Consider the following 56,275-nt stretch of genomic DNA (forward strand, 5'->3'; position numbering starts at 1 on the left):
TCGGAAACGGCGGGGAAATGCTGGTTGCTGGCCATATTGTCCTGTTCTTTGCATCGTTTGTCCGATATGCATTATATCCATGGAATCGGACCATGCGAAAATGGCGCTCACTGAATAATGGAGTACCGCATGCACACCAGGCATTATCTGTTTCCCGTGATCGCCGTCCTGATCTGGGCCATCAATACCATCGTCAGCAAGATGGCCGTGGGCGTGATCGACCCGGCCGCCATCTCGTTCTACCGCTGGCTGCTGGCCGGCGTGCTGCTGGCGCTGGTATTTGCCCGTCCCGTGTGGAAACAGCGGGCCGTGGTGAAGCCGTATCTGGGGAAATTGTTTGTGCTGGGCATGTTGGGCATGGTCATGTACCAGTGTCTTGCGTACATCGCCGCGCAGACGACGACGGCCACCAACATGGGCATCCTGGCATCGTTGATGCCGCTGCTGGCCGTGGGCCTGTCCGTGCTGCTGCTGGGCGAGGCGCCTACCGTGGGCGGCGTGTTTGGCGGCCTGGTGTCGCTGCTGGGACTCGGCTACTTGCTCAGCCATGGCAACCCGGCCGCGCTGATCGCCCATGGCGCGGCCGTGGGCGATGGCCTGATGCTGCTGGCCTGCCTGTCGTATGCGGGCTACGGCGTGCTGCTCAAGCGCTGGAAGATTCCCCTGAATAACTGGCACTCGCTGCTGATCCAGGTGTGGTGCGCCGTGCCCGTGCTGTTCGTGTATTACCTGAGCCAGTCCGCGCCGCCCGTCACGGGCGCCGGCTTGCCGCTGGTGCTGTTTGCGGGCATCCCCGCCTCCGTCATCGCGCCGTTCTTGTGGATGCATGGGCTGGCCAAGCTGGGACCCAGCCGCGCCACGACCCTGATGAACTTGCTGCCCGTGTTTACCGTTCTCATCGCCATGTTGTTCCTCGGGGAAACCTTGCACAGCTATGATGTGATCGGCGGCGGCGTGACCCTGCTGGGCGTGGTGATGGTGCAATATCTGAAGCGCCCCCTGCGCCGTGCCACGGCCTAGTTTTTTTGCTATGCTGATGCTTTGCACAAGGAGGCAGCATGCATGGCATCGATACCCTTGATACCCTATTAAGCGAACTCGAAGCATTCGGTAGCAGCAACGATGCGGCGCACACGGAGCGTGCCAGCCGCATGCTTAACATCACGCGCGATACGGGCGAATTGCTGGCCGTGCTCGTGCACGCGCACGGCGCGCGCCGGCTGCTGGAAATCGGCACCTCGAACGGCTACTCGACCCTGTGGCTGGCGCGCGCGGCGCGCTCGCTGGGCGGCAGCGTGGTGACGGTGGAAAAGGCGCAGGACAAGTTCGACATGGCGCATGCCAATTTTGCGCGCGCGCAATTGCAGGGCGTGATCGGGCAGCTGCTGGCGGACGCGGGCGACGTGCTGCGCGACGCGGCCGATGGCGCCTACGACTTCATCTTTCTCGATTCCGCGCGCCAGCAATACGCGCAGTGGTGGCCGCAGCTGGACCGCGTGCTGGCTGCGGGCGGCGTGCTGGTGGTCGACAACGCCAGCTCGCACTACGCGGACATGGCGGACTTCCTCGACGCCATCCGCGCCGACAGCCGCTACACGACGTGCCTGGCGACGGTGGGCAAGGGCGAATTCATCGCCGTCAAATCCGGCAACTGATTATTCGGCAACGATAGTTGCTTCCAGCACGCGCACCAGCGATTCGACGCCTTGCGCGTCGACATCGTCGAAGCGGCCCGTCAGGGGGCTGTCGAGGTCGAACACGCCGATAATCTGGCCGTGCGCAAACACGGGCACCACCAGTTCCGAGCGGGAATTGACGTCGCAGGCGATGTGGCCCGGAAACGCGTGCACATCCTGCACGACGATGGACTTGCCTTCGACCACGGTGGTGCCGCACACGCCGCGCCCTTTCTTGATGCGGATGCAGGCGGGCTTGCCCTGGAACGGTCCCAGCACCAGTTCCTCACCCTTGAGGAAATAAAAGCCGGCCCAGTTGAGGCCAGGCATGGTGTTGAAGACCAGCGAGCTGAAGTTGGCCGTATTGGCGATGAAATCGCTCTCGCCCGCCAGCAAGCCCTGCAGCTGCGAACGCAGGTCCGCATACATGGCTTGCTTGGCGGCGGGGGTATCGGTGTCGTAGGCGGCGTCGCTGATGGTAAACGTCATGGTCGTGGTGGTGGCTGAAATTGGGGAAGGCGCTATGGTAGCGCGTCTGGCCCGTCCGCGTGCGCCGTCCCTTGCGCTTCACTCCTGCAGCACCTCTGCCGCCAGGCGGCGCAGCAGGGGCAGGGCCGCATGGCCGTGCCCTTCCCGCCAGGCCAGGCCGATGCCGGCCGCCAGTTCCTCGCCCTCCACCAGTTGCCGGTACGCCACCCCTGCGAGGCGCAGCGCGCGGAAGGAATCGGCCAGCAGGGCCATGCCCTTGCCGGCCGCCACGTCGCTGAGCAGCACATGGTGGTCGGACGCCTCGCGCAAGAAAACGGGGGCAAAACCATGGCGGCGAAACACGTGCTGGCAATGGTCGAAAAAGGCGGGCTGGCGCGCCCGTTCGAACCAGTAGACGGACTCCCGGGCGATATCGGCCAGGCCCAGCTTGCGTTTTTTCGCCAGGCGGTGCCCGGCCGGCAGGGCCAGCATCATGGGCTGGCGCGCCAGCGGCTGCACGGCCAGCTCGAAGGTGGCGCTGGGCAGAGCCAGCAGGGCCGCGTCCAGCTGGCCCTTGCGCACGGCAGCGACCAGGCGGGGCGAGGGCGCCGCCGTCAATTCCAGGCGCAGCGTGCCCAATTGCTTGCCCAAGGCATCGAGCAGGGGGCGGAACAGGCCCGCTTCCACCGAGCTGGTCAGGCCCAGGCGCAGGCGCGCGGGCGCGCTGTCCTGCTGCAGCGATGCTTGCGCCGTATCCAGCAAAGCGAGGATGTGCAGCGCCTGCGGCAGCAAGGTGCGGCCCGCCTGCGTCAGGGCCACGCCCTGCGTGTCGCGTTCGAACAAGCGCGTGCCCAGCCGGTCTTCCAGCAGCCTGATGGCGCGCGACAGGGGCGGCTGCGTCATGTGCAATTGCTCCGCCGCCTGGCGGAAGTTCAGGCAGCGGGCGACGGCGCAAAACAGGTGCAAGGCATGGGTATCGAGGGCTCTCATACCAGAAAGGTATCACGAAATCGCACATTCCCCCGGCGCCGGGCGCGGTGCAGACTGGCGGCATCGATATCGACACTTGAGGAGAACAGCATGCAACAACGACGCATCGGCAACAGCGGCTTGACCAGCTCGGCACTGGGCCTGGGCTGCATGGGCATGTCGGAATTCTATGGCGCCACCGACGAGGCGCAATCGCTGGCCACCCTGGAAGCGGCCTTGGCGGCGGGCGTGACCCTGTTCGACACGGCCGACGCCTACGGCTTTGGCCACAACGAGCAATTGCTGGGACGCTTTTTGCGAGGCCGGCAGGGGCAAGTGCTGGTGGCCACCAAGTGCGGCCTGGCGCGCGAGGCGGGCAGCTATGCGCGCCGCGTCGACAATACCCCCGCCACCATCCGCCAGGCGTGCGAAGCGTCGCTGGCGCGCCTGGGCGTGGACGCCATCGACCTGTTCTACCTGCACCGGCTGAACCTGGAGACGCCGCTGGAGGAATCGATGGGGGCGCTGGCGCAGCTGCTGCAAGAGGGCAAGATCCGCGCCGTGGGCCTGTGCGAAGTGAGCGCCGCCACCTTGCTGCGCGCGGCGGCGCTCTGCCCCGTGGCGGCCGTGCAGAGCGAATACTCGCTGTGGACGCGCGAGCCGGAGCAGGGCGTGCTGGCCGCCTGCCGCGCCGTGGGTGCCAGTTTCTTTGCCTACAGCCCCCTGGGGCGCGGTTTTCTCACCGGCGCCATCGCCGGCGAGGACAGCCTGGAAGCGGGCGACTTTCGCCGGTTCAATCCCCGCTTCGCGGCCGAAAACCGGGCGCACAACGGGGCCATCGTCGCGCGGGTGCGCGAGATGGCGCGCGACAAGGGTTGCACGCCGGCCCAGCTGGCGCTGGCCTGGCTGCTGGCCCAGGGCGACGACATCATCCCCATTCCCGGCACCAAGCGCATCGCCTACCTGCACGACAACCTCGGTGCGCTGGCCGTGCGGCTGGACGGGGCGGAACTGGCGGCGATGAGTGCGGCCTTTCCCTTGGGCATGGCGGCAGGCGCGCGTTACACGCAGGAGGGCATGAAGGGCGTGGATGCGTGAAAAAGATGGCCGAGTGTACGCCAGCGTACCTAACTGATGCTTTTCCTGAGGGAAAATCGGCGACGATCTGCTAGCATTCCGGCTGGCCCCATGCGCGCGCGAAGCGGCGCGGGGCCGGGAACGCAGCATGCATGGAAGGGTGGATGTCAAATTGCTAGATGATGATATTTTCGATATCGAATTGAAGTTATTGCTTGAAGGAATCTTGCTGAGATATCAGCACGATTTCCGCGATTACTCGGTGGCGTCGTTGCGCCGGCGCATGCGCCAGGCCATGGAGCGCTTCGGCTGCGCCAGCCTGTCGCAGTTGCAGGACCGCATCTTGCACGAGCCGGCCATGTTTGCGCAGATGCTGCAATTTTTCACCGTGCAAGTGAGCGAGATGTTCCGCGATCCCGCGTATTTCCGCGCCTTGCGCGAAAAAGTCGTGCCCATCCTGCATACCTATCCTTCCATCAAGATCTGGGTGGCCGGCTGCAGCAGCGGGGAAGAGGTGTGGTCGCTGGCCATCTTGCTGGAAGAAGAAGGCTTGCTTGAACGCAGCATGATCTATGCAACCGATATCAACGTCGAGGCGCTGGCCGCTGCCGAAGCGGGCATCTATCCGATCGAGCGCATCGCCCAGTTCAGCGAGAATTACCAGCTGGCGGGCGGCAAGCGTTCGCTGTCCGACTATTACACGGCCGCCTACAAGGGCGCCATCTTTGACCGGCGTTTGCGGCGCCAGTTCGTCTTTGCCGACCACAGCCTGGCGACGGACAGCGTGTTTTCGGAGGTGCACATGGTTTCCTGCCGTAATGTCATGATTTACTTCAATAAAGACTTGCAGGACCGCACCCTGGGCCTGTTCCACGAAGCGCTGGTGAACCGGGGTTTCCTGGGCCTGGGCATGAAGGAAAGCCTGCATTTCAGCCGCCATGCGGCCAGCTTCAACGAGCTGAGCCAGGCTGAACGCATCTTCCAGCGGGCCTAGGCCGATGCCGCACAGCGCACAGGCAGGCTTGCCCAGCTCGGAGGTGGCGCCGCCGCCCGCGGGCCTGCGCCTGATCGCCATCGGCGCCTCGGCCGGCGGCGTGGAAGCGCTGGGCATCGTGCTGCGCGCCTTGCCCGCCACCTGCCGCGCAGCCGTGGTGGTGGTGCTGCACCTGGCGCCGGGCCGCTCCAGCCAGTTGCCGCAGCTGTATGCGGAGCGCTGCCAGCTGCCCTTGCGCGAAGCGCAGGACAAGGAACCGCTGCAAGGCGGCACCGTCTACTTCGCTCCGCCCGATTATCACCTGCAAGTCGAACCCGACGGCTGTTTTTCCCTGTCGCAGGAAGAACCCGTGTATTTTTCGCGCCCGTCCATCGATGTCTTGCTGGAAACGGCCGCCTACGCCTACCGGCGCGCCATGCTGGCCATCATCCTGACGGGCGCCTCGGCCGACGGCGCGGCGGGCCTGGCGCGCGTGCGGCAGCTGGGCGGCAGCGCCTGGGTACAGGAGCCAGCGGGGGCCAGTTGTGGCATCATGCCGGCCGCCGCGCTCAAGCGGGCCGGCGCCGACCGCGTGCTCGATTTGCCGCAAATGGCCGCCAGCCTGGCCTTGCTCGATGATGGCGGATACAAGTGAATGGGAGTGGAGCAGTGCGTGTAATATATGCAAAAACTGAAGCAATATTTATATCCATATCGAAACACGATGGCATCTTGCCGTTGCGATGCCTGAAGACTACTCCGTGACCGCACCTATCCATATCCTCGTCGTTGACGACATCGCGCAAAACCTGGTCGCCGCCGAAGCCGTGCTGGCACGGCCCGGCATTGTCATTCTCAAGGCAAATTCGGGCGCGCAAGCGCTGGAACTGCTGTTGACGCATGAGGTCGCACTCGCCCTGATCGACGTGCAAATGCCGCAGATGGATGGTTTCGAGCTGGCCGAACTGATACGCGGCAGCGAGCGCACGCGCAGCATACCGCTGATTTTCCTCACGGCCGCGTCGCGCGAACCGAGCTACAGTTTCCGTGGCTACGAGGCGGGTGCCGTCGATTTCCTGTACAAGCCCATCGACGTGAAAGCCTTGCAAAGCAAGGTGGCGGTGCTGGTCCAGCTGTACCAGCAGAAACGCGAATTGTCGGCCCAGCTTGACGAGCTCAAGCATGCGCTGCACTTGAACGAACTGTTCACGGCCGTGCTGGGCCACGACTTGCGCACGCCCTTGTCGGTGGTGATGAACGGCGCCATGCTGTTGCCGATGATGAGCGACCACCCGAAGGTGGTGGTCACGGCGCAGCGCATCGAAAGCAGCGCCAAGCGCATGGCGCGCATGGTCGACCAGCTGCTGGACCTGGCGCGCATCCGTTCGGGCACGATGGAGTTGCGCAGCAGCACGCACGACTACCTGGCGCTGGCGCGCGCCATCGTCGAGGAATTCGAGACGGCGGGCCAGGCCCCGCTGGTCGAGGTCAGCAGCGTGGGCGAGCTGCACGGGCAGTGCGATGCAGGCTTGCTGTCGCAAGTGATCTCGAATCTCTTATCCAATGCCATCACGCATGGCGAGCCGGGCACTCCGGTGCAGCTGGCCCTCGACGGGCGCGCCGCCGACAGCATCGAGTTGCGCATCGTCAATCGCGGCGTGATTCCTGCCGCCTTGCTGCCCACCCTGTTCGAGCCGTTCCAGCAGGCGGGCGAGAAGCGCAAGACGGGGCAGGGCCTGGGGCTGGGCCTGTACACGGTGAATATGTTCGTCAAGGCCCATGGCGGCACGGTCGAACTCAGTTCGACGGCCACGCAGGGCACGGTAGCGACGGTGCGTATCCCGCGCCAGTGCCAGGTGTGCGTGCAAGCGGGACTGGTTCCATGAGCGCGCCAGCCTGGCCGCGCGGCGGCGGCAGCATGGGCGAACTGGTGCGCCAGCACGACTGGTCCGCCACCAGCCTTGGCCCGCTGGACGGCTGGCTCGCCAATTTGCGCACCAGCGTCGACATCGTGCTCCATTCGCCGATGGCGATGGTGTTGATGTGGGGGCCGCAGCACGTCATGATTTACAACGACGACTACATCCAGATTGCCGGCGCGCGCCATCCGGCGGCGCTGGGCGGCACGGTGCCGGCCATCTGGCCCGAAATCTGGGACTGGAACGCGCGCATCCTCGCGGCGGGCTTGCGCGGCGAGACGCAGGTGCACCGCGAGAGCTGTCTGCCGCTGCTGCGTGACGGAATACCGACGGATGTCTGCTTCGACCTGTTCTATACGCCCGTGCATGGCGCCGACGGCCAGGTGGACGGCGTGCTGTGCACGGCGCTGGAATTGACGGCGCGCATGGAAGAGGGGCGCCAGCTGAAGCTGGCCACGGCGGAGCTGGGCGAACTCAACACCACCTTGCAGACGGAGAGCGAGGCCGTGCGCGCGGCCAACCGCCGCCTGGGCGAGGAACGCGCGCTGCTGCGCGCCCTGTTCCAGCAGGCGCCCAGCTTCATGGCCATGCTGCGGGGGCCGCAGCATGTATTCGAGCTGGCGAACGAACACTATCTGCGCCTGGTGGGGCGCCCCGAACTTGAATTGCTGGGCAAGACGGTCGAATCGGCCTTGCCCGAAGTCAAGGCGCAGGGCTTCATCGGCTTGCTGGACCAGGTCTACCGCAGCGGCGAACCCTATGAAGGGCGCCAGGTCAAAGTGGATTTGCAGACGGCCGATGGGCAGACGGGCCAGCGCCTGATCGACTTCGTCTACCAGCCCATCAAGGATGACGAGGGCGCGGTCACGGGCATCCTCGTCGAAGGCATCGACGTCACCGAGCGCATGGAAGGCGAGGAGCGCTTGCGCCTGGCCCAGCAGGCGGGCGGCATCGGCACCTTTGAATGGTTCCCCGAGACGGGCGCGATGGTCGTGTCGCCCACCTTCCGCCACCAGTGGGGCATTGCCGACGGTGAGGAAGTGACGGAACGCTTGCTGGTGAGCCTGGTCGATGCGCGCGACCAGCAAAAGGTCGGACCCAGCAAGCTGGACCTGGCGCAAAATCCCCTGGAATATGTGGAGTACCGCGTGCGCCGCCCCGTCGATGGCGCGCTGCGCTGGATCGCGCGCCAGGGCGAGGTGGTGGCGGGCCGCGTGCCGGGCCAGCGCCGCTACGTGGGCGTGTCGTTCGACGTGACGGAGCGGCGCCTGATCGAGGATGAACTGAACGCCAGCCAGGAGCGCATGGCGGCCATTTTCGGCCAGGCGTCCGTGGGCTTGTCCGAGCTGGGCCTCGATGGCCGTTTCCAGCGCGTCAACGGCGCCCTGTGCCGCATGCTGGGGCGTTCCGCCGAAGAGCTGCTGAGCCTGAACATGAACGACATCATGCATCCGGCGGATGTGCCCGGCAACAACGTACTGTTTCAGCGTCTGGTGGAAACGGGAGAATCGTTCTCGCTGGAAAAGCGCTACCTGAAGCCCGACGGCTCGCAAGTGTGGGTGTCGAGCAATGTCAGCCGCCTGGTCGATGAGCAGGGACACACGCGTTCATTGATCGCCGTCAAGACGGACATCACGGATCGGCGCCGCGTGGAAAAAGCGCTGCATGAATTGAACGAAACGCTCGAGCACCGTGTCGAACAGGAAGTGAACGAACGCACCAAGGCCGAAGACGCCTTGCGCCAGGCGCAAAAGATGGAAGCCGTGGGCCAGCTGACGGGCGGCATCGCACACGACTTCAATAATGTGCTGCAAATCATCTCCGGCAATTTGCATTTGCTGCACCACCTGACGGGCACGGATGGCCTCATGCGCCAGCGCCTGGAGACGGCGATCGCTGCCGTCGAGCGGGGCGCCAAGCTGTCGTCGCACCTGCTGGCGTTTGCGCGGCGCCAGCCATTGAAGCCCGTGGTGGCCGACCTGGCCCGCGTGGTGCGCAACATGGATGCGCTGCTGCGGCGCGCCTTGGGCGAAGCGATCGACATCACGCTGGTGGGCGGCGGCGGCCTGTGGAATACCCTGGTCGACCGCAGCCAGATCGAGAACGTCATCCTCAACCTGGCCATCAATGCGCGCGACGCCATGGATGGCGTGGGCAAGCTGACCATCGAGCTGGGCAATGTGGTGCTCGACGAACAGTATGTGCACAACCTGGTCGACGTGCCGGCCGGACAATATGTGATGCTGTCCGTGACCGATACGGGCCGCGGCATGAGCGGCCCCGTGCTGCAGCGCGCGTTCGAGCCGTTCTTCACCACCAAGCCGGAAGGCGCGGGCACGGGCCTGGGCCTGTCGATGGCGTATGGCTTCGTCACGCAAAGCCGCGGCCATATCCGCATTTACAGTGAACCTGGCGTGGGCACGGGAGTCAAAATCTATTTGCCCCGCTCCCTGATGGCCGAAGCGGACGAGGAACTGGAATTGAGCGGCGTCGTCACGGGCGGCACGGAAACCGTGCTGGTGGTGGAAGACGACGTGGGCGTGCGCACCACCGTGGTCGACATGCTGGGAGCGCTCGGCTACACGGTGCTCAAGGCCGAAGATGGCGAAAGCGCGCTGGCCGTGCTGCACAGCGGCGCGCAGATCGACCTGCTGTTCACGGACGTGATCATGCCCGGCCCCGTCAGCAGCACGGAGATGGCGCGTCAGGCGCGCGAGCTGCAGCCCGATATCGCCGTCTTGTTTACCTCGGGCTATGCGCAAGACATCATCGTGCATGAGGGCAGGCTTGATGCGGGCGTGGAATTGCTCAGCAAGCCGTACCGGCGCGAAGAGCTGGCGCGCAAGCTGCGCCATGTGCTGGCCAACCGCCAGCAGCAATTGCGCGCGCGCCAGTTCGAGCGCTCCGGCGCGCCGCTGGCCGGCATGCAGGCGGCGGGCAGCCCGGCAGCCAGCGTGCTGGGAGGCGGCACGCCAGGGCTGGACTTGACGGGCCATGCCTTGGTACCGCAGGGGGACATGCCGACATCGATGAAAATTCTCGTGGTGGAAGACAATCTCGATTCCCAGCTGATGGTGTGCGAGCTGGTGGGCATGCTGGGCCACACGGTCAGCGGCGTGTCCGATGGCGAAGCGGCGTGGAAATTGCTCAACGAGCAAGACTTCGATATCCTGTTTACCGATGTCAGCCTGCCCGGCATGTCCGGCATCGCGCTGGCCCGCATGGTGCTGCGCGACAAGCCGGACATGCGCATCATCTTTTCCACGGGCTATGGCAAGGAATCGATGGATGAACTGGGCTTTTCCGCCAGCGTCTTGCGCAAGCCCTATGATTTGATGGAGTTGCAAGCAGCACTCGACCAACCCTGACGGGCAAGCGCCAGCATGGCCAGCCCGTCCCACCCGCAGAGGCGAACTGATGACTCCTGAACTGACCATGCTTGGCTGCACCCTCGTGCTGGCCCTGGTGCAAATCCTGCTGCCCGCGCTGTTCCGCACGCGCGAAACGGGCACGGCCTATAACGTTAGCGCGCGCGACGGCGACGGTCCGCCCGTGGGCAAGATCACGGGCCGCTTGCAGCGGGCCCAGGCCAACCTGTTTGAAACCCTGCCCCTGTTCGCTGCCGCCGTGCTGATCGCCCACGTCACGGCGCAGGAAAGCGCGCTGACCCTGTACGGCGCCGCCCTGTACCTGGCCGCGCGCGTGCTGTACCTGCCCCTGTACGCGTTTGGCGTGCCCGTCGTGCGCACGCTCGTGTGGTGCGTGTCGATTGCGGGCTTGCTGATGCTGTTCTGGGCCATCCTGTTCGCTTCCTGAAATCCTACGCTGGCTGGGGTCGCCGTCCTATGGCGGTGCGCCGGGCACGGCCGTAAAGTGGAGACAAGCTGGCGGCTGGCGCCGGCATGTCAGGGACCGGACCACGATGGCAACGAACACTTCTGCAGTGCAAGACCCGGGCAGCGCCCGCCGGCGCAAGATCCAGCGCCTGCTGCGCTCGGTATTTGGCGTGGCGCGCTTGCGCGCGGGCCAGCAGGAAGTCATCGACAGCGTGCTGGCGGGGCGCGATACCCTGGCCATCATGCCCACCGGCAGCGGCAAGTCGCTGTGCTACCAGCTTCCCGCCGCCCTGTTGCCGGGCGCGACCCTGGTGGTGTCGCCGCTGATCTCGCTGATGCAGGACCAGCTGGAAAAGCTGCAGCAGTTGGGCATCACGGCCGTGCAGCTCAACAGCAGCCTGACGCGCGCCGAAGAGGACGAGGCCATCGCCCGCATCGCCGAGGGCGGCAAGCTCATCATCTTTTGCACGCCGGAACGCCTGGCCAGTCCCGCATTCCTGTCACTGCTGGGGGCCGCGCCGCCCAGCCTGGTCGTCATCGATGAAGCCCATTGCATTTCCCAGTGGGGCCACGATTTCCGTCCCGCCTTCCTGGAAATCGCCGCCGCCCTGCGCGCGCTGGGCCGTCCGCCCGTGCTGGCGCTGACGGCCACGGCCACCGAAGAAGTGATTGCCGATATCGACACGCAGCTGGAAGCGCGCAAGTTGCATATCATTAATACCGGCATCTACCGGGCCAATTTGCGCTACCGCGTGATCCAGGTGACCAACGCGGGCGAGCAACAGGATGCCGTCCTGCGCCTGCTGCGCGAGACGGCCGGCGTGGGTATCGTGTATGCGGCCACCGTCAAGGCTGTCGAGGCATTGACGGCGCGCCTGCAGGCGCTGGGCGAAAGCGTCAGCTGCTATCACGGCAAGCTGGCAGCGCGCGAGCGCAAGCACAACCAGGACCTGTTCATGGGCGGCGAGCGCCGCATCATGGTTGCCACCAACGCCTTCGGCATGGGCATCGACAAGCCCGACACGCGCTTCGTGATCCATTTGCAAGTGCCCGCCAACCTGGAAGCGTACTACCAGGAATCGGGCCGGGCGGGCCGCGATGGCTTGCCCGCCGACTGCACCTTGCTGTACTTCCAGGAAGACAAGCGGGTACAGCAGTTTTTTCTCGCCAAGCATTACCCCACGGATGGGGAACTGGCGGCCATCGTTGCGGCAGCGCAGGAATTGCCCGCCACCTTCACTATCGATGCGCTGGCGTCCAGCCTGCCCGAGTATTCCTCCAGCCACCTGAAGGTTTGCCTGAAACTGTTGAAGGACGGCAAGTTGCTGCGCCAGGACCGCAAGCTGGGCTACAGCTTGAGAGCCCCGTCGGCCGTTTCGCCTACGTATGCGCAGCTGGCGCACATCTATGTCGGCAAGCAGGAACGCGACAGGCAGGCGCTCGAGCAGATGGTGGCGTATGCGCAAAGCGGCTTTTGCCGCTGGAAATTGCTGCTCGAGTACTTTGGCGATGCGGACGATTTTGAGCGCTGCTGCACCTGCGACAATTGCCAATCGCCGCCTGCGCTGGCCGCGCCCATTTCCCTGGACGAGATACCGCAAGCGCCGGCAGAGGCGCCTGTGCCCGCCGGGCCGCCTACGCCTCTGCTGGCCGTGGGCAGCCGCGTGCGGGTGCCCCGCTACCAGACGGGCACCGTGCTGTCGGTGGCGGGCGACCAGGTCACCATTGCGTTCCCGGAAAATACCACGCGCACCTTCATGGCCGAGTTTGTCGCGCCGGCGTGACCCCATTGTGCGCTGTCGAACAAATGATCGCGCGCAAGAGCGCTAGAATCATCGCATTCCAACGCGGTTTCGCGCTTGTGCCAACGCAAGGAGCTGGGCATGGCAGACATGGTAGTGGTGCGCAAGGAGGGCTTGTACTGTGTGCCGGGTCAGTTCTACATCGACCCGTGGCGCCCCGTCGAGCGCGCCATCATCACGCATGCGCATGCCGACCATGCGCGCATCGGCCACCGGCATTACCTGTGCGCCGCTGACGGCGTGCCCGTGCTGCGCGCGCGCCTGGGCGCCGTGACCATCCAGGGCCTGGCATATGGCGACACCATCGCGCACCATGGCGTGCACGTCTCGCTGCATCCGGCCGGCCACGTGCTCGGTTCCGCCCAGGTACGCATGCAGCACGGCGGCCAGGTCTGGGTGGCGTCCGGCGACTACAAGCTGCAGCCCGACCCCACGTGCGCGCCGTTCGAGACCGTGCGCTGCGATACGTTCATCACGGAATCCACATTCGGCCTGCCCATCTACCGTTGGCAGGCGCCGCAGGAAATCTACGACGAGATCAACCGCTGGTGGCGCGGCAACGCGACCGAAGGGCGCACCAGCGTGCTGTTCTGCTATGCCTTCGGCAAGGCGCAGCGCATCCTGGCGGGTCTCGACGCGTCCATCGGTCCCATTGTCTGCCATGGCGCGGCGCAGGCATTGACGCAGGTCTACCGCGAGTGCGGCGTGGCCTTGCCCGCCACCGTCATGGTGGGCGAGGTCACGGACAAGGCCGCCCTGAAGACGGCGCTGGTGATCGCGCCGCCGTCGGCCGCCGGCTCGCCGTGGATGAAGCGTTTCGGCGACTACAGCGATGCGTTTGCCAGCGGCTGGATGCTGCTGCGCGGCGCGCGCCGGCGGCGCGGCGTGGACAGGGGCTTCGTGCTGTCCGACCATGCCGACTGGCCGGGCCTGATGCAAGCCATCGCGGCCACGCAGGCCGAACGCATCATCGTCACGCACGGCTCGATTCCCGTGATGGTGCGCTGGCTGCAGCAAAACGGCTGGCAGGCGGGCGGCTTCGAGACGGAATATGGCGACGACGAGGCGGAAGACGGCGTCGATGGGGGCCAGGCCGCACCGCAGGAGGCAGTGCCCCATGCGTGAATTTGCCCAGTTGTACGGGGAACTCGACGAAACCACGTCCACCAGCCGCAAGCTGGCGGCGCTGCAAGCGTATTTCCAGCGGGCCGCGCCCGAGAATGCGGCCTGGGCCGTGTATTTCCTGGCCGGCGGCAAGCCGCGCCAGGCCGTGCCCACCAGATTGCTGCGCGAATATGCCACCGAACGGGCGGGCCTCGATGCCTGGCTGTTCGACGAGGCGTATCACGCCGTGGGCGACCTGGCCGAAACCATTGCCCTGATCTTGCCCGCACCCTCCAGGCGCAGCGACATCGGCCTGGCCGAGTGGGTCGAGCAGCGCATCGCGCCCCTGCGCGGCGCGGCGCCCGACGCCGTCCGCGCCGCGCTGCTGGCGTACTGGGATGAACTGGAAACGCGCGAACGGTTTTTATTGATCAAGCTGATCGGCGGCGGCTTTCGCGTGGGCGTCTCGAAATTGCTGGTGACGCGCGCGCTGGCGTCCATCGCCGCCGTCGACGGCAAGCTGATCGCCCAGCGCCTGATGGGCTGGACCGATGGCAAGGTCAGCCCCACGGGCGCGGGCTTTCTCAAGCTGATCGGCGCGCCGTCGGACGACGAACATGCGCTGCGCGGCGGCCAGCCGTATCCGTTTTTCCTCGCGCACCCTTTGCAGGCGGGACCGGAGACATTGGGCGACGTCGACGGCTGGCTGGCCGAGTGGAAATACGACGGCATGCGGGCCCAGCTGCTGCGCCGCGACGGCGTGAACTGGCTGTGGTCGCGCGGCGAAGAGTTGATCACGCAGCGCTTTCCCGAACTGGCGCAGCTGGCCTTGCCCGAGGGCACCGTGCTCGATGGGGAAATCCTCATCTGGCAGCCGGGCGACGCGCCGGCGCCATTTGCCGATTTGCAGCAGCGCATGGGCCGCAAGACGGTATCGCCCAAGCTGCTGGCCGCATTGCCGGCCGTGCTGGTGGCCTATGACGTGCTGGAAATGGATGGCGTGGATGTCCGCCAGCTGCCCCAGCTGGAACGGCGCGCGCTGCTGGAAACCGTGGTGGCCGGCGTGAACGCGCCCGCGCTGCGTTTGTCGCCGCGCATCATGGCCGCCAGCTGGGATGCTCTGGCGGCCATCCGCAGCGAATCGCGGGCGCGCGGCGTGGAAGGCCTGATGCTCAAGGCCGTCACGGCCGCGTATGGCGTGGGCCGCACGAAGGACGGGGGCACCTGGTGGAAATGGAAGATCGACCCGTATGCCATCGACGCCGTGCTGATCTATGCCCAGGCGGGCCACGGCCGGCGCGCTTCGCTGTACACGGACTACACGTTTGCCGTGTGGGATGGCGAAGGGACGGGCGAGCCTGGGGAAGAGCGCAAGCTGGTGCCGTTCGCCAAGGCGTATTCGGGTCTGACGGATGCGGAAATCGCCCAGGTCGACGCGGCCATCCGCAAGACCACCATAGAAAAATTCGGCCCCGTGCGCAGCGTGCGGCCCACGATGGTGTTCGAGATCGGCTTCGAGGGCATTGCCGCGTCCAGCCGCCACAAGGCGGGCATCGCCGTGCGCTTTCCCCGCATCCTGCGCCGGCGCGAAGACAAGGCCATCGCCGACGCGGATACCCTGGCCACCCTGAAGGCCATGCTGGCGAGCGCTGCATGAGCAAGCGATGAGCGCGCTGGCGCAGCGCATCGACGCATGGTTTGCCGGACGCGGCTGGAGCGTGTTTCCGTTCCAGCGCAGCGTCTGGCGCGCGGCCGCGCAGGGGCGATCCGGCTTGCTGCACGCCAGCACGGGTTCCGGCAAGACATATGCGGTCTGGTTCGGCGCCTTGCTGCGCGCGCAACGGCTGCAGCGCAAGGACAGGAAACAGGGCTTGCGCGTGCTGTGGATCACGCCCATGCGGGCGCTGGCGGCCGACACGGTGCGCGCGCTGCAAGCCTCGGGCGCGGACCTGGCTCCCGGCTGGCGCATCGAGTCGCGCACGGGCGACACGAGCGCTGCGCAGCGGGCGCGCCAGGCAAAGGCCTGGCCCGAGGTGCTCGTCACCACGCCGGAAAGCCTGTCGCTGATGCTGAGCCAGGCGGACGCCCGGCAACGCTTCAACTTGCTGGAAACGGTGATCGTCGACGAGTGGCATGAATTGATGGGCAGCAAGCGCGGCGTGCAGGTGCAGCTGGCGCTGGCCCGCTTGCGCCGCTGGCAGGATCAGCTGATGACGTGGGGCCTGTCGGCCACCCTGGGCAACCTGGTCCAGGCGCAGGACGTGCTGCTGGGCGCGGAAAACGATGGCGTGCTGGTCGAAGGCAAGGTCAAAAAACGCATCCTGGTCGACAGTTTGATCCCTGCCAATCCCACGCGCTTTCCGTGGGGCGGGCACCTGGGCATCCAGATGCTGCAGCCGCTCATCGCCGAGATCGAGGGCAGCGCCACCACCCTGGTGTTTACGAATACGCGTTCGCAGGCCGAGCTGTGGTACCAGCACCTGCTCGATGCGCGGCCCGACTGGGCGGGCCTGATCGCGCTGCACCACGGTTCGCTGGACCGCGAAGTGCGCGAATGGGTCGAGCAGCATTTGAAAACGGGCGAACTGAAAGCCGTCGTGTGCACGTCCAGCCTGGACCTGGGCGTCGATTTCCTGCCCGTCGAACGGGTGCTGCAGGTGGGCAGCGCCAAGGGCATTGCGCGCCTGGTGCAGCGGGCCGGGCGCAGCGGCCACGCGCCGGGACGCATTTCGCGCGTCACCCTGGTGCCCACCAACAGCCTGGAATTGCTGGAAGCGGCCGGTGCCCGCGCCGCCCTGGCGCAGGGCCACCTGGAAGCGCGGCCCGTGCCCGACAAGCCGCTCGACGTGCTGGTGCAGCACCTGGTGACGATCGCCCTGGGCGGCGGTTTCGCGTCGCCGGAGCTGTACGGGGAAGTGCGCGGCGCCTGGTCCTACCGCCACCTGACCCTGGACGAGTGGCAATGGGCGCTCGATTTCGTCGCGCGCGGCGGGCAAAGCCTGGCCGTGTACCCGGAATACCGCAGAGTGCTGCCGGACGAGCAGGGCGTGTACCGCGTGCCGGACGCGGCCCTGGCGCGGCGCCACCGCATGAGCATCGGCACCATCGTGTCGGAAGCGGCGATCCAGGTCAAATTCCTCGGTGGCGGACGCATCGGCAGCATCGAGGAATCGTTCATCGCGCGCCTGAAGCAGGGCGATCATTTCCTGTTCGGCGGGCGCATCCTGGAATTCGTGCGCGTGCACGAGATGACGGCGTACGTGCGGCGCGCCAGCGGCAGCCGCGGCGCCGTGCCGCGCTGGCAGGGCGGCAAGATGCCGCTGTCGTCGGAACTGGCGCATGCCGTGCTGGACCAGCTGCAGCTGGCGCAGGAGGGCCGGGCCAGCGGGCCCGAGATGTGGGCGCTGGCGCCGCTGCTGGCCATCCAGCAGAAATGGTCGAGCCTGCCCACGCGCTCGGCCCTGTTGCTGGAAACCTTGTCCAGCCGCGAAGGCCGGCATCTGTTCGTGTATCCGTTCGCGGGCCGCTCGGTACACCTGGGCCTGGCGTCGCTGCTCGCGTATCGCATCGCGCGCGTGCAGCCGGCCACCCTGTCGATCGCCGTCAACGATTACGGCTTTGAATTGCTGGGCGCGGACGATATCGCCTTTGCGCCGTTGCTGACGGGGGCCAGCGGCGCCGATGTGTCCCTGTTCAGCACGGATAATCTGCTCGAGGACGTGCTGGCCAGCCTGAATGCGACGGAACTGTCGCAGCGGCGTTTCCGCGAAATCGCCCGCATTGCCGGCCTCGTGTTCCAGGGCTATCCGGGACAGCCGAAAAGCGCGCGCCAGCTGCAAGCGTCGTCCTCGCTGTTTTTTGAAGTGTTTCGCAAGCACGATGCAGCCAATCTGCTGCTCACGCAGGCGCAGCGCGAAGTGCTGGAACAGGAACTGGAACTGACGCGCTTGCGCGCCACCTTGCGCGAGTTGCATGGCCGCCAGCTGGCGCTGCAGCCCCTGGCCCGCGCTTCGCCGTTTGCCTTCGGCCTCATGGTCGAGCGCTTCCGCGAACAGCTGACGACGGAAAAGCTGTCGGACCGGGTGGCGCGCCTGGTGAGCGCGCTGGAAAAGGCGGCCGCATGAACGGCCAGCGGCAAGCACATTGCGTGGTGGAACTGGCCGGCGAGCCGCTATGGCTGCTGGCGCACAAGGCCGTGTATTGGCCGGCGCGCAAGATGCTGATTGTCGCGGACATCCATTTCGGCAAGGCGGCCGCGTTTCGCGCGCTGGGCGTGCCCGTGCCGCGCGGCACCACCACGCAAAACCTGCTGGCGCTCGATGCCCTGCTGGCCAGTTACGCCTGCGAGGAAATCGTTTTTCTCGGCGACTTTCTGCACGCGCGTGCCGCGCATGCGGCTGCCACCGTGGCGGCCATGCTGGCCTGGCGCGCGCGACATCCGCAGCTGCGCCTGACGGTGGTGCGCGGCAACCACGACGCACATGCGGGCGACCCGGCCGCCGCGCTGGACATCGCCATGGTGGAGGAACCGCACAGCGTGGGCGCGCTTTCGTTCTGCCATCACCCGGACACGGTCGCGCCCGGCTATGTGCTGGCGGGCCACGTGCATCCCGTGTTTCATTTGCGCGCCACGGGGAGCGGACTGCACGGGGGCGGCCTGCGCCTGCCGTGTTTCCTGCTGGGCCGGCAGCGCGCCATCCTGCCCTCGTTCGGCGCCTTTACGGGAGGGCATGCGGTGCGGCCAGCCGTTGGCGAGCGCGTGTACGTGACGGCGGACGCGGCGATTTTTCCCCTTCCCGCTAACTGCTGAGTGTCTGGTACTGTTGGTGGAAAACTGAAAGTAACTATGCCACCGCGGGCGGGACTCATCCTACATGCGCTCTTGCCATCCTCCTATTTCTTGTGCCCCATGCGCGCACTAAGATGACGGTTCCCTTGCCATGCGAGGGGAAAGAATTGCATGGTTTGCACTGTTTTCTGATTCCATCGATCAAGGAGATCATCATGGCCACATCGAGCGACAATAAACAGCAAGGTAGTAAAACGAGTAGCGGCAGTAGCAGCGGCGGCAGCAAGCAAAGCGATACCAGCAAACGTGGCTTTGCTTCCATGGACCCTGCCCAGCAGCGCGAAATCGCCAGCGAAGGGGGACGCGCCGCCCATGAAAAGGGCACGGCCCATGAATTCACGTCGGAAGAAGCGCGCCGCGCAGGCAGCCAAAGCCACAAGAACGATGCCAACCGGCAAAGTGCCGCCAGCTCCGGCAGCTCCGGCGGCTCGCGTGACAATGCCAGCATGAACCAGGATGCCAACCGCGATAGTGGCAACAAGCAAAGCGGCGGTGCAGGTTCGGGGTCAGGGTCGTCCGGCTCGCGCAACAAGTAAGCGCCCGTCGGCGGAAGCGGTCGCAAGGCAAGCCTGGCCAGCGGGAATCGCGTATTTCCGCTGGCCACTTGCGGCGCTGTCGGCCGCGATAAAAATTTTGATGCAATGCAGCAGGCATGGACTATGATGAAATAGCTGCGCCGCTACGGCGCCTACGCCGCCAGGCCACGGCCCACGGCCACTACGCAATGACCTTGCAATGACCTTGTAATCACCTTGCAATCACCTCGCAGTCAACTCGCACTCACGATCAGGGAGAAGATGATGGGAAACTCGAATACGCCGCAGCCCGGCAATAGCCAGGGCGGCACGCCGTCCTCGGCAGGCAGCAAGCAAAGCACGGCCGAGTCGGCCGAGAGCTTTGTGCTGGTCGATAGCGAGCAAGGGCTCGATATCGGCGACGATCTGTTTTCCATCGGCGAAGTGCGGCGTGCCGACCGCTTGCCGCACCACCAGTCCGGCTCCGCCGGGCAAAGCCGGCAGAGCGCCGATGACGCCCCCGATACCACGGGCAGCACGGGCGTCTGAGTTCTCGGCCTGCGCCTAATCCCCGGACCATCCCCGCTGGGCCAGCTGCAAGACGTGTTCGCGCACGTCGGCTGGCCATTCCTGCACGCAAGCAAGAAATGCGGGCTGCTTGCCGGCGAACAGGGCGCGGCTGGCTTCCTCGAAGCCCGGCGCATCGCCGGCCAGCGCATTCATGACCTTATACGCCGCTTCGCGCGCCTGGCGCTGTTCGTCGTGCGCCTTGTTGCCCCGCTGCGCATGCTCCACCAATTTGCGCAAGGCCACGGAGGCGCCGCCCGGCTGGGTCGCCAGCCATTCCCAGTGTCGGGGCAGCAGGGTGATTTCGCGCGCCACCACGCCCAGCTTCGGGCGGCCCGCCGTGCGCGGGGGTACGTCAGCCTGCACGGGCGCCGCTGGGCGCGGCAGGCGCTGCAGCACGTCGGCCAGGCTGCCGTGCAGGTTCAGGTCGACCTGGCTGCCGCTGGCGTCGTCGAAAATCAGGATTTGCGCATCTGGATCGCGCGTCACCAGTTCTTTCAAGGTGTGCGCCACCGCGTGCAAGGGGCCGGTAGCCACCTTGCGTTTGCCCGCGAAAGCGGTGAGCTGGGCTGGTGCCTGGGTTTGCGTGTGCATGTCTGCCTCCATGGGGAATGCAGGCAATTTTACCCGGGTTAAATTAGAAGTCAATAACACCCGGGTAAAATGTGGCGGTTCGGCTACAGATCGACTCTGCCGTGCTCGCCCACATCCTTCGGCGTCTCGCCCGTGATGGCGGCCTTGGCCATTTCAAAGAATTGCCGCATCTTGCTGGCGCTGCTATCCCAGTACTCGGCCGACTGGATGGTCACCTTGATCAGCGACAGCTTGGGATCGTCGAGTCCGCCCGGGAACCAGGCCTTGACGAGGGGATTCCATAATTCCTCCGCCTTGGCGCGGTCCTTCAGCAACTGTGCATGGCCGCAGACGGACACATACAGGCTGTCGCCCGTGTCGACAAAGCTGACGTTGACTTGCGGATTGTTCGCCAGATCGCGCGTATAGGCGGCCTCGTCCGAGACAAAGAACCAGATCTGCCCGGCATTGTCGACCTGTTGCTGCGTCAGGGGCCGGCTGGTGAGGGTGCGCATGTCGTCGCTGGTGGTCAACATGCCGAATTTGACGTTCTTGATCCTGGCCGCGAGGCTGGCCAGTTGTTCGCTGGAATATGATGGCATCGCTTGCTCCTTGATGGTTGTCCTGAACAACAGCATAGGCGAACGGGGCACACGGCTCTGTACGGCACCTTACGTATCGGCGCGCACGGCTGCTCTCTTGCCGTGCCATGTTTCAAAGCTGTTACAAAACGCCGGCCTGGCGGGGCACCCCATGTATTGACTTAATAAATGATAATCATTATCATTTGTTTGAAACTATAGGCATGGACTTGGATTGAAGGATGGGAATGAAGCACACTGACTTGTCGCGCCATCTGGCGCGCTCCCTGGCGGGAGCGGACCATGGGTAACGCGGGCGCCGCAGACAAGGCCAAGAACAATGCCAGCCGCGCCGTCTGGCTGAAGAATTTGCACCAATGGCACTGGATCAGCTCAGCACTTTGCCTGCTGGGCATGTTTCTGTTTGCCATCACCGGCATCACCCTGAACCACGCCAGCCAGATAGAGTCGAAGCCGTCCATCACGCGCCAGCAGGCGACCATGCCGGCGCCCCTCGTCGCGGAACTGGCTGCCTATGCGGCCCAGCATGATGGCGCGAATGCGCCCATGCCCGCTGCCGCCGAAACCTGGCTCAAGCAGCAATGGTCGCTCAATGCGGGCGGCCGTGCTGCCGAATGGAGCGCCGACGAAGTCTACCTGCCGCTGCCCAAGGCGGGCGGCGACGCCTGGGTGCGCATCGGCCTGGAAGACGGGGCTGCCGAATACGAGCTGACGGACCGGGGCTGGGTGTCCTGGCTCAACGATGTTCACAAGGGCCGCAACACGGGCGTGGCCTGGAACTGGTTCATCGATATCTTTGCCGGCGCCTGCATCGTGTTTTGCCTGACGGGTTTGTTGATTTTGAAGTTCCACGCGGCCAACCGGCCATTTACCTGGCCGATGGTTGGCCTCGGTATCTTGATACCTTGCGCGATCGCCTTGCTGTTTATTCACTGATCGTTTTTATTTTTCCTTTTTACAGGCACACCATGAAATTACGCTACTCCCTGGCGCTTGGCCTTCCCCTGATCGGCACTTCGGCGATGGCGGCCGACCTGGCCCTCAAGCTTGAAATCCCGCAACTGAACGTGGCGGAATATCACCGTCCCTACGTGGCGGCATGGCTGGAAACGGCCGATCAAAAGGTCGTCGGCAACCTGACGGTGCTGTATGACGTGAAAAAGAAGGACAAGGCAGGCGAGAAGTGGCTCAAGGACATGCGCCAATGGTGGCGCAAGAGCGGCCGCGACCTGGCCATGCCTGTCGATGGCGTCAGCGGCGCCACGCGCGCGCCGGGCGAACATACCTTGACCTTCCCGGGCGCCAAGGCCTTGCTCGACAAGCTGCCGGCCGGCGAATACCAGGTGGTGGTGGAAGCGGCGCGCGAAGCGGGCGGACGCGAACTGGTGCGCGTGCCGTTCCAGTGGCCGCTGAAATCGGCCCAGTCCGTGCCTGCCAAAGGCAAGGAAGAACTCGGCAATGTCGTCGTCCAACTCAAACCATAAAGGCGCACCCATCATGTTCAAGCAACTGAATAAACCGCTGATCGCGCTGGCCCTGGTTGGCCTGGCCATGAACGCCCACGCCCACCGGGGCTGGATGGTGCCATCAAGCACGATGGTGGAAAGCAAGGACGCCTGGGTCACGGTGGATGCCGCCGTGTCCGACGGCCTGTTCGAGATCGACCACCAGCCGCTGCGCCTGGATGCGCTGCAAGTCTTTGGCCCGGACGGCGCGAAAGTCACGCCGGCCAATACGCTGACGGGCCGTCTGCGCAGCGTCTTCGACGTGAAGATGGAAAAACCGGGCACGTACAAGGCGGCCATCGTGTCGCAAAACGTGATGGGCAGCTACACGCTCAACGGCGAGCAGAAACGCTTCCGCGGCAACGAGGAAACCTTCAAGAAAGACGTGCCGGCCGATGCGAAAGACGTGAAAATCACGCGCACGGCAGCGCGCCTGGAAACCTTCTTCAGCAATGGCGAAACCAGCACGGAAGTGTTCAAGCCGACGGGCGTGGGCCTGGAATTCGTGCCGGTGACCCATCCGAACGACTTGCGCGCGGGCGAGAAAGCCACGTGGCGTTTCTTGATCGACGGCAAGCCGGCGGCAAACCAGGCGTTCAGCCTCGTGCCAGGCGGCGTGCGCTACCGTGGCGTGCTGGGCGAAATCCGCCAGAGCACCGATGCCAAGGGCGAGATCACGTTCACCGTGCCGGCCGCGGGCATGTATTACCTGAGCAGCACCTGGCCGGCGGCCGCGCCAGCCGTGGCCGGCCAGCCGCCCGTGATGCCGGAGCGCCGTGCCACCTACGCGGCGTCCGTGGAAGTGCTGCCGCAGTAAGCGGCGGCCTGGTCACCAGCTTGCCGATGCGCCGGGTCCTGCTGCCCCAGCATATTTCCGATGAGGTCGCGCCGCCTGGCGCCGCGATCCGGGATGTGCGCGGCTTGTCGATGGGCACCAGCTGGTCGGTGCGCCTGCTGGAGGCCGCCATGCCGGGACGCGCCGGCAGCGCCGACTTGCAGCAGGGCTTGCAGCAGCAGCTGGACCTGGTCGTGGCGCAAATGAGCCACTGGAGCGACGAGTCCGACCTGGGCCGCTTCAACCGGGCCGAAGCGGGGAGCTGGCACAGCATGCCCGCCGCGTTTTGCGAAGTGCTGGGCTTTGCCATGCACGTGTCGCAGGCGTCCGGCGGCGCGTATGACCCGTGCGCGGGCGCCCTCGTCAACCTGTGGGGCTTCGGCCCCCGCAACCGCTACGATGAGGCCGGCTTCCTGCCGCCGAAAGACGATACCGTGGCCCTGCTGCTGTCGCAGCGGCAACGGCGCCGCCTGGAACTGGACTTGCCGGCCCGCCGCGCGCGCCAGCCGGGCGGCTTGCAGCTGGACCTGTCCGCCGTGGCCAAGGGCTATGGCGTGGACCGCCTGGCCCGCTACCTGGACAGCCAGGGCATCCATCATTACCTGGTGGAAGTGGGCGGCGAACTGCGCGGCGCCGGCAGCAAGCCCGACGGCCAGCCGTGGTGGGTGATGCTGGAACAGGTCGATGGCGCCGCCGATCGTGCCGAGAATGCCGAGAATGCACAGCATCCGCCGGAAATGCTGCTGGCGCTGCATGGCCTGTCCGTGGCAACCTCGGGCGACTACCGGCGTTTCTTCAAGGACGGTACAGTTCGTTTCTCGCACACCATCGATCCGCGCAGCGGCATGCCGATCGCCAATCAACTCGCTTCCGTCACCGTCGTGCACGCCGAATGCATGGCGGCCGACGCCTGGTCGACGGCCCTGACGGTGCTGGGTGCCGAGGCTGGCATGGCGCTGGCCGAAGAGCAGGGCCTGGCCGCGCGCTTCCTGCTGCGCGACGGCCATGGCTACCACGAAACGCTGAGCAGCCAGATGCTGGCCATGCTCGACGAATGAATAGTTAATTCCATGATCTTTACGCACGATACGACGCGGCTGGCCTTGCTGGCCGCCCTGTCCCTCAGTTATGCGGGCGTGTGCCTGGCACCGTGGCTGCGCGCGCGCGCCAGGCGCCGTGCCGCCGCTGCCGCCAAGGCGGCGCTGGCCGACAGCCGTCCCTGGCTGGTGGCGTATGCGAGCCAGACGGGCAATGCCGAGGAACTGGCCACGCAAACGGCGCAAAGTTTGCAACTGGCCGGCATTGCCGTGCGCCTGTGCGCGCTGGCCGAATTGACGGCCGTGGATCTGCAGCAAGCGGAGCGGGCCCTGTTTTTGGTCAGCACCTATGGCGAAGGCGACGCGCCCGACAATGCGGCCGCCTTCATGGGGCGCCTGATGACGGGCGAGCTGGCGCTGCCGCAATTGCACTACGCCGTGCTTGCCCTGGGCGACCGCAGCTATGGCCAGTTCTGCGGCTTCGGCCGCGCGCTGGACGCGTGGCTGGCGGCGCAGGGCGCGTCGCGCCTGTTCGAGCGCATCGAGGTCGACCGCAGCGCCAGCGCCGCCATCGAGCAATGGTTCCAGCACCTGAGCCACCTGGCCGGCACCAGCGACGCGCCCGACTGGAGCGCGCCCGCTTTCGCCGACTGGCGCCTGACGCGCCGGCAGTTGCTCAACCCTGGCAGCGCCGGCGGCGCCATCTATCATGTGGAACTGGCGCCCGTGGCAGGCAGCCTGCCGGAATGGCAGTCGGGCGACCTGGTGCAGGTGGCCGCGCCGGCCGATGCCACCCAACCGCGCGAATATTCGATCGCCTCGATCCCGCGCGATGGCGGCGTGCACTTGCTGGTGCGCCAGCATGCGCATCCCGATGGCAGCCTGGGCCTGGCCTCGGGCTGGCTGACGGCGCAAGCGGCCGTCGGCGCCGTGGTGCAGCTGCGCCTGCGCCAGCACCGGCGTTTCCGCCTGGAAGACAATGCCCAGCGTCCCCTGATCTTGATCGGCAACGGCAGCGGCATCGCGGGCTTGCGCGGCCATTTGAAAAGCCGCGTGCTGGCGGGACAGCGGCGCAACTGGCTGATCTTTGGCGAGCGCAACCTTGCCCACGATTTCCATTACCGTGAAGAGATCGAAGGCTGGCACGCCAGCGGCGACTTGCCGCGCCTGGACCTGGCGTTTTCGCGCGACCAGGCCGAGCGCACCTACGTGCAGGACCGCCTGCGCGGCAATGCCGACGAAGTCAGATTGTGGCTGGAGCAGGGCGCCGCCATCTACATCTGCGGCAGCCTGGCGGGCATGGCGGGCGGCGTCGACCAGGCCCTGCAAGACATGCTGGGCCGGCCCGCGCTCGACGCGCTGGCAGCCGAAGGACGCTACCGGCGCGACGTCTACTGACGTTTCCGGCCGCTGCCAGCGCGTTCGCGCGCGGGCGGCTATGATGGCTGTTTCATCCAAGGAGAGCCATCATGAGCGACAGTATTTACGACATTCCCTTGCGCCGCATCAATGGCGACCCTGCGAGCCTCGATGCATACCGCGGCAAGGTCGTGCTGGTGGTGAACGTGGCGTCCGCCTGCGGCCTGACGCCCCAGTACGAAGGACTGGAAAAACTCTACGCCGACAAGCAGGCCCAGGGCCTGGTGGTGGCCGGTTTTCCCGCGAATGAATTCGGCGCCCAGGAACCGGGCAGCAATGCCGAGATCGCGGACTTTTGCCGCGGCACCTTTGGCGTGCAATTTCCCATGTTTGAAAAAATCGTCGTCAAGGGCCCGGGCCAGCATCCGCTGTACCAGCGCCTGGTCGAGCAGCAGCCGCAGGCGCAGGAAAAGCCGGGCAGCGATTTCCGCGCCAAGCTGGCCGGTTACGGCATCACGCAGGCGCACCCGGACGACGTGCTGTGGAATTTCGAGAAGTTCTTGATCAGCAAGGAGGGCAAGGTGGTGGGACGCTTTGCGCCCGACACCACGGTCGACGATGCGATCTTGCGCGAGGCCATCGAGCGCGAGTTGCAGGCCTGATCCGAGCCAGGCATAGGCACGGGCGGCGCCTGCCGCCCACGCTTTATTCGGCGGCGTCCAGCGCGGCCGGTTCCATCTCGCCGCTCACTTCCTGCAAGCCGCGCGCCAGGCTGGAGATGCTGGGGTTGTCGATGAAGACGCAGCGCTTGCCCGTGCGCTTGCAGTAATCCTTGACGCGCCAGTAGGCGCTGTGGCTGATGCAGCCCGTCTGGCAAATCACCAGGTCGGCCGCCGCCAGGCTCGAATCGAGCAGGTTGGCATTGTCTTCCAGGCCCCCGTCGTGGTGGGCGAACTGCGCGCCCACCCGCTCGATCAGGGCGCGGTAGGTGGCGACATTGCCGCTGCGTCCACCCACGCACAGCACGCTTTGATCGACGAGGCGGATCGGCATCTTCAGCTTGCCGCCCGTCGGCACTTCCAGCTTGGCCGCCGGCGGCGGCACGGCGGCGCCCGGACGGGGCTGCGCCTGTTTCAATTCCGCGATTTGCTGGCGCAAGTCCTTTTCGCGCTCATCCATTTGCGCCAGGCGCTCGACCAGGCGCGTGCGCGATTCCAGCGCCGGGATGGCGGCCTGCAATTGCGCCAGTTCTGCGCGCAAGCCGTCGATCACGCTGTCCTTGCCGATCGATTCGGCGCGCGTGCGCAGCAGCACGGCTTCCTGACGTTCCAGCTCGCCCGTTTTTTCCGTCAGCATGGCCTGGCCGCGCTGTTGCAGCTTGGCCAGTTCGTGCGTCAGGCGTACATTTTCTTCCTGCAAGGCCGTGAACTTGCCCATGTCGGCGCGCACGCAGGCGCCCGCCTGGTGCTGGATCATGTGCAAGTCTCTGCACATCTGTTCTTCCAGCTCCGCGTCGCAGCGCGGGTGCGTCAGGCCTGCCCAGAAGGCGCCCGACACGTCGCCGTTGGCGACGGCCGTGCGCCACAGTTGCGCTACCTGCTCGGTGGTCTTGGCGCCGCGAAAGCGCAGGATCACGGGAGCGTAGCGGCGTTCGAGTTCCTTTTGCAGCGCTTCGGACAGGCGGTTGCGTGCGCCGCATTCCGTCACGGCGCCCACGTGCACTTCGTAGTCGTCGGCCAGCACGCGCCCGCCCGTCATCTTGCCCACCAGCTTGCGCAGGTAGCCCAGTGGCAAGCCTACGCCGACCAGGGGGCAATGGCAGGTGTGCGACAGTTCCCACAGCCGCCGGCGGCGCGAAGCGAGCGCGGCCGTTTCGGCCTCGCCGCTGGAACAATTGCTGATCACGGGCAGGGACTTGTCTTTGTCACACATGGCGATATCCTGTTAGGCGGTAGGGTGTTGAGGAGAAATTATTGCGGCAGGGGCGAGGCAGGGCGCTTGGCGCTCAGCATGCGTGCCAGGCGCTCGAACAAGGTGGTCTTCGGCGGCATGGGCTGGTGCAGCGCCACCAGGGCGGCCCATTGCTGCGACAGTTGCTGGCAGGTCGCTTGCAGCACGGGGCCCAGGTCGGGCGAACCGGACAGCGCTTGCAAGTGGCGTTCGATGACGCCCGCCAGTTTCTCGCAGGGACTGCCCGCATGGTAATGCGACATCAGGTGCAGCACGGCCGACAGCAGCAATTCAGGCTGCTGGCCTTGCGGGGGAGGAAACATCGGGGAAGGTCGGTCGTTCGCCATCAAACACTCCTGTGCGGTGGTTTGGCTGGCTGCGCGCACGGGGCGCGACTGGCTGGCGAGTGTGGTGACTGGCTGCCGTGCTGCTTCAGGCAGTCAGGATCAGCTTGTTCAATTGGGTGACGCGCAGGCGATAGATCTTGCCGCTGTGCTCAATCTCCACTTCGCGGCCCTGCTGCAGCAGCGCTTCGCTGGTGATGCGGCGCGCCGGCTGGGCCATGCTGACGGGAGGACGGACGTGGGCGGTAGCGGCATCCTGGATCAAGGCTGGTTTTGAGCTTTGCATGTTGGGCTTTCTTTGTCTCAGTTGAGAATGATTCGTATTTGCATTATTGTTGAATGTGGCCCGAAAAGCAAGGCTTATTTGTGCGGAATCCGCGCTTTTTTACGCGGGCACGGCATGCCGAATGTAGGAGCGGCCGCAGGCGGGGCGCGCAGGGACGGGGCGGCAGCAAAAAAGACCCGGCAAGGCGTTTGCGCGCCTTGGCCGGGTCAAGCCTGTGCCAAGCTTGAAGAAATCGGAGCAGGGTTTATATGGTGGCCAGCAATTGTGCCGAGGCGGCCGTCGCAGTGGTGTCGGCCTTCAGCTTGGCGGCGGCCAGCTGCTTGGCGCGCGAGCGCGAGGGCGGCAAACGGCGCAGGGTTTTCAGGGCGTCCGGGTCCTTGATGCCGATGGTGCGCTGGTCGACCGTGATCAGGCCGATTTCATTGAAGGCGGACAGGGTGCGGCTGACCGTTTCCAGGGTCAGGCCCAGGTAGCTGCCGATTTCATGGCGCGTCATGCGCAGGTTGAACAGCTTGCTCGAATACCCCATCTGCGCAAAGCGGTCGGCCAGCGAGACGAGGAAGCGGGCCACGCGGGCCTCGGCGCTGAGGGCGCCCAGCATGCCGATCATGGCCTGCTCGCGCACCAGTTCGCGGCTCATCACGCCGTACATGACATTTTCCAGTTCCAGGTGGACACGGCCCAGCGCCGTCAGTTTCTTGAACGGCAGCAGGATCAGGTCGCAGTCGGACAAGGCCACCGCTTCGGACGAGTAATGGCGCGAGTGGATGCCGTCGACGCCCAGCATGTCGCCCTTCATGGGAAAGCTGAGCACCTGTTCATTGCCGAATTCATCGATGAGCACGGTTTTCAGGAAGCCCGAATTGACGATGTACAGGGTATCGAACGGCTGGCCGATCGTGTGCACGCGCTGGCCCGTCTTGAACTGCACGTGCTGGAACAGCAGTTCGTCGGCGGCGATGGTGCAGGCACTGGAGATATGCAGCAGGTCGCACACCTCCTTCAGGTTCGACCAGAGCCGCCCCTGGCGCTGGCGTCCCGCTTCCATTGGAGAAGCGGGAGCCAGCGATGGTGCTGCGGGGCGGGTTTCAGGCGTTTGCGTGGACAGCATGTTCATCTCCTGGTGACAGGTAGTTCAGAGTTGAATGACGGAGTGCACAAGGCGGCGGGTGCGGCGAAGGGCCGGCGGCGCGCGTCCTGGCAGGTAATGCTCAATTCGCTGAAGACTTGCTGTGTGATGAAGTAACTTCCCAGCAACTTGATTACTGGTTTCAGTATGCCAACAAGCGTATGCAATTAATATCAGCAGTGGCTGAATATGGCAGTAGGAGCTGTGGTAGCTGAAGTAGGATTGTTCCTACGGCTGGCGCGCAGGCGCGCGCCGCCGGGATCACGTCTTGAAGGGGGAGAGCAGGCGGTGCGCTACGGCGTACTGGACCATTTCCGACAGCGAACTCATGCCCATCTTTTGCATGATGCGCGTCTTGTGCGTGCTCACCGTTTTCACGCTCAGGTGCAGGTTGTTGGCAATTTCCGTGATCGATTTGCCCGCCACCAGCAGGGAAAAGACTTCGAATTCGCGGTCCGACAGCTGTTTGTGCAACAGGCTTTCATTCGGCATCATGATGTTGAGCACGAGCTGCTCGGCCACCTCGGCACTGATGTAGGGGCGTCCCGACGCCACCTTGTGGATGGCGCCCACCAGCTGGGTGCCCGCGCTTTCCTTGGTCAGGTAGCCTTGCGCGCCCGCGCGGATGGCGCGCACCGCATATTGCTCTTCCTCGTGCATGGTGAGGATCAGGATGGCCAGCTTGGGCGCCTCGCTGCGGATTTGCCGGATCAGGTCGACGCCGCTGCGCCCCGGCATCGACAGGTCGAGCAGCAACAGGTCGAAGCCGCCCTGGCGCACGTGGTTGAGTACTTCAAAACCGTCGATGGCTTCGCCCACGATGTCGATGTCCGGCGCGCCGTCGAGGATGCGCTTCAATCCTTCCCGCATGATGGTGTGGTCGTCGGCAATCACAATACGTATCATAGGCGCGCAATCTGGAGGCGTGTAATCTGCTGTGTCCGTTACCGGACAATCAAATGTTAAATGTTAAGAAACGGGAAACGTTGTCATTTTAACTGAAATGGCCGCACGTTTGCCTTTTTACTGTACCTGCTGGTAACAGCGGCCCCCGTGGCCATGTGACCGTTTATTTCGGCGCGGGTTCCTTGATCAGCCTATGCACGAGCACCGGCAGTTTTGAGTGCGACAGCACCTTGTTGGTCACGCTGCCCAGCAGCAACTGACCCCAGCCGCTGCGGCCATGCGAGCCCATGAAGATCAGGTCGCATTGCTGCAATTGCGCCACTTCCACGATCTTCAGGGCCGGGCTGTCGGAGAAGGCCGTCAAGCCTGTCGCTTCCAGGCCCCGCTTGGCGGCCGCGTCGAGGATGGGCTGCCAGTGGTCGGCGCCCGCCTTGCGCATGGCGATGCGGTATTCCTCTTCGCTGGGATAGCTCGGCGGAATGATTTCAATGTATACCGGGTACTGGTATTCGGGAGCCACGTACACGGCAAGGATGTCGGCGTGCATCTGTTCGGCAAAGGCAACGCCGGCACAGGCCGTCAAGTTGGAGACGGTGGAGCCGTCCGTGGCGATCAGAATTTTCTTATACATGGCAGGTCCTTTGGCGGTGACTCAGCGCGCGCAACGCCTCTTATTGTAGACGGGGCGGCAGCATTGTATTCATGTAAAGACTTGATAATTATCAATACTACTGCACCTTCAGTATAGACAACATTGGCAGAAAGATCGTGTTTAGCTGCTGCCGGGTCCGCCTGGTGCCGTTGCGCGGGCGCCCGGGGGCAGGATTTCTTGTGCGGCGCGTGGTCTTGCACGCACGCCAATGGTAGTATTTCAAAATACAACAGCAGGAACACTTATTTCCTGGTGGAAAAGCTCTTGTGGGCCTGCTTTGCACCAGGAAGCGCGTTTTGAGATTTACCAACAGGGCGGCGCCCTGCTACACTCGCACCATCGCAGCGGTATTGCCTCAAATCATCTTAATCGAGAAATTGTGGGTATCAGTCTGTAAAACGCACAGTTCAGGCGGAATTTTGACAAATTATGGAGAAGCAGGGATATGACCAACGCCGCTGATGATTTCGATGCATTATTCGATGAAGTATCTGCGCAAAGCGCGGCCGCTCCCAAGCCCGCGCCGGCCGCCGCGCCCGCAGCCGTGATCGCGGATGATGATTTTGACGCGCTGTTCGATTCGGTTTCGGCCAGCGCCGCCGTGCCGGCCGCCGCGGCGCCGGCAGCTGCCGCGCCTGCCGCGCCGGACGCAGCGCCCGCCGCCGCAGGCGAAGCGGCCGATCCCGTCGACCAGTCCGACAAGCCCATGTTCGAGCGCCTGGGCGGCATCGTGCGCCTGCTGCACGATTCGCTGCGCGAACTGGGCTACGACAAGGCGCTGACGGAAGCGTCGTCGCAGATCGTCGACGCCCAGGACCGCCTGGAATATGTCGCCACCCTGACGGAACAGGCCGCCAACAAGGTCCTGAACACGCTCGACGAAGGCATGCCGGCGCAGGACGTGCTGTCGAAGAAGGCCAAGGACATGGACAGCCGCTGGACGGCGCTGTTCGATGGCAAGCTGAGCCTGGAAGAATTCAAGGCCCTGGCCGGCGATTCGCGCCAGTTCGCGCAAGCCGTTGCCGAAGCGACGGAAGCGGAAAAAGCGCGCTTGCTGGAAATCATGATGGCGCAGGACTTCCAGGACATCACGGGCCAGCTGATCAAAAAAGTGGTCAACATCACCAAGACGGTGGAGCACGAGCTTGCCCAGTTGCTGCGCGATAACGCGCCGGCCGAAGTGCGCGAGAAACTCGCACAGAAGCAGGACGCGCCGCTGATGCAGGGCCCGTCCGTGCCGTCGGTGGCGCTGGACCAGGATAATGTAGACGACCTTCTTGCGGATTTGGGATTCTAATGGACGATATGCTCAAGGATTTCGTCGTTGAGGCGATGGATCTTGCGGTTAATGTTGAAGAGCACTTATTGCGCCTCGAGCGTGATCCGGACAACAAGGAAACACTGAATGCCGTGTTTCGTTCCTTCCACACCATCAAGGGCGGCGCCGGCTTCATGGGCTTGCCCGCGCTGGTGGCGGCCTGCCATCTGACGGAAAACCTGTTCGACGCCCTGCGCACGGGCGCCGCGCCGGTAACCCCGATCGCCATCGAGGCGGCGCTGCAGGCATCCGGTTTCGTGGCCGACCAGCTGACGGAGCTGGCCAATGGCGCCGCGCCGGAAAGCTTGCCGGCCATGCCGGAAGAGCTGGAACACATCCTGACGAACGCCATCGAAGGCAAGGGCATGGATGTGCCTGCGCCTGCCGCCGCCGTGGCGGAAGTGGCCGTGGCCGTTGCCCAGGTGGCCGAAGCGCCTGCCGCCGCCACTGCCTCCACCACTGCCAGCGCCGATGGCCTGGACTGGGAAGGCATGTATAACGCCGTCGTGCCGGCCGGCAGCCAGGTCGCTGCCGCACCGGTGTCCGCCGTGGCCGCTGCACCTGCCGCCGTGGCCGCCGCGCCTGTCGCCGCTGCCGCCAAGCCCGCTGCCAAGGCCTGGGATGGCGCCGAACGGCGCGAGGAACGCCCGGAAGTGCGCCATGCCGCGCCCGTCAAGGAAGATAGCATCCGCGTCGATGCCGTCAAGCTCGACGCGCTGCTGGAAGTGGCCGGCGAATCCGTGCAGGCCGCCAACCAGGCTGCCGTGTTGCTCGAGCGCTTGCTGCAATTCAAATTCGAAGGCCAGGCCGCCACGTTGATGGCGACCCTGGCGGAAACCCTGGAACGCGCGTCGCGCTACTCGACGGAACTGCAGCGGGCCACCCTGGCCACGCGCATGCAGCCCGTGGGCCGTTTGTTCCAGAAATTCCCGCGCCTGGTGCGCGAGCTGGCGAAAGACCTGGGCAAGGATGTCGAGCTGACCATCGAAGGCGCGGAGACGGAAGTCGACCGCGTGGTGGTCGACAGCCTGTACGATCCGCTCGTGCACATGCTGCGCAACTCGCTCGACCACGGCGTCGAATCGCCGGAAGCGCGCCTGGCTGCCGGCAAGCCCGCCAAATCGTATATTTCGCTCAAGGCATGGCAGGAAGCCAATAGCGTGATGATCGTGCTGCAGGATGACGGCAAGGGCATGGACCCGGTCTTCCTGCGCAGCAAGGCCCAGCAAAAAGGCCTGATCAGCGAAAACGCGCAGTTGAGCAACGACGAATGCTTCCAGCTGGTGTTCCTGCCGGGCTTCTCGACCAAGGAAGTGGCGTCCAGCGTTTCCGGACGCGGCGTGGGCATGGACGTGGTCAAGACGGCCGTGGAGAAAAACCGCGGCGCCATCCACATCGAGTCGGCGCTGGGCAAGGGCACCAAGTTCGCCATCCGCCTGCCGATCGAGCTGTCCATCGTGCCGACCATGCTGGTCTCCACCTCGGGCGCCGCGCTGGCGCTGCCGATGGCGGTGGTGCAGCGCGTCGTCGAATTGCCGGAAACCTTCATGGAAGTGGGCGGCGCGCCCGTGCTGAAAGACCAGGGCCGTCCATTGCCCGTACGGTCGCTGGCCGGCGCCCTGGGCTACGAGTCGTGCAGCGAGCGCGTGGGCATCGTGGTCGCCGCGCCGCAGCCGTACATCCTTGCCGTGGAAGCCGTCGATGGCACGGCCGACCTGGTGATCAAGCCGATGACGGCCATCACCGTGGAAGGCATCACGGGTACGGCCCGTTCGGCCGAAGGCGAGCTGGTGCTGGTCGTCGGCCTGTCGTTCCTGATGGATGGTTGCCGCAGCAGCGTCCGATTGGCGGCCTGAGGACGCCTGACAATATCGTTGTACGCATGAGAAAGCCCGCTAGGTGTAGCGGGCTTTTTTTATGGCGCCAGCCGGCGTCAGATGTTATCCGGACGTAATGTGCCGCCTTCCAGCCAGCGCTGCACGCGCACGATTTCCTGGGCGCGCGCAGCCTCGTCCTTCGGCGGCGGCAAATAGATGTCGGGCATGATGCCGCCCAGGTCCACCTGCAGCTGCGGCAAGCGGGCCGAGCGCGAGGTGGCGTATTGCAACTGGCGCACGCCGGACGGCAGCGCGTGCAGGCGCAGGTTGGAATAGTCGAGCGCGCCATGGCTGTTACGGCCGATCAATTTCACGTGAAAACTTTGCCGCGCCGCCAGCAGGAATTCCTCGCAGGAACTGGCGCAGTCGCGGTCGATCAGCACGGCCACGCGCACGGGCCGGCGTGGCTCCGGCGTGTCCTGACGCGCGTAGCTGACGAGGTCGCCGCCGTTTTGCGCCACATACTCGCCCGGCTTGACGGAGCGCATCTGTGTCACGGCCTGGGCCGCAAAGTCGGCGCACGCCTTGTCGCCCGGCGCCAGCAAGGCGCAGACGCTCTCTTGCCCCGCGATATTGGCCGGCGTGGACAGCCATTCGGCGCCCAGCCTGACCGTTTCGTCCGAGCTGATCCATTGCAGCAGCGGCGCATAGGTGCTGTCGCTGCCGCCGCCGTTGCGGCGCACGTCGAGAATCCAGTTGGGGCGTGACGCCAGCGCCGCGCGGTGCGTGTCGAGCAGGGTCGCCACGGCGGCGCGGTAGCGGCCGTGGAAGCTGGGCAAGTTCAGCAGCACGGTATTCCCGGACAAGACTTGCAGCGACGGTTCCTTCGATGGCGCAGGCTGTCCCTGCGCGGCAGGCTGGGCGGGGGATGGCTTGGCCACGTCCTGCGCGCTGCCGCCTTTCACGTGCAGATGGCCCTTGCGCCACATGCCCACATAATTTTCCAGGATGGCATCGCAGGCCTTGGCGTCGGCGGCAGTGGCCGCCGCCGTGCTTGCCGTGGCCAGCGCCAGGTCGAAATACGCCTGCCCTTTTTGTTCCAGGTGGGCGCGTGCGCCCGTATCGTTTTCCAGCAGGAATGGCTGGATGGCGCGCAAGTCCTGCACGCACAGTTCGCCCGGCGTGGCCGCCGCCGCATGCGCGTTGGCCAGGGTGAGGGCGGCCAGCGCCCAGGAGTGCAGTTTCATTCAGGTCCCCATCGGTGGTGGACGCGTGCAGGGGCGCGCGCCGCTGATTATTGTCGAAACACAATACACGAAAGATTGGGAAAAAAGTATCGGTTTCTGCCCTCGCCGTCAGTCCTTCGGCAGGCTGCGCGCAGATGGGCTTGTAATGTCGCCGGGGAGGCGATATCGGCAATTTCCAGCTCATATCTAACAAGGTTGCCAAACTTTGTATCGCCAATCCCACGCTTTTACCTGTTTCGGTTCTGTATTCCCCGATATATGGCATAATCCTTGTGGATCACCGTATGACTTGGTATCACTTGATCACTTAAACAGGCTGTGGCAACGCTGCATATATCATGATGAAGACGCTTTACGACAAACTTTGGGAATCCCACGTTGTGCGGGCCGAAGATGATGGCACGACAATTCTGTACATCGACCGGCACTTGCTGCACGAAGTCACCAGCCCGCAAGCCTTCGACGGGCTAAGCGTGGCCGGCCGCCAGCCATGGCGCATTTCCGCCAACCTGGCCGTGGCCGACCATAACGTGCCCACCACCAGCCGGGTCGACGGCATTGCCGACCCTGTCTCGCGCCTGCAGGTGGAAACCCTGGACAAGAATGCCAGGAACTATGGCTTGACGTACTTCAACATGAACGACAAGCGCCAGGGTATCGTGCATGTGATCGGCCCCGAACAGGGCGCGACCCTGCCCGGCATGACGGTGGTCTGCGGCGATTCGCACACGTCCACGCACGGCGCGTTCGGCGCGCTGGCGCACGGCATCGGCACGTCCGAAGTCGAGCACGTGCTGGCCACGCAGACCCTGCTGCAAAAGAAATCCAAATCCATGCTGGTGCAGGTCGATGGCGTCTTGCCGGCCGGCGTGACGGCCAAGGATATCGTGCTGGCCATCATCGGCAAGATCGGCACGGCCGGCGGCACCGGTTACTGTATCGAGTTCGGCGGCTCGGCCATCCGCGCCCTGTCGATGGAAGGCCGCATGACGGTGTGCAACATGGCCATCGAGGCGGGCGCGCGCGCCGGCATCATCGGCGTGGACGACACCACGATCAACTACGTCAAGGGCCGCCCGTTTTCACCGGCCGGTCCGCACTGGGAACGCGCCGTGGCCTACTGGCGCACCCTGCATTCGGACCCGGGCGCCCGTTTCGACCTGGTCGTCACCCTGAACGCGCAAGACATCGTGCCGCAAGTGACCTGGGGCACCTCGCCCGAAATGGTGATCGGCGTCGATGGCCGCGTGCCCGATCCCGACCAGGAAAAAGACAGCGTCAAGCGCGATGCGATGGAAAAGGCGCTCGTCTACATGGCATTGAAACCGAACACGGCCATCGAAGACATCCGCATCGACAAGGTCTTCATCGGTTCCTGCACCAATTCGCGCATCGAGGACTTGCGCGCGGCCGCCGCCGTGGTGCGCGGCAAGTACCGCGCTTCCAACGTCACCCTGGCGCTGGTGGTGCCCGGCTCCGGCCTGGTGAAGGACCAGGCGGAACGCGAGGGACTGGACCGCATCTTCAAGGATGCCGGTTTCGAATGGCGCGAGCCGGGCTGCTCCATGTGCCTGGCCATGAATGCGGACCGCCTGGAACCGGGCGAACGCTGCGCGTCCACGTCGAACCGCAACTTCGAAGGCCGGCAAGGGCAGGGCGGCCGTACCCACCTGGTGTCGCCCGCGATGGCGGCGGCGGCGGGCATCGCCGGCCACTTTGTCGACGTGCGGGGATTGCGATGACGGCAGGGACTGGCGCCGCTGGTTTACACTAGCAGCTTCAGTCCCTTATTTGATTATCGAGAACTCAACATGAAAAAACTCTTCGCCCTCCTCATCGCCACCGTCATCTTGTCTGGCTGCAACACCGTCTCCGGCATCGGCCGCGATGTGCAGAAAGTCGGCCAGGTTGTCACTGGCGCCGGCGGAAAATAAACCGCGACGTGCCGGCGCCTGGCGCCGCGCGTCCTACCGAGTAGAAACAGCATGGATAAATTTACGATTTACGAAGGCCTGGTGGCCCCGCTGGACCGCGCCAACGTCGACACCGACGCGATTATCCCGAAGCAATTCCTGAAATCGATCCACCGCAGCGGCTTCGGCCCGAACCTGTTCGACGAATGGCGCTATCTGGACCATGGCGAACCGGGCCAGGACAACAGCCGCCGCCCGCTGAATCCCGATTTCGTGCTCAACGAACCCCGCTACCAGGGCGCTTCGATCTTGCTCACGCGTAAGAATTTCGGCTGCGGCTCCTCGCGCGAACACGCGCCGTGGGCGCTCGATCAATATGGCTTCCGCGCCATCATCGCGCCATCGTTTGCCGATATTTTCTTCAATAACTGCTACAAGAACGGCTTGCTGCCCATCGTGCTGTCGGAAAGCCAGGTCGACCACCTGATCAATGAAGTCAAGGCTTTCCCCGGCTACAAGCTGGTGGTGGACCTGGAACAGCAGTGCGTGCGCACCAGCAACGGTTCCGTGTCGTATGCGTTCGAGATCGATGCCTTCCGCAAGTATTGCCTGATGAATGGGCTTGACGATATCGGCCTGACCCTGCGCCACGCGGACGATATCCGCGCCTTCGAAGAGCGTCATTTGAACAATCAGCCTTGGCTGGCCAACGTCATCTAATCGATAAAAAATATGAAAATTGCAATCTTACCCGGCGACGGCATTGGTCCTGAAATCGTCGCGCAAGCCGTCAAGGTCTTGAATGTGCTGGGCGAATCGTTCGAGCTGGAAACGGCGCCCGTGGGCGGCGCCGGCTATGCGGCCCATGGCCACCCCTTGCCGGAAGGTACCCTGGCGCTGGCCAAGGCGGCCGATGCCGTGCTGTTCGGCGCCGTGGGCGACTACCAGTACGACAACCTGGAGCGCCAGTTCCGTCCCGAGCAGGCGATTTTGGGCCTGCGCAAGAACCTGGGCCTGTTTGCCAACCTGCGTCCGGCCATCCTGTATCCGGAACTGGCGGGCGCCTCGACCCTGAAGCCGGAAGTGGTGTCCGGCCTCGATATCCTGATCATCCGCGAATTGACGGGCGACATCTATTTCGGCCAGCCCCGCGGCGTGCGCGAGTGCCCGGACGGCCCGTTCAAGGGCCAGCGCGAAGGTTACGACACCATGCGCTATGCGGAAGGCGAAATCCGCCGCATCGCCCACGTGGCGTTCCAGGCCGCGCAAAAGCGCGACAAGCGCTTGACCAGCGTGGACAAGGCAAACGTGCTGGAAACCTTCCAGTTCTGGAAAGACATCGTCATCGACGTGCACAAGGAATACCCGGATGTGGCGCTCGATCATATGTATGTCGATAACGCGGCCATGCAGCTGGTGCGGGCGCCGAAGAAATTCGACGTCATGGTGACCGGCAACATGTTCGGCGACATCTTGTCGGACGCGGCCGCCATGCTGACGGGCTCGATCGGCATGTTGCCGTCCGCTTCGCTGGATGCCAACAACAAGGGCCTGTACGAGCCGTCGCACGGTTCGGCGCCCGATATCGCGGGCAAGGGCATCGCCAATCCGCTGGCGACGATCCTGTCGGCGGCCATGATGCTGCGCTATTCGCTGAACCGCGAAGAGCAGGCAAACCGCATCGAGGGCGCCGTGAAGCAGGTGCTGGCACAGGGCTTGCGCACGGCCGATATCCACGAAGCGGGCACGACTTTGGTCGGCACCGAGGCGATGGGTGATGCAGTTGTAAAAGCGCTGGGATAAAATAGTCTAATGACGGCAGTCGCCGTCTCATCTTGAGGAATGGTAATGAAATTAGTTGGCTTGGTAGGTTGGCGCGGTATGGTCGGTTCGGTCCTGATGCAGCGCATGCAGGAAGAGGGCGATTTCGCCCACATCGAACCGGTGTTTTTCACGACGTCGAACACGGGCGGCGCGGCGCCGGCCATGGCGAAGAATGAAACCATCCTCAAGGATGCCAACAACATCGCCGAACTGTCCAAGTGCGACATCATCATTTCCTGCCAGGGCGGCGATTACACGAGCGCCGTCTTCCCGCAGCTGCGCGCAGCGGGCTGGAATGGCTACTGGATCGATGCGGCCTCGACCTTGCGCATGGAAAAAGATGCCGTCATCGTGCTCGACCCCGTCAACCTGCACGTCATCAAGGATGCGCTGGGCAAGGGCGTCAAGAACTACATCGGCGGCAATTGCACCGTGTCGTGCATGATGATGGGCCTGGGCGGCCTGTTCCAGCATGACCTGATCGACTGGATGACGTCGATGACGTACCAGGCGGCATCGGGCGGCGGCGCGCAGCACATGCGCGAACTGCTCACGCAATTCGGCACCATCAACGGTTCCGTCAAGGCGCTGCTGGACAACCCCGCTTCCGCCATCCTGGAAATCGACCGCCAGGTGCTGGCCACCCAGCACGGCTATTCCCCGGACGAGATCAAGCAATTCGGCGCGCCGCTGGCCGGCAACCTGATTCCGTGGATCGACAAGGACCTGGGCAACGGCCAGTCGAAGGAAGAGTGGAAGGCGGGCGCGGAAACGAACAAGATCCTGGGCCGCGGCATCGATTTCGGCACCAGGGAAATTCCCGTCGACGGCCTGTGCGTGCGCATCGGCGCCATGCGCTGCCATTCGCAAGCCTTGACCATCAAGCTGAAGAAAGACGTGCCGCTCGATGAAATCAACGACATCATCGCCAGCAACAACGAATGGGTGAAATTCGTGCCGAACACGCGCGAAGCGTCCGTGCGCGACCTGTCGCCGGCCGCCGTCACGGGCAGCCTGACGATTCCCGTCGGCCGCGTGCGCAAGATGAGCATGGGCGGCGAATACCTGTCCGCGTTCACCGTGGGCGACCAATTGCTGTGGGGCGCGGCCGAGCCGTTGCGCCGCATGCTGCGCATCCTGCTGGACGCATAATGGCAATAATTTGCTGATCCAGATCAAGCCGGGGCTGTTTTCCCGGCTTTTTTTTCGTCCTGAGCCCGTCAAGGCTCAACCATGCGGAGCTTGCATAGCTCTGGGCATGATGATATGTTGATACCTCTGGAAAAGTAACAGTTTTCCCATGTCAACTAAGATGCCGCCAACTATGCCTGTACACACTCGTCCCCGGGTCGCCTCCCTTGCCATTAAAACACTGAGCAGCGCTGTCGCCTGTGCGGTGTTATTGTCACCGGCGGTATCCGCAGCCGAGCTGGGCAAGATCACGGTGCTGTCCGCCGCCGGCCAGCCGCTGCGCGCCGAGGTCGAATTATCGGCCGTCAAGCCAGGCGAGGCGGCCAGCCTGCTGGCCAAGCTGGCGCCGCCGGATGCCTACCGCCAGGCCAACGTGGAATTCAATCCCGCCCTGAACGCGCTGACGTTTGCCGTGGAAAATCGCAACGGCAAGTCTTTCATCCGCATCAGCTCGGCGCAGCCCGTGGCCGAACCCATGGTGGACCTGCTGCTGGAACTGAGCAGCAAGAGCGGCCGCCAAGTGCGCGAGTATGCGTTCGTGCTCGACACGCCCGAAGCGCGCCAGACGCGCGGCGCGCAAGTCACGGCGCCAGTGGAGCCGGGCAAGGGCAAGCCCGCCGCCGCCGATGCCGCGCAGCCGAAAAAGGCGGCCGGCGAATACAAGGTCAAGCCGGGCGACACCCTGAGCCGCATCGCCAGCGAACTGAAGCCCTCGGGCGTGTCGCTCGACATGATGCTCGTCGCCCTGTACCGCGCCAATCCCGATGCCTTCAAGGGCGAGAACATGAACCGCATGCAGGCGGGGCGCATCCTGGCCGTACCGGGCACGGAGGTCATCCGCGCCACCGATGCGGCCGAAGCGAAGGGCGTGGTGACGGCGCACGCCGTCGATTTCGAAGCCTACCGCAACAAGCTGGCGGGGCAGGTATCGCAAAGCAAGCCGGCCAAGGCGGCGCAAGCGGCGCAAAGCACGGCGGGCAAGATCGGCGCGACCAAGGTGCAGGAAAAGCCGACGGCCGTGAGCGAGTCGCAAGACAAGCTGAAGCTGTCGAAGGCGGAACCGGCGGCCAAGTCGGCCGGCAAGAGCGCCGTTGCCAGCGAAGAAGACAAGATCGCCAAGGCCAAGCAGGTCGATGAAGCGGCCGCCCGCGTCAAGGAGCTGGAAAAGAACGTCAGCGACCTGGAAAAGCTGATGGCCGTGAAGAGCAAGGCCATGGCCGACAAGAGTGCGCCATCGCCCGCCAAGCCGGCCGAGGCGCCCGCCAGTGCCTCGGCCAGCGCTGCGGCTAGTGCATCGGCCAGCGCCATTGCCAGTGCCCCGGCCGAAGCCCAGCCGCCCGTGCCGAAAGCGAAACCTGTACCGCTGGTCAAGAAGCCATCGCCGCTGGAACCCACGTTTGCCGACAAGATCAGCGACCACCTGGGCGCCATCGGCATCGGCCTGGCCGCGCTGCTGGCCGCCGTGGCCGCGCTGGTGATCGCGCGCCGCCGCAAGGAGACGCCGCCCGCCCAGGACGATATCGCCCCCGTGTTCGAACCGGAAGCGCCCGTGACACCGCCGGCTGGCCTGGCGCCTGAAGACCAGCAGTCCGAAGCAAGTAACCACCTGTTCGGCACGGGCGCCGCCGCTGCCGGCGCGGCTGCCGCAGCGGGTGCCAGCTTGCTTGAAGGCAATGAAACCGACCCTGTCGCCGAAGCGGACGTGTATATCGCCTACGGCCGCGATGGCCAGGCGGAAGATATCCTCAAGGAAGCCTTGCGCATCCACCCCGAGCGCCATGCGGCCCGCCTGAAGTTGCTGGAAATCTATTCTGCCCGCAACGACGTGCGCGCGTTTGAAGACCAGGCCAGCGAGCTGTACAGCCTGACGCGCGGCCAGGGCGAAGAGTGGCCGCAGGCCGCTGCCCTGGGCCTGGCGCTCGATCCCACCAACCCGCTGTATGGCGATACGGAAGACGACGCCGTCGTCAGCCTGAGCAAGGGTGCCGGCGACGAGCTGCATGGCCAGAGCATGGACTTGCCCGACGACCTGGCTGCGCCGGCGCCGTCGTCCGAGCTGGCGCCTGCCGAGCCCGCGTCCTCCGTGGCGGCCCGCGATGCGCGCGATCCCCTCGATTTCGACCTCGACAGCCTCGATTTCGAGCCCGTCTCCACCAGCGACCCCATCGTCATGCCGGGGCCGGACAGCCAGCCGCAGTCGCCCGCGCACGATGCGCACTATGACGCCAGCATGGATTTCGGCCTGGACCTGGAGCCGCCAGCCGGTCCCGTGAACGGCGTGGGCGCGGGCTTGACGCCTTTGCCCGATCCGCTGAAGGATGTGGACCTGGCCCATTTCGACCTCGACGAACCGGTGGCCCCGGCGGCGGCACCCGTCGCGGCGGCCGAGCCTTCCGTCGACAGCCTGTTTGACGACGCGCAAACGCCAGCCACCTTGCCGGAAGTCATACCGCCCGCGCAAGAGTTCGACCTGTCCGGCATCGACCTGGACCTCAACGATGGCAAGGCGGCCAGCGTGGGCGTGGACGATCCGCTGTCGGCCATCCACATGGAAATGGATACCAAGCTGGACCTGGCGATCGCTTACCAGGAAATCGGCGACAAGGAAGGCGCGCGCGAGCTGATCGATGAAGTCATCAAGGGCGGCAGCGAAGAGCAGGTGAAGAAAGCCAATACCATGCGCGCACTGCTTAGTTAGCAATACCCGCCGGCGCGGCAGGCTGCTGCGCCGGTATAATGCTTCGATGCAAAATATTACGACAGCAACGCCATTGAAGCGTATCGTCCTCGGTCTGCAGTACGACGGCACGGCCTGGCATGGATACCAGAAACAGGAAGACGGGCAGACGGTGCAGGACCAGCTGGAAAACGCGCTGGAGCAGTTTGCCCGCGTGCGCCTGGCCACCACCTGCGCCGGCCGCACGGATACGGGCGTGCATGCGCTCGAACAAGTCGTGCATTTCGATACGGAGCTGAACCGCGACGTGCACTCATGGGTGCGCGGCGTCAATGCCTTCCTGCCGAAATCCATCGCCGTGCGCTGGGCCAGGGAACTTGAGGGCGATCCGACGGTCAATGATTTCTTCCACGCCCGTTTCAGCGCCCGCGCGCGCACCTATCATTATGTGTTGTACAACAACGCAACCCGTTCGCCGCTGATGGAAGGGCGTGCCGGCTTCTTTTTCCGTCCGCTGGACGTGGAACGGATGCAGCAAGCCGTGCAGCCGCTGCTGGGCTGGCACGATTTCACGGCCTTCCGCGCCGCGCAATGCCAGGCCAAGTCGCCCATCAAGCTCATGCACGACATCCAGATCGAGCGCCGTGGCGAACTGATCGTCTTTACCATCACGGCCAACGCCTTCCTGCACCACATGGTGCGCAATCTGGTCGGCTCGCTCGTGTATGTGGGCTCGGGCCGGGAACAGCCGGAATGGCTGGGACAGTTGTTGGAACGTAAGGATCGCCACGCGGCGGCGCCCACCTTCATGCCGGACGGGCTGTACTTGGCGAAGATCGATTACGATCCGAAGTGGGCCTTGCCGCAGGACAGTAGCAGCGCATTGCCCTGGTTTTGATCTGCATCAAATCAAGTAAAGGATTGCCATGCCACGCACACGTATCAAAATCTGCGGCCTGACCCGCGTCGACGATATCCAGGCCGTCGTGGCGGCGGGCGCCGATGCCATCGGCTTCGTGTTTTATCCGAAAAGTCCCCGCCATGTCACGCCGGAACAGGCCGCCAGCCTGATCGCGGCCATACCGCCGTACGTGACGACGGTGGGGTTGTTCGTCAACGCCACGGTGGACGAGGTGCGGGCTACGAGGGCTGTGGCGCCCCTGTCGCTGCTGCAATTTCATGGCGACGAGACGCCCGAACACAGCGCCGCGCTGGCCGCCGCCGTGAATACGCCGTTTACGCAGGTGTTCCGCGTCAAACCCGACACCCGCTTTGAAGATTTGCTAGAATACGAACAGCGCTATCGCGCCGCCAGTCCCTTGTTTGCCAGCCTCTTGCTGGATACCTATGTGGATGCGTATGGCGGTGCAGGAAAGGTATTTGATTGGTCCCTCATTCCAAAAGAACTCGCGCCTCGGGTCGTTTTAAGTGGTGGCTTGAGCGTACAAAACGCGACTGACGCAGTGGTGCGCGTGCGCCCTTACGCCGTCGACATCAGCAGTGGTGTCGAAGCGTCCAAGGGCATCAAGGACGCGTCCCGTGTCCGCGCGTTTATCGCCGCGGTGCAGGATGCCGATGCCATCATTGCCAGAGGAAACAACCATGAATGACCACACCACAGCGCCCGGCGCAGCCGCCGCATTGTTCCACGCTACCGATTATCCTTTTCCCGATGTACGGGGCCACTTCGGCCCGTATGGCGGCTCCTTCGTTGCCGAAACGCTCACGCACGCGCTGGCCGAACTGAAGGACGCCTATGCGCGCTACAGCGTTGACCCGGAGTTCCTGGAAGAATTCCGCTACGAGCTGAAACATTTCGTGGGACGCCCGTCGCCCATCTACCACGCCAAGCGCTGGTCCGAAATGGCGGGCGGCGCGCAAATCTATTTCAAGCGCGAAGACTTGAACCACACGGGCGCGCACAAGATCAATAACGTGATCGGCCAGGCCCTGCTGGCCAAGCGCATGGGCAAGCCGCGCATCATCGCCGAGACGGGCGCCGGCCAGCATGGTGTGGCCACGGCCACCATCTGCGCCCGCTTCGGCCTCGAATGCGTGGTCTACATGGGCAGCGAAGACGTCAAGCGCCAGGCGCAGAACGTGTACCGCATGAAATTGCTGGGCGCCACCGTCGTGCCCGTCGAATCCGGCTCCAAGACCTTGAAGGATGCGCTGAACGAAGCCATGCGCGACTGGGTCACGAATATCGAAAACACCTTTTACATCATCGGCACCGTGGCCGGTCCCCATCCCTACCCGATGATGGTGCGCGACTTCCAGTCCGTGATCGGCGAGGAATGCCTGGTGCAGATGCCGGAAATGACGGGCCGCCAGCCCGACTACGTGCTGGCCTGCATCGGTGGCGGCTCGAACGCCATGGGCATCTTTTACCCGTATATCGACCAGAACGATGTCAAGCTGATCGGCGTGGAAGCGGCCGGCGAAGGGCTGGAGACGGGCAAGCACTCGGCTTCGCTGACGGCCGGTTTTCCGGGCGTGCTGCATGGCAACCGCACCTATCTGCTGCAGGATGAGAACGGCCAGATCATCGAGACGCATTCCGTCTCGGCCGGCCTCGACTACCCGGGCGTGGGGCCGGAACATGCGTGGCTGAAGGATTCCGGCCGCGCCCAATACGTGTCGATCACGGATGAGGAAGCGCTGCAGGCGTTCCACGATTGCTGCCATATCGAAGGCATCATCCCGGCCCTGGAATCGTCGCACGCGCTGGCTTACGCGGCCAAGCTGGCGGCCACCTTGCCGAAAGATAAAATTGTACTGGCCAACCTGTCGGGCCGTGGCGACAAGGACATGCATACCGTGGCGGAACGCATGGGACTCAATTTCAACTAACAGCGTGTCAACGGGGTCAGACCCGCCGGGGGAGTGCGCGCCAGTGGTGCGCATTCCGATCCCGCAGGGACTGACCCCAGCCTTTGCTTTGGGTTGAAATCATTCCATCTATCCATCATTAAGAAAGCTTATCATGTCCCGTATCTCCGCCACCTTTGCCAACTTAAAAGCCAATAACAAGACCGCCCTGGTCACCTTCATTACCGCCGGCGACCCCGGCCCCGACGCCACCGTGCCCCTGATGCATGCGCTCGTCGAGGGCGGCGCCGACGTGCTGGAACTGGGCGTGCCGTTTTCCGACCCCATGGCCGAAGGCCCCGTCATCCAGCGCGCCTGCGAGCGGGCCCTGAAATTCAACGTCGGCATCCATGACGTGTTCGGCTATGTGCGCCAGTTCCGCGAAACGAACCAGACGACGCCCGTGGTGCTGATGGGCTATGCCAATCCCATCGAGCGCATCGGCAGCGCCGCATTTATAGCTGCAGCGCAGGCGGCCGGCGCCGATGGCGCCATCGTCGTCGATTATCCGCCGGAAGAGTGCGAGGAATTCGCCGCCGCCATGCGCACAGCGGGCCTGGACCTGATCTTCCTGCTGGCGCCCACCTCGACCGAAGAGCGCATCGCGCAAGTGGCCAAGGTTGGCGGCGGCTTCAGCTATTATGTGTCGCTCAAGGGCGTCACGGGCGCGGGCAACATTGATACGGAACAGGTGGCGGAACGCCTTGCAGCCATCCGCCAGCATGTAAAATTACCTATCGGCGTGGGCTTCGGCATCCGCGATGGCGCCACGGCCAAGGCCGTTGCCAAGGTGGCCGATGCCGTCGTGATCGGCAGCCGTATCATCCAGGAAATAGAAAATGCCCCGGCAGGGGGCGCCGTGGACGCCGTGCGCAGCTTTACGGCGGGCATCCGCGCCGCACTGGACGCCTGAGCAAGCTTGCCGTTTACGCAAGATTCGTTGGCGGCAAAGTTCGACAGCCCGGCGATAAACGGCTACACTTCGGCCACTGATTTGCCTGTTATTGTGCAATAGATAAAATTTTTGGTGGCGCCCTACGGGGGTGTCGCCGTTGACCGTCTGCCGGGGGCGTCCACCGACGCTACCCCTACAAGGGCCCAAGGAGAAAATATGAGTTGGTTGGAAAAACTGCTGCCACCGCGCATACAGCGTTCAGATGCTGCCGCGCGCAAGACCATGCCGGAAGGCCTGTGGGTCAAGTGCCCGTCGTGCGAAGCCGTGCTGTACCGTACGGACCTGGAATCGAACCTGCACGTGTGCCCGAAATGCGACCACCACATGCGCATCCGCGCCCGTGAACGCCTCGACAGCCTGCTCGACGCGGGCGGCCGCTATGAAATCGGCCAGGAAATCCTGCCCGTCGATACCCTGAAGTTTAAAGATAGCAAGAAATACCCGGACCGCCTGAAGTCCGCCATGGAAGCGACGGGCGAGACGGATGCGATGGTCGTCATGGGCGGCGCCATCATGAGCTTGCCAGTGGTCGTGGCGTGCTTCGAATTCGAATTCATGGGCGGCTCCATGGGCTCCGTCGTGGGCGAGCGCTTCGTGCGCGGCGCGCAGATCGCGCTGGAACAGAAGGTGCCGTTCATTTGCATCACGGCTACCGGTGGCGCGCGCATGCAGGAAGGCTTGCTGTCGCTGATGCAGATGGCCAAGACCACGGCCATGCTGACCAAGCTGTCGGAAAAGAAATTGCCATTCATCAGCGTGCTGACCGACCCGACCATGGGCGGCGTGTCTGCCTCGTTCGCCTTCATGGGCGACGTGGTCATTGCCGAACCGAAAGCGCTGATCGGCTTTGCCGGCCCCCGCGTGATTGAAAACACCGTGCGCGAAAAGCTGCCGGAAGGCTTCCAGCGCGCCGAGTTCCTCGTCACCAAGGGCGCCGTCGACATGATCGTCGACCGCCGCAAGATGCGCGAAGAAATCGCCCGCCTGCTGGCCTTGTTGCAGAACCAGGCTGTTGAAGTGTTGGCGTAACTGCATTGAATGGAATAATGTCCATTTGCCCGAACCCATGAACTGCTGGGGTCGGACCCTGAGGGTCCGACCCCAGATGTTGTTTAGGGTTATCTGTTTTTCTGCCTCGCGCATCCTTACATCAAGAAGTTTCCCATGCAAAACCTCCCCACCACATTGCCGGACTGGCTCGCCATGCTGGAAACCCGCCATTCGGAAACCCAGATCAATATGGGCCTGGACCGCGTGCAAGCCGTCAAGGCGCGCATGCAGCTGGCGTTTACCTGCCCCGTGATCATGGTGGCGGGCACGAATGGCAAGGGTTCCACCTGCGCCATGCTGGAATCCGTGCTGTTGCGTGCCGGCTACAAAGTGGGGCTGTACATCAAGCCGCACTTTCTCGATTTTAACGAGCGTGCCCGCGTGCTGGGCGAGATGGCCAGCGACGAGCAGATCGTCGCCAGCTTCCATGCCGTCGAAGCCGTGCGGGGCGATACGCCGCTCACGTATTTCGAATTCACCACCCTGGCCATCCTGCACCTGCTGTCGCAGGCCAATCTCGACGTGGCCATCCTGGAAGTGGGCCTGGGCGGGCGCCTCGACGCCGTCAACGTGATCGATGCCGACGTGGCCATCGTCACCAGCGTCGATATCGACCACACGGATTACCTGGGCGACACGCGCGAAGCGATCGGCTTTGAAAAGGCGGGCATCTTCCGCCCGGGCAAGGCCGCCATCTGCAGCGACCCCGTGCCGCCCCAGTCGCTGATCGACCATGCCGAGGCCATCGGCGCCGACCTGTGGCTGATGGGCCGCGATTTCAATTATTCCGGCGACAAGCAGCAGTGGAACTACGGCGGGCGCGAGCAGCGCCGCAATTCGCTGGCCTACCCGAGCTTGCGTGGCGCCAACCAGATCCTCAATGCGACGGCCGTGCTGGCCGCGCTGGAAGTGCTGAAGCTGAAGCTGCCCGTGGGCGCGCAGGAAGTGCGCACGGGCCTCGTGACGGTGGAGCTGCCGGGCCGCTTCCAGGTCTTGCCTGGCCGCCCCAGCGTGATCCTCGACGTGGCGCACAACCCCCATGCGGCGTCGGCGCTGAACCAGAACCTGGGCAATATGGGGTTCCACCCGTACACCTATGCCGTGTTCGGCTCCATGCTGGACAAGGATATCGATGGCGTACTGGCCGCGATGGGCGAACACGTCGACCACTGGTGCCTGACGGGCCTGCCTTCGCCGCGCGCGGCCACGGCTTCCGAGCTGGCCGCCAAGGTGCAGATCATGCTGGAAGATAAGCCCGACAGCAGCGAACATACTGTGTCTATTTTCGATGATCCGGCACAAGCTTTTGCAAATGCAATGAGCCGGGCCGGTGAGAATGATAGAATTGTGGTCTTTGGTTCTTTCCTCACCGTTGCCGGCGTGATGAAGGCCCGAAAATCCTCACTTCACTGAAACGCACTCGACTGAAAATCACGCATGGGCTTGTTCTCGAAACTGTTTAAAAACAAGCAAGAATCCTCTGGCGAAGACAGCGGCTTTTATGTCCCTGGCGAAGCACAGTCGCCGACCCGCAAGCGCGCCGCCAATACCTCCGGTGGCGGCGGATCGCGCCGTGGCGGCAAGGAAGCGCCGGACCCGGTCTTGCCTGAAAAAAAGCGCGCACGCCGCCGCCTGGTCGGGGCCATCGCCCTGGCCCTGGGCGTCGCCGTCGGCTTGCCGATGCTGCTCGATTCCGAGCCGAAGGCGCCTTTCAACGATATCGCCATCGACATTCCCTCGAAAGACAAGGCCGCGGCGCCAGCGCCCGTGCCAGCCGTCCCGGCCCAGGCCGCGGCGAACAACGGCCTGGACCAGTCCGAGGAAATCGTCGACGCGCCACTGCCGCCGGCGGCCAAGCCCGCGCCGGCACCGGCGCCCGTGCTGGCAGCCGTCCAGCCAGCGCCAGTCAAGCCGGCGTATGTGGAACCGAAACCCGAGCCGAAACCGGAATCAAAACCCGAGCCCAAGCCTGTCAAGGTGGAGACCAAGCCTGAGCCGAAACACGAGCCCAAGCCGGAACCGAAGCACGAGGCCAAGGTGGAGCCGAAACCGGAACCCAAGCACGAGGTGAAACCGGAAGCCAAGCCTGAAGCGAAACCTGCCAAGCCGGCGCAATCGGCCGACGATGCGGCGCGCGCCATGGCAATTCTGGAAGGCAAGCCACTGGACAAGCCGCAAGAGAAAGCCCATGACGCCGGCAGCGGCAAGTTCGTGGTGCAGGTGGCGGCGCTGGCGACGCAGGACAAGGTCGACGAATTGCAGGACAAGCTGCGTGAAGCGGGCATCAAGTCCTACACGCAGAAGGTCTCCAGCCCGGCGGGCGAGCGCATCCGCGTGCGCGTGGGCCCGTTCGGCAGCCGCGAAGACGCCGAAAAGACCCGTGCCAAGCTGCAAAAGCTGGGCCTGGGCGGCAGTCTGGTACCGGCTTGATCTTGCAAGGCTGAGCGCGCGTGACGATCTTCGATTACCTGGTGCTGTTCGTGCTGGTGACGTCCGTGCTGATCAGCATGATGCGTGGCCTGGTCAAGGAAATACTGTCACTGGTCAGCTGGATCGTGGCTTTCGTCATTGCCAATGCCTATGGCGCCACGCTGGCGAAATTCCTGCCGGAAGCCGTGCCGGGCGAAGCCGTCCGATTGTTGCTGGCCTTCGTGGTGCTGTTCATCGGCGTGCGCATTTTGATGGGATTGCTGTCCATGACGGTCGACGCGCTGGTCAAGGTGACGGGCCTGAGCCTGGCCGACCGCACCCTGGGCAGCCTGTTCGGCGTGGCGCGGGGCCTTGTGATCGTGCTGACCGCCGTCATCTTGTGCGGCATGACTTCCATACCGCAGCAGCCGTTCTGGAAAAACGCGCTGCTCAGCCCGCTCGCGGAACAGGGCGCGCGCGCCATCAAGCCTTATCTGCCTGCCGCTTACGCGCAGCATGTGAAATTTTGAATTTTTTTTAAAATCAGTAGCACAGTTTAGGAGCACACCATGTGTGGCATCGTCGGCGTCGTTTCCCATCAACCTGTCAATCAATTGCTCTATGATGCATTGTTGCTCTTGCAACATCGCGGTCAGGATGCGGCAGGGATTGCGACCAATCACAGCAGTATGTTTTCCATGCACAAGGCCAATGGCCTCGTGCGTGACGTCTTCCGTACGCGTAACATGCGTTCGCTGCAAGGCACGACGGGTATCGGCCACTGCCGCTACCCGACGGCCGGTTCGTCGAGCGAAGAGGAAGCACAGCCGTTTTATGTGAATGCACCGTTCGGCATCACCCTGGCGCACAACGGCAACCTGACCAACTGGGAACAGTTGAAGCTGGAAATGTTCAAGAACGACCGCCGCCACATCAATACCGATTCCGACTCGGAAGTGCTGCTCAACGTGCTGGCGCATGAAATCCAGGAAGCGACGACGGGCCTGAACCTGGACCCGGAAGCTATCTTCAAGGCCGTTACCGTACTGAACCGCCGTGTCAAGGGCGGCTACGCTGCCGTGGCGCAAATCGCCGGCGTGGGCTTGCTGGCCTTCCGCGACCCGCACGGCATCCGTCCGCTGTGCCTGGGCATCAATGAAACGGAGCAAGGTCCTGAATACCTGATCGCCTCCGAATCCGTAGCCCTGGAAGGCATGGGCTTCCGCTTCGTGCGCGACATTGGTCCCGGCGAAGCCGTCTTCATCGACGCCGACAAGCAATTGCACAGCGCCCAGTGCGCCGACAATGCCAGCCTGAATCCCTGCGTGTTCGAATTCGTCTACCTGGCCCGTCCCGATTCCGTCATCGACGGCGCCTCCGTGTACGCCACGCGCCTGAAAATGGGCGAATACCTGGCCGAAAAGATCCGCGCCGAATTGCCTGGCGTGCATATCGACGTGGTCATGCCGATTCCCGATTCCTCGCGTCCGGCCGCCATCCAGCTGGCCATGGCGCTGAACATCGAGTACCGCGAAGGCTTCATCAAGAACCGCTACATCGGCCGTACCTTCATCATGCCGGGCCAGGCGGCGCGCAAGAAATCCGTGCGCCAGAAGCTCAACGCGATCCCGTCCGAATTCAAGGACAAGGTCGTGCTGCTGGTCGACGATTCCATCGTGCGCGGCACCACCAGCCGTGAAATCGTGCAGATGGCGCGTGAAGCGGGCGCGACGAAAGTCATCTTCGCTTCGGCTGCGCCACCGGTGATCTTCCCGAACGTGTATGGCATCGACATGCCGACGCGCGACGAACTGATCGCCTACGGCCGCACGACGGAAGAAGTGTGCCGCGAAATCACGGCCGACTACCTGGTGTACCAGGATATCGGCGCGCTCAAGCAGGCGATCGCCGACGTCAACCCGGCCCTGACCAACTTCGAGGCGTCGTGCTTCGACGGCGTGTATGTGACGGGCGACGTGTCGCAGGAGTACCTGGACCGCCTGGAATATGCGCGCCACCATCCGAAGGCGGCAGCGCCCGAAGATACGCCCCGTTCCCAGCTGAACCTGAACCTGGCAACGACAGAAGCATAAGTAACCTGCCCGGCCGATGCCGGGCATTTTTTCGGGGGCGCACTTTCCGGTGCGGCCCCAGCACTTGCCTTGGGTTAAGCGGCAAGGCGAGCATTTGGAACTTCCACCATGACCACCAATAAAACCTACGGCTTCACCACCACCATCTTGCATAACGACCGCCGCAAGGGCATCGAACATGGCTCGCTGCACAAGCCCGTGCACACTTCCGTTGCCTTCGGCTACGCCGATGCGCGCCAGCTCGCTTCCGTGTTCCAGGGCAAGGAGCCAGGCTTCCGCTATGGCCGCCAGGGCAATCCGACCGTGTCCGCGCTGGAAGACAAGGTCAACAAGATGGAAGACGGCGTGGCGACCCTGTGCTTCGCCACGGGCATGGGCGCCATCGGCGCCGTGGTGCAATCGTTGCTGCGCGCGGGCGACCATGTCGTGTCGTCGGCCTTTTTGTTTGGTAATACCAACAGCCTGTGGCAAACGGTGACGGGGCAGGGCATCGCCGTGTCGTTCGTCGACGCCACCGACGTGGCCCATGTGGCGGCCGCCATCACGCCGGCCACGCGCATCGTGTTTGTCGAAACCATCGCCAATCCCCGCACGCAGATCGCCGACCTGAAAAAAATCGGCGACTTGTGCCGCGAAAAGGGCATCCTGTACATCGTCGACAACACCATGACGACGCCATATCTGTTCCGCCCGAAAGCCGTGGGCGCGGGCCTAGTGGTGAACGCCTTGACGAAATCCATCGGCGGTCACGGCAATGCGCTGGGCGGCAGCTTGACGGATACGGGCGTGTTCGACTGGACGCAGTACCCGAACATCTTTGAAAACTATAAAAAGGCGGCGCCGGCGCAGTGGGGCATCGCGCAGATCCGCGCCAAGGCCTTGCGCGACTTCGGTGCCTCGCTGGGTCCGGAAGCGGCGCACCATATCGCCGTCGGCGCGGAAACCATGGCCTTGCGCATGGACCGCACCTGCTCGAACGCGCTGGCGCTGGCCACCATGCTGGCCGCGGACCCGCGCGTGGCAGCCGTGCACTATCCGGGCTTGCCGTCGCACCCGCAGCATGCGCTGGCGACGGAATTGTTCCGCAGCTACGGTTCCCTGTTCAGCTTTGAATTGAAGGATGGCATCGACTGCTTCGATTTCCTCAATCGCCTGCATTTGGCCATTCCAGCGAGTAACCTGGGCGACACGCGCACCCTGGTCATTCCCGTCGCCCACACGATTTTCTATGAGATGGGTGCCGAGCGGCGCGCCAGCATGGGGATTGCCGAGTCCTTGATCCGCGTTTCCGTGGGCATCGAAGATGAGGCCGATCTGCTCGACGACTTCAAAAACGCACTGGACCTTTAAACAGCCGCGCGCCATGTGAAAAGGGCCGCAACAGTCATGCTGTTGCGGCCCTTTCCGTGCCTGCAGCGATTTAATGCCAGCTACGCATGAGGCCGACAGCCAGCCCTTCCAGGGCAAACTCATCTTCCGGCGAGACGGTGATCACCTTGAAGTCGGGGTTTTCCGGCAGCAGTTCGATGACGGAACCCGTCTTCTTGTAGCGCTTGACGGTGACTTCGTCGCCGATGCGGGCGACGACGATCTGGCCATTCTTGGCGCTGTCGACCTTCTTGACGGCCAATAAGTCGCCATCCATGATGCCGGCGTCGCGCATGGACCAGCCTCGCACCTTGAGCAGGAAGTCGGGCTTGGCCGAGAACAGGGCCGGATCCACGTTGTAGCTCGCTTCCAGGTTTTCCTGCGCCAGGATGGGCGAACCGGCCGCCACCCGGCCGATCAGGGGCAGCGACATCAGCAGTGCTGCCGGCACTTTCGACGGCAGCGCTTCGGCGGCGGCGCCGATCAGGCGGATGCCGCGCGAGGTACCGGGCGAAATCTCGATGGCGCCCTTGCGGGCCAGGGCCTGCAAATGCTCTTCGGCCGCATTGGCCGACTTGAAACCCAGTTCATTGGCGATTTCGGCACGGGTGGGAGGAAACCCCGTATTTTCAATCGCGTCCTTGATCAGGTTCAGGATTTGTTCTTGTCGTGCTGTCAGCTTGATCATGAGCGGTGGGTGCATACTAAAATGCTGTCTATATGAACAGTCTGTATTTTTGTACAGTATCGCCCACTATGCAAGGGGATTTCCGTGTTTTGGGTGGATTTCGCAAGAAATAGTCATTCGCGGGGCAAAAACAGGGCGGTGCACGGGCTTTCCGGGCGCTTGTGGAAGGAATGATTGAAACGTTTGCAAAAGGCGGTTATAATCTTCGGCTGACCTTCCCACACCCGTCTTGACGCCGGGGTGGGCGATTATCAATCCGACCTGAAGGAGTTTGCATGCGTCATTATGAAATAGTCTTTATCGTCCATCCGGACCAAAGCGAGCAAGTGCCCGCGATGATCGAACGCTACAAAGCCAGCGTAACCACCCGCGGCGGTTCGGTTCACCGCGTGGAAGATTGGGGCCGCCGTCAAATGGCTTACTCGATCCAAAAGCTGCCTAAAGCACACTACATCTGCCTGAACATCGAATGCGACAACGAGACCCTGGTCGAGTTGGAAACAGCATTCAAATTCAATGATGCCGTGTTGCGTCACCTGACCGTTAAAATGAAGAAAGCTGAAACAGCTCCTTCGCCGATGATGAAATCGGTACAACGCGAAGACGCGGCCAAAAGCCACCGCACCGAAGCACCAGCAGCCGCTCCAGCCGCAGCCGCTTAATTTTTGACCAGGATCGTGCGCTGAACCAGCTACAAGTAACCGCCATCATTGCCGAGCGCGAAATATTGCGCTATACCCCGGCAGGGCTGCCGATTGTGAATGCAGTATTGCAGCACAGTTCGCAGCAGATGGAAGCAGGGATTGCCCGTTTGACCGAGTTTGATGTTGCCGCGCTAGCCGCTGGCGAAATCTCAGGCCGGTTCAGTCAGGCAAGCTTGGGCGGGGTGTATCAGTTCACGGGTTTCCTGGCCAGAAAGAGCCGCAACAGCAAGAGTTTGGTGTTTCACATCATTGATTTTAGTGCAGTCATTCCCGACTAGCGCATTTTAGATACAGGAGCCTGACATGGCATTCGGTAAAAAGTTCGACAAAAATAAGCTCAAGCTTAAAGAAAAACGCAAACAGCAAAACCCTTTGTTCAAACGTAAGAAGTTCTGCCGCTTCACGGCAGCTCACGTTGAGCAAGTCGACTACAAAGACGTCGACACGCTGAAAGACTTCGTCCAGGAAAACGGCAAGATCATGCCAGCACGCCTGACCGGTACCAAAGCGCACTACCAGCGCCAAGTCGACACCGCAATCAAGCGCGCTCGCTTCCTCGCGCTGCTGCCATACACCGATCTGCACCACGCTTAATCGGTCAGATATTCCTGGAGAAGAACTATGCAAATCATTCTGTTAGAAAAAGTTGTAAACGTCGGTAACCTCGGCGAAGTCGTCAAAGTCAAAGACGGTTACGCACGTAACTTCCTGATCCCGCAACGCCTGGCACGTCGTGCTACGGCAACCGCTGTGGCTGAATTCGAAGTCAAGCGCGCCGAACTGGAAAAAGCTGCAGCTGCCAAACTGGCCGCATCGCAAGCCCAAGGCGAAAAACTGAGCGGCCTGACCGTTCAAGTTGCTCAAAAAGCTGGCGTCGATGGCCGTCTGTTCGGTTCCGTCACCAACTTCGACATCGCTGAAGCGCTGACCAAGCAAGGTTTTGCTGTTGAAAAAGCACAAATCCGCATGCCTACCGGCCCGCTGAAGATCGTTGGCGAGCACAACGTTTCGGTTGCTCTGCACACCGACGTGGTTGTGGAAGTTGTTATCGCTGTCGTACCAGACGCGAACGCGTAATCGTCTGCGGGCCTGGCCCGCAAGCGCTACCGTACAGTAAAGCACTATGAAAAGCCGGGTTCGCCCGGCTTTTTTGTGGCCTTTTTTTCGCGCAATTTCAGCCCTTTATTTTTGCCAGTACGCCGAAGCAGGTATAATTC

The 56,275-nt window shown here is 63.9% G+C and carries 56 protein-coding genes (1 of these 56 only partly in view); 43 read left to right on the forward strand and 13 right to left on the reverse strand.

The annotated features are described in order from the left end of the window. Positions 1–35 carry the 5' portion of an AraC family transcriptional regulator gene (locus VPH41_RS05575; protein WP_328569233.1) on the reverse strand. Its footprint begins 745 nt before the window's first position, so the window shows 35 of its 780 coding nt (coding positions 1–35); its start codon is at positions 33–35; its stop codon lies beyond the left edge, outside the window. A gap of 94 nt (positions 36–129) precedes the next feature. Between VPH41_RS05575 and VPH41_RS05580 the strand changes: the two genes are divergently transcribed. Then, on the forward strand, positions 130–1,020 hold the full coding sequence (locus VPH41_RS05580; protein ID WP_328569234.1) for a DMT family transporter: 891 nt from the start codon (positions 130–132) through the stop codon (positions 1,018–1,020). Positions 1,021–1,058: 38 nt separating this feature from the next. Further along, on the forward strand, positions 1,059–1,655 hold the full coding sequence (locus VPH41_RS05585) for an O-methyltransferase (RefSeq protein WP_193317356.1): 597 nt from the start codon (positions 1,059–1,061) through the stop codon (positions 1,653–1,655). Here the strand turns inward: VPH41_RS05585 and VPH41_RS05590 are convergent, their stop codons facing one another. Both VPH41_RS05590 and VPH41_RS05595 read right to left on the reverse strand, forming a co-directional pair. Beyond that, positions 1,656–2,165, reverse strand: coding sequence for a GAF domain-containing protein (locus VPH41_RS05590; protein WP_328569235.1), 510 nt, complete (start codon positions 2,163–2,165; stop codon positions 1,656–1,658). Between the two features lie 78 nt (positions 2,166–2,243). Next, positions 2,244–3,134: a LysR family transcriptional regulator gene (locus tag VPH41_RS05595; protein WP_328569236.1), complete on the reverse strand. Its 891-nt coding sequence runs from the start codon at positions 3,132–3,134 to the stop codon at positions 2,244–2,246. A gap of 90 nt (positions 3,135–3,224) precedes the next feature. Here VPH41_RS05595 and VPH41_RS05600 point away from each other — a divergent pair, with 90 nt between their 5' ends. The 13 genes from VPH41_RS05600 (at position 3,225) to VPH41_RS05660 (ending at position 19,737) form a co-directional block, all read left to right on the forward strand. Next, positions 3,225–4,211, forward strand: a complete 987-nt coding sequence (locus tag VPH41_RS05600; RefSeq protein ID WP_328569237.1) for an aldo/keto reductase — start codon at positions 3,225–3,227, stop codon at positions 4,209–4,211. A gap of 127 nt (positions 4,212–4,338) precedes the next feature. After that, positions 4,339–5,184, forward strand: coding sequence for a CheR family methyltransferase (locus tag VPH41_RS05605; protein ID WP_193317355.1), 846 nt, complete (start codon positions 4,339–4,341; stop codon positions 5,182–5,184). Positions 5,185–5,188: 4 nt separating this feature from the next. Continuing rightward, positions 5,189–5,818 (forward strand): chemotaxis protein CheB, encoded by a 630-nt coding sequence (locus tag VPH41_RS05610; protein ID WP_328569238.1) that lies wholly within the window; start codon positions 5,189–5,191, stop codon positions 5,816–5,818. A 106-nt stretch (positions 5,819–5,924) separates the two neighbouring features. Next, on the forward strand, positions 5,925–7,049 hold the full coding sequence (locus VPH41_RS05615; protein WP_328569239.1) for a hybrid sensor histidine kinase/response regulator: 1,125 nt from the start codon (positions 5,925–5,927) through the stop codon (positions 7,047–7,049). After that, positions 7,046–10,450, forward strand: coding sequence for a hybrid sensor histidine kinase/response regulator (locus VPH41_RS05620; RefSeq protein ID WP_328569240.1), 3,405 nt, complete (start codon positions 7,046–7,048; stop codon positions 10,448–10,450). The genes VPH41_RS05615 and VPH41_RS05620 overlap by 4 nt, the downstream gene beginning before the upstream one ends. A gap of 49 nt (positions 10,451–10,499) precedes the next feature. Next, positions 10,500–10,898, forward strand: a complete 399-nt coding sequence (locus VPH41_RS05625) for an MAPEG family protein (protein ID WP_099762835.1) — start codon at positions 10,500–10,502, stop codon at positions 10,896–10,898. Positions 10,899–11,004: 106 nt separating this feature from the next. After that, positions 11,005–12,702 carry a RecQ family ATP-dependent DNA helicase gene (locus VPH41_RS05630; RefSeq protein ID WP_328569241.1) on the forward strand — a complete coding sequence of 566 codons (1,698 nt, stop codon included), beginning with the start codon at positions 11,005–11,007 and terminating at the stop codon, positions 12,700–12,702. Between the two features lie 99 nt (positions 12,703–12,801). Next, entirely contained in the window at positions 12,802–13,845 is a 1,044-nt protein-coding gene (locus VPH41_RS05635; RefSeq protein WP_328569242.1) for a ligase-associated DNA damage response exonuclease, read from the forward strand. Then, positions 13,838–15,481, forward strand: coding sequence for an ATP-dependent DNA ligase (locus tag VPH41_RS05640; protein ID WP_328569243.1), 1,644 nt, complete (start codon positions 13,838–13,840; stop codon positions 15,479–15,481). Before VPH41_RS05635 ends, VPH41_RS05640 begins: the two co-directional genes overlap by 8 nt. A 7-nt stretch (positions 15,482–15,488) precedes the next feature. Next, the gene (locus VPH41_RS05645; RefSeq protein ID WP_328569244.1) at positions 15,489–17,948 is read left to right on the forward strand and encodes a ligase-associated DNA damage response DEXH box helicase; all 2,460 of its coding nucleotides are present in this window, start codon (positions 15,489–15,491) and stop codon (positions 17,946–17,948) included. Continuing rightward, positions 17,945–18,634: a ligase-associated DNA damage response endonuclease PdeM gene (gene pdeM, locus VPH41_RS05650; RefSeq protein ID WP_328569245.1), complete on the forward strand. Its 690-nt coding sequence runs from the start codon at positions 17,945–17,947 to the stop codon at positions 18,632–18,634. Before VPH41_RS05645 ends, pdeM begins: the two co-directional genes overlap by 4 nt. Positions 18,635–18,828: 194 nt before the next feature. After that, positions 18,829–19,209: a KGG domain-containing protein gene (locus VPH41_RS05655; RefSeq protein WP_152281232.1), complete on the forward strand. Its 381-nt coding sequence runs from the start codon at positions 18,829–18,831 to the stop codon at positions 19,207–19,209. Positions 19,210–19,473: 264 nt separating this feature from the next. Next, complete coding sequence (locus VPH41_RS05660; protein ID WP_152281231.1) at positions 19,474–19,737, forward strand: hypothetical protein; 264 nt, start codon at positions 19,474–19,476, stop codon at positions 19,735–19,737. Positions 19,738–19,752: 15 nt separating this feature from the next. On the opposite strand, the gene VPH41_RS05665 is transcribed toward VPH41_RS05660, so the two are convergent. Together VPH41_RS05665 and VPH41_RS05670 are read right to left on the reverse strand one after the other, a co-directional pair. After that, the gene (locus VPH41_RS05665; protein WP_328569246.1) at positions 19,753–20,349 is read right to left on the reverse strand and encodes a DUF2239 family protein; all 597 of its coding nucleotides are present in this window, start codon (positions 20,347–20,349) and stop codon (positions 19,753–19,755) included. An 83-nt stretch (positions 20,350–20,432) separates the two neighbouring features. Next, entirely contained in the window at positions 20,433–20,930 is a 498-nt protein-coding gene (locus tag VPH41_RS05670; RefSeq protein WP_328569247.1) for a pyridoxamine 5'-phosphate oxidase family protein, read from the reverse strand. A 282-nt stretch (positions 20,931–21,212) separates the two neighbouring features. Between VPH41_RS05670 and VPH41_RS05675 the strand changes: the two genes are divergently transcribed. The 6 genes from VPH41_RS05675 (at position 21,213) to VPH41_RS05700 (ending at position 26,328) form a co-directional block, all read left to right on the forward strand. Beyond that, positions 21,213–21,866, forward strand: coding sequence for a PepSY-associated TM helix domain-containing protein (locus VPH41_RS05675; RefSeq protein WP_328569248.1), 654 nt, complete (start codon positions 21,213–21,215; stop codon positions 21,864–21,866). A 32-nt stretch (positions 21,867–21,898) separates the two neighbouring features. Then, a complete protein-coding gene (locus VPH41_RS05680) occupies positions 21,899–22,414 on the forward strand; it encodes a DUF2271 domain-containing protein (RefSeq protein ID WP_099403641.1) in 516 nt (171 codons plus the stop codon). Between the two features lie 13 nt (positions 22,415–22,427). After that, complete coding sequence (locus VPH41_RS05685) at positions 22,428–23,252, forward strand: DUF4198 domain-containing protein (RefSeq protein ID WP_328569249.1); 825 nt, start codon at positions 22,428–22,430, stop codon at positions 23,250–23,252. A gap of 26 nt (positions 23,253–23,278) precedes the next feature. After that, positions 23,279–24,328, forward strand: coding sequence for an FAD:protein FMN transferase (locus VPH41_RS05690; protein ID WP_328569250.1), 1,050 nt, complete (start codon positions 23,279–23,281; stop codon positions 24,326–24,328). A gap of 12 nt (positions 24,329–24,340) precedes the next feature. After that, positions 24,341–25,705, forward strand: a complete 1,365-nt coding sequence (locus VPH41_RS05695) for a sulfite reductase subunit alpha (protein ID WP_328569251.1) — start codon at positions 24,341–24,343, stop codon at positions 25,703–25,705. A gap of 71 nt (positions 25,706–25,776) precedes the next feature. Beyond that, positions 25,777–26,328 carry a glutathione peroxidase gene (locus VPH41_RS05700; RefSeq protein WP_328569252.1) on the forward strand — a complete coding sequence of 184 codons (552 nt, stop codon included), beginning with the start codon at positions 25,777–25,779 and terminating at the stop codon, positions 26,326–26,328. Positions 26,329–26,371: 43 nt separating this feature from the next. On the opposite strand, the gene VPH41_RS05705 is transcribed toward VPH41_RS05700, so the two are convergent. The 6 genes from VPH41_RS05705 to VPH41_RS05730 form a co-directional block, all read right to left on the reverse strand. Further along, entirely contained in the window at positions 26,372–27,598 is a 1,227-nt protein-coding gene (locus tag VPH41_RS05705; RefSeq protein WP_328569253.1) for a DUF2325 domain-containing protein, read from the reverse strand. A gap of 38 nt (positions 27,599–27,636) precedes the next feature. Further along, complete coding sequence (locus VPH41_RS05710; RefSeq protein ID WP_152281222.1) at positions 27,637–27,963, reverse strand: hypothetical protein; 327 nt, start codon at positions 27,961–27,963, stop codon at positions 27,637–27,639. Positions 27,964–28,048: 85 nt separating this feature from the next. Further along, on the reverse strand, positions 28,049–28,246 hold the full coding sequence (gene hemP / locus VPH41_RS05715) for a hemin uptake protein HemP (RefSeq protein ID WP_034750559.1): 198 nt from the start codon (positions 28,244–28,246) through the stop codon (positions 28,049–28,051). 244 nt (positions 28,247–28,490) lie between these two features. Then, entirely contained in the window at positions 28,491–29,294 is an 804-nt protein-coding gene (locus VPH41_RS05720) for a Crp/Fnr family transcriptional regulator (RefSeq protein ID WP_152281279.1), read from the reverse strand. Between the two features lie 342 nt (positions 29,295–29,636). Next, on the reverse strand, positions 29,637–30,281 hold the full coding sequence (locus VPH41_RS05725) for a response regulator (protein WP_034750556.1): 645 nt from the start codon (positions 30,279–30,281) through the stop codon (positions 29,637–29,639). Between the two features lie 163 nt (positions 30,282–30,444). Next, entirely contained in the window at positions 30,445–30,912 is a 468-nt protein-coding gene (locus VPH41_RS05730; RefSeq protein ID WP_152281221.1) for a universal stress protein, read from the reverse strand. 466 nt (positions 30,913–31,378) lie between these two features. Between VPH41_RS05730 and VPH41_RS05735 the strand changes: the two genes are divergently transcribed. Continuing rightward, complete coding sequence (locus tag VPH41_RS05735; protein WP_328569254.1) at positions 31,379–32,230, forward strand: protein phosphatase CheZ; 852 nt, start codon at positions 31,379–31,381, stop codon at positions 32,228–32,230. Beyond that, a complete protein-coding gene (locus VPH41_RS05740) occupies positions 32,230–34,107 on the forward strand; it encodes a chemotaxis protein CheA (protein ID WP_328569255.1) in 1,878 nt (625 codons plus the stop codon). The genes VPH41_RS05735 and VPH41_RS05740 overlap by 1 nt, the downstream gene beginning before the upstream one ends. Positions 34,108–34,184: 77 nt before the next feature. On the opposite strand, the gene VPH41_RS05745 is transcribed toward VPH41_RS05740, so the two are convergent. Beyond that, complete coding sequence (locus VPH41_RS05745; protein WP_328569256.1) at positions 34,185–35,315, reverse strand: S41 family peptidase; 1,131 nt, start codon at positions 35,313–35,315, stop codon at positions 34,185–34,187. Between the two features lie 338 nt (positions 35,316–35,653). Between VPH41_RS05745 and leuC the strand changes: the two genes are divergently transcribed. From leuC to VPH41_RS05825, 16 genes are all read left to right on the forward strand, one after another. Further along, entirely contained in the window at positions 35,654–37,057 is a 1,404-nt protein-coding gene (gene leuC, locus VPH41_RS05750; protein WP_328569257.1) for a 3-isopropylmalate dehydratase large subunit, read from the forward strand. A 69-nt stretch (positions 37,058–37,126) separates the two neighbouring features. Further along, positions 37,127–37,249: a lipoprotein gene (locus VPH41_RS05755; protein ID WP_010400408.1), complete on the forward strand. Its 123-nt coding sequence runs from the start codon at positions 37,127–37,129 to the stop codon at positions 37,247–37,249. Between the two features lie 51 nt (positions 37,250–37,300). Beyond that, positions 37,301–37,948 carry a 3-isopropylmalate dehydratase small subunit gene (leuD, locus tag VPH41_RS05760; protein WP_152256915.1) on the forward strand — a complete coding sequence of 216 codons (648 nt, stop codon included), beginning with the start codon at positions 37,301–37,303 and terminating at the stop codon, positions 37,946–37,948. A gap of 12 nt (positions 37,949–37,960) precedes the next feature. Beyond that, positions 37,961–39,031 carry a 3-isopropylmalate dehydrogenase gene (leuB, locus tag VPH41_RS05765; protein ID WP_328569258.1) on the forward strand — a complete coding sequence of 357 codons (1,071 nt, stop codon included), beginning with the start codon at positions 37,961–37,963 and terminating at the stop codon, positions 39,029–39,031. Positions 39,032–39,076: 45 nt separating this feature from the next. Continuing rightward, entirely contained in the window at positions 39,077–40,204 is a 1,128-nt protein-coding gene (gene asd, locus VPH41_RS05770; RefSeq protein WP_328569259.1) for an aspartate-semialdehyde dehydrogenase, read from the forward strand. Positions 40,205–40,454: 250 nt separating this feature from the next. Beyond that, on the forward strand, positions 40,455–42,941 hold the full coding sequence (locus tag VPH41_RS05775; RefSeq protein WP_442906219.1) for a FimV/HubP family polar landmark protein: 2,487 nt from the start codon (positions 40,455–40,457) through the stop codon (positions 42,939–42,941). A gap of 73 nt (positions 42,942–43,014) precedes the next feature. Next, entirely contained in the window at positions 43,015–43,818 is an 804-nt protein-coding gene (gene truA, locus VPH41_RS05780) for a tRNA pseudouridine(38-40) synthase TruA (protein WP_328569261.1), read from the forward strand. Between the two features lie 28 nt (positions 43,819–43,846). Continuing rightward, a complete protein-coding gene (locus VPH41_RS05785) occupies positions 43,847–44,530 on the forward strand; it encodes a phosphoribosylanthranilate isomerase (protein WP_328569262.1) in 684 nt (227 codons plus the stop codon). Next, the gene (gene trpB, locus VPH41_RS05790) at positions 44,523–45,773 is read left to right on the forward strand and encodes a tryptophan synthase subunit beta (RefSeq protein WP_152281211.1); all 1,251 of its coding nucleotides are present in this window, start codon (positions 44,523–44,525) and stop codon (positions 45,771–45,773) included. Before VPH41_RS05785 ends, trpB begins: the two co-directional genes overlap by 8 nt. Before the next feature lie 133 nt (positions 45,774–45,906). Beyond that, on the forward strand, positions 45,907–46,704 hold the full coding sequence (gene trpA / locus VPH41_RS05795; protein ID WP_328569263.1) for a tryptophan synthase subunit alpha: 798 nt from the start codon (positions 45,907–45,909) through the stop codon (positions 46,702–46,704). Between the two features lie 198 nt (positions 46,705–46,902). After that, entirely contained in the window at positions 46,903–47,775 is an 873-nt protein-coding gene (gene accD / locus VPH41_RS05800) for an acetyl-CoA carboxylase, carboxyltransferase subunit beta (RefSeq protein ID WP_010400390.1), read from the forward strand. A gap of 135 nt (positions 47,776–47,910) precedes the next feature. Continuing rightward, the gene (gene folC / locus VPH41_RS05805; RefSeq protein WP_328569264.1) at positions 47,911–49,209 is read left to right on the forward strand and encodes a bifunctional tetrahydrofolate synthase/dihydrofolate synthase; all 1,299 of its coding nucleotides are present in this window, start codon (positions 47,911–47,913) and stop codon (positions 49,207–49,209) included. A 24-nt stretch (positions 49,210–49,233) separates the two neighbouring features. Beyond that, on the forward strand, positions 49,234–50,226 hold the full coding sequence (locus VPH41_RS05810; protein WP_328569265.1) for an SPOR domain-containing protein: 993 nt from the start codon (positions 49,234–49,236) through the stop codon (positions 50,224–50,226). Between the two features lie 20 nt (positions 50,227–50,246). Further along, the gene (locus tag VPH41_RS05815; protein ID WP_092795381.1) at positions 50,247–50,735 is read left to right on the forward strand and encodes a CvpA family protein; all 489 of its coding nucleotides are present in this window, start codon (positions 50,247–50,249) and stop codon (positions 50,733–50,735) included. A gap of 39 nt (positions 50,736–50,774) precedes the next feature. Next, positions 50,775–52,298 (forward strand): amidophosphoribosyltransferase, encoded by a 1,524-nt coding sequence (purF, locus tag VPH41_RS05820; protein WP_152256904.1) that lies wholly within the window; start codon positions 50,775–50,777, stop codon positions 52,296–52,298. A gap of 108 nt (positions 52,299–52,406) precedes the next feature. Further along, positions 52,407–53,648, forward strand: coding sequence for a cystathionine gamma-synthase family protein (locus VPH41_RS05825; RefSeq protein ID WP_328569266.1), 1,242 nt, complete (start codon positions 52,407–52,409; stop codon positions 53,646–53,648). A gap of 70 nt (positions 53,649–53,718) precedes the next feature. Here the strand turns inward: VPH41_RS05825 and lexA are convergent, their stop codons facing one another. Beyond that, complete coding sequence (lexA, locus tag VPH41_RS05830) at positions 53,719–54,354, reverse strand: transcriptional repressor LexA (protein ID WP_034783454.1); 636 nt, start codon at positions 54,352–54,354, stop codon at positions 53,719–53,721. A 275-nt stretch (positions 54,355–54,629) separates the two neighbouring features. On the opposite strand from lexA, the gene rpsF reads away from it, so the two are divergent. Genes rpsF through rplI form a run of 4 tightly spaced genes read left to right on the forward strand, consistent with a single transcriptional unit; the run spans position 54,630 to position 56,135 of the window. After that, the gene (gene rpsF / locus VPH41_RS05835; RefSeq protein ID WP_010400028.1) at positions 54,630–55,016 is read left to right on the forward strand and encodes a 30S ribosomal protein S6; all 387 of its coding nucleotides are present in this window, start codon (positions 54,630–54,632) and stop codon (positions 55,014–55,016) included. A 20-nt stretch (positions 55,017–55,036) separates the two neighbouring features. Continuing rightward, the gene (gene priB, locus VPH41_RS05840) at positions 55,037–55,336 is read left to right on the forward strand and encodes a primosomal replication protein N (RefSeq protein ID WP_086144118.1); all 300 of its coding nucleotides are present in this window, start codon (positions 55,037–55,039) and stop codon (positions 55,334–55,336) included. Between the two features lie 25 nt (positions 55,337–55,361). Then, entirely contained in the window at positions 55,362–55,652 is a 291-nt protein-coding gene (gene rpsR / locus VPH41_RS05845) for a 30S ribosomal protein S18 (protein WP_010400024.1), read from the forward strand. A gap of 27 nt (positions 55,653–55,679) precedes the next feature. Continuing rightward, positions 55,680–56,135 carry a 50S ribosomal protein L9 gene (gene rplI, locus VPH41_RS05850; RefSeq protein ID WP_034783456.1) on the forward strand — a complete coding sequence of 152 codons (456 nt, stop codon included), beginning with the start codon at positions 55,680–55,682 and terminating at the stop codon, positions 56,133–56,135. The last annotated feature ends 140 nt before the right edge of the window (positions 56,136–56,275 follow it).

Source organism: Janthinobacterium sp. P210006, from assembly GCF_036231885.1.
Taxonomy (GTDB): domain Bacteria; phylum Pseudomonadota; class Gammaproteobacteria; order Burkholderiales; family Burkholderiaceae_D; genus Janthinobacterium; species Janthinobacterium violaceinigrum.

Coding starts and splice junctions, on each gene's coding strand:
- leuC (WP_328569257.1), top strand. CDS start 35,654: ATGATGAAGACGCTTTACGACAAACTTTGGGAATCCCACGTTGTGCGG.
- VPH41_RS05745 (WP_328569256.1), bottom strand. CDS start 35,315: ATGAAACTGCACTCCTGGGCGCTGGCCGCCCTCACCCTGGCCAACGCG.
- VPH41_RS05825 (WP_328569266.1), top strand. CDS start 52,407: ATGACCACCAATAAAACCTACGGCTTCACCACCACCATCTTGCATAAC.
- VPH41_RS05740 (WP_328569255.1), top strand. CDS start 32,230: ATGGACGATATGCTCAAGGATTTCGTCGTTGAGGCGATGGATCTTGCG.
- folC (WP_328569264.1), top strand. CDS start 47,911: ATGCAAAACCTCCCCACCACATTGCCGGACTGGCTCGCCATGCTGGAA.
- VPH41_RS05630 (WP_328569241.1), top strand. CDS start 11,005: ATGGCAACGAACACTTCTGCAGTGCAAGACCCGGGCAGCGCCCGCCGG.
- VPH41_RS05675 (WP_328569248.1), top strand. CDS start 21,213: ATGGGTAACGCGGGCGCCGCAGACAAGGCCAAGAACAATGCCAGCCGC.
- VPH41_RS05655 (WP_152281232.1), top strand. CDS start 18,829: ATGGCCACATCGAGCGACAATAAACAGCAAGGTAGTAAAACGAGTAGC.
- pdeM (WP_328569245.1), top strand. CDS start 17,945: ATGAACGGCCAGCGGCAAGCACATTGCGTGGTGGAACTGGCCGGCGAG.
- VPH41_RS05710 (WP_152281222.1), bottom strand. CDS start 27,963: ATGGCGAACGACCGACCTTCCCCGATGTTTCCTCCCCCGCAAGGCCAG.
- VPH41_RS05625 (WP_099762835.1), top strand. CDS start 10,500: ATGACTCCTGAACTGACCATGCTTGGCTGCACCCTCGTGCTGGCCCTG.
- rpsF (WP_010400028.1), top strand. CDS start 54,630: ATGCGTCATTATGAAATAGTCTTTATCGTCCATCCGGACCAAAGCGAG.
- VPH41_RS05810 (WP_328569265.1), top strand. CDS start 49,234: ATGGGCTTGTTCTCGAAACTGTTTAAAAACAAGCAAGAATCCTCTGGC.
- VPH41_RS05730 (WP_152281221.1), bottom strand. CDS start 30,912: ATGTATAAGAAAATTCTGATCGCCACGGACGGCTCCACCGTCTCCAAC.
- lexA (WP_034783454.1), bottom strand. CDS start 54,354: ATGATCAAGCTGACAGCACGACAAGAACAAATCCTGAACCTGATCAAG.
- rplI (WP_034783456.1), top strand. CDS start 55,680: ATGCAAATCATTCTGTTAGAAAAAGTTGTAAACGTCGGTAACCTCGGC.
- VPH41_RS05585 (WP_193317356.1), top strand. CDS start 1,059: ATGCATGGCATCGATACCCTTGATACCCTATTAAGCGAACTCGAAGCA.
- VPH41_RS05610 (WP_328569238.1), top strand. CDS start 5,189: ATGCCGCACAGCGCACAGGCAGGCTTGCCCAGCTCGGAGGTGGCGCCG.
- accD (WP_010400390.1), top strand. CDS start 46,903: ATGAGTTGGTTGGAAAAACTGCTGCCACCGCGCATACAGCGTTCAGAT.
- leuB (WP_328569258.1), top strand. CDS start 37,961: ATGAAAATTGCAATCTTACCCGGCGACGGCATTGGTCCTGAAATCGTC.
- asd (WP_328569259.1), top strand. CDS start 39,077: ATGAAATTAGTTGGCTTGGTAGGTTGGCGCGGTATGGTCGGTTCGGTC.
- VPH41_RS05680 (WP_099403641.1), top strand. CDS start 21,899: ATGAAATTACGCTACTCCCTGGCGCTTGGCCTTCCCCTGATCGGCACT.
- VPH41_RS05670 (WP_328569247.1), bottom strand. CDS start 20,930: ATGCCATCATATTCCAGCGAACAACTGGCCAGCCTCGCGGCCAGGATC.
- VPH41_RS05685 (WP_328569249.1), top strand. CDS start 22,428: ATGTTCAAGCAACTGAATAAACCGCTGATCGCGCTGGCCCTGGTTGGC.
- VPH41_RS05690 (WP_328569250.1), top strand. CDS start 23,279: ATGCGCCGGGTCCTGCTGCCCCAGCATATTTCCGATGAGGTCGCGCCG.
- VPH41_RS05640 (WP_328569243.1), top strand. CDS start 13,838: ATGCGTGAATTTGCCCAGTTGTACGGGGAACTCGACGAAACCACGTCC.
- purF (WP_152256904.1), top strand. CDS start 50,775: ATGTGTGGCATCGTCGGCGTCGTTTCCCATCAACCTGTCAATCAATTG.
- VPH41_RS05635 (WP_328569242.1), top strand. CDS start 12,802: ATGGCAGACATGGTAGTGGTGCGCAAGGAGGGCTTGTACTGTGTGCCG.
- VPH41_RS05785 (WP_328569262.1), top strand. CDS start 43,847: ATGCCACGCACACGTATCAAAATCTGCGGCCTGACCCGCGTCGACGAT.
- VPH41_RS05735 (WP_328569254.1), top strand. CDS start 31,379: ATGACCAACGCCGCTGATGATTTCGATGCATTATTCGATGAAGTATCT.
- VPH41_RS05700 (WP_328569252.1), top strand. CDS start 25,777: ATGAGCGACAGTATTTACGACATTCCCTTGCGCCGCATCAATGGCGAC.
- VPH41_RS05605 (WP_193317355.1), top strand. CDS start 4,339: ATGCATGGAAGGGTGGATGTCAAATTGCTAGATGATGATATTTTCGAT.
- rpsR (WP_010400024.1), top strand. CDS start 55,362: ATGGCATTCGGTAAAAAGTTCGACAAAAATAAGCTCAAGCTTAAAGAA.
- VPH41_RS05720 (WP_152281279.1), bottom strand. CDS start 29,294: ATGGAAGCGGGACGCCAGCGCCAGGGGCGGCTCTGGTCGAACCTGAAG.
- VPH41_RS05590 (WP_328569235.1), bottom strand. CDS start 2,165: ATGACGTTTACCATCAGCGACGCCGCCTACGACACCGATACCCCCGCC.
- VPH41_RS05580 (WP_328569234.1), top strand. CDS start 130: ATGCACACCAGGCATTATCTGTTTCCCGTGATCGCCGTCCTGATCTGG.
- hemP (WP_034750559.1), bottom strand. CDS start 28,246: ATGCAAAGCTCAAAACCAGCCTTGATCCAGGATGCCGCTACCGCCCAC.
- VPH41_RS05595 (WP_328569236.1), bottom strand. CDS start 3,134: ATGAGAGCCCTCGATACCCATGCCTTGCACCTGTTTTGCGCCGTCGCC.
- VPH41_RS05620 (WP_328569240.1), top strand. CDS start 7,046: ATGAGCGCGCCAGCCTGGCCGCGCGGCGGCGGCAGCATGGGCGAACTG.
- trpB (WP_152281211.1), top strand. CDS start 44,523: ATGAATGACCACACCACAGCGCCCGGCGCAGCCGCCGCATTGTTCCAC.
- VPH41_RS05695 (WP_328569251.1), top strand. CDS start 24,341: ATGATCTTTACGCACGATACGACGCGGCTGGCCTTGCTGGCCGCCCTG.
- VPH41_RS05755 (WP_010400408.1), top strand. CDS start 37,127: ATGAAAAAACTCTTCGCCCTCCTCATCGCCACCGTCATCTTGTCTGGC.
- VPH41_RS05660 (WP_152281231.1), top strand. CDS start 19,474: ATGGGAAACTCGAATACGCCGCAGCCCGGCAATAGCCAGGGCGGCACG.
- VPH41_RS05725 (WP_034750556.1), bottom strand. CDS start 30,281: ATGATACGTATTGTGATTGCCGACGACCACACCATCATGCGGGAAGGA.
- VPH41_RS05600 (WP_328569237.1), top strand. CDS start 3,225: ATGCAACAACGACGCATCGGCAACAGCGGCTTGACCAGCTCGGCACTG.
- VPH41_RS05665 (WP_328569246.1), bottom strand. CDS start 20,349: ATGCACACGCAAACCCAGGCACCAGCCCAGCTCACCGCTTTCGCGGGC.
- trpA (WP_328569263.1), top strand. CDS start 45,907: ATGTCCCGTATCTCCGCCACCTTTGCCAACTTAAAAGCCAATAACAAG.
- VPH41_RS05705 (WP_328569253.1), bottom strand. CDS start 27,598: ATGTGTGACAAAGACAAGTCCCTGCCCGTGATCAGCAATTGTTCCAGC.
- VPH41_RS05645 (WP_328569244.1), top strand. CDS start 15,489: ATGAGCGCGCTGGCGCAGCGCATCGACGCATGGTTTGCCGGACGCGGC.
- leuD (WP_152256915.1), top strand. CDS start 37,301: ATGGATAAATTTACGATTTACGAAGGCCTGGTGGCCCCGCTGGACCGC.